36 protein-coding genes and 1 pseudogene (1 of these 37 cut by a window edge) are annotated in these 49095 nt (G+C 66.2%); 17 read left to right on the top strand and 20 right to left on the bottom strand.

Translation table 11 applies throughout. The features are described 5' to 3' along the window. Positions 1-128: 128 nt before the first annotated feature. The 3 genes from fusA to rpsL form a co-directional block, all read right to left on the bottom strand. Entirely contained in the window at positions 129-2234 is a 2106-nt protein-coding gene (gene fusA / locus RTQ83_RS13895; protein ID WP_312515572.1) for an elongation factor G, read from the bottom strand. 129 nt (positions 2235-2363) lie between these two features. Beyond that, positions 2364-2834 carry a 30S ribosomal protein S7 gene (gene rpsG / locus RTQ83_RS13890; RefSeq protein ID WP_137172371.1) on the bottom strand — a complete coding sequence of 157 codons (471 nt, stop codon included), beginning with the start codon at positions 2832-2834 and terminating at the stop codon, positions 2364-2366. Between the two features lie 144 nt (positions 2835-2978). Next, positions 2979-3362 carry a 30S ribosomal protein S12 gene (gene rpsL, locus RTQ83_RS13885; protein ID WP_005663517.1) on the bottom strand — a complete coding sequence of 128 codons (384 nt, stop codon included), beginning with the start codon at positions 3360-3362 and terminating at the stop codon, positions 2979-2981. 378 nt (positions 3363-3740) lie between these two features. Here rpsL and RTQ83_RS13880 point away from each other — a divergent pair, with 378 nt between their 5' ends. From RTQ83_RS13880 to RTQ83_RS13860, 3 genes are all read left to right on the top strand, one after another. Next, on the top strand, positions 3741-5588 hold the full coding sequence (locus tag RTQ83_RS13880) for a phosphoethanolamine transferase (RefSeq protein WP_312515560.1): 1848 nt from the start codon (positions 3741-3743) through the stop codon (positions 5586-5588). 181 nt (positions 5589-5769) lie between these two features. Further along, complete coding sequence (locus tag RTQ83_RS24300; protein ID WP_409456112.1) at positions 5770-10947, top strand: glycosyltransferase; 5178 nt, start codon at positions 5770-5772, stop codon at positions 10945-10947. Continuing rightward, complete coding sequence (locus RTQ83_RS13860; protein ID WP_312515557.1) at positions 10944-11570, top strand: hypothetical protein; 627 nt, start codon at positions 10944-10946, stop codon at positions 11568-11570. Before RTQ83_RS24300 ends, RTQ83_RS13860 begins: the two co-directional genes overlap by 4 nt. Positions 11571-11586: 16 nt before the next feature. On the opposite strand, the gene RTQ83_RS13855 is transcribed toward RTQ83_RS13860, so the two are convergent. Continuing rightward, the gene (locus tag RTQ83_RS13855) at positions 11587-12468 is read right to left on the bottom strand and encodes a LysR family transcriptional regulator (protein ID WP_312515554.1); all 882 of its coding nucleotides are present in this window, start codon (positions 12466-12468) and stop codon (positions 11587-11589) included. Between the two features lie 104 nt (positions 12469-12572). Between RTQ83_RS13855 and RTQ83_RS13850 the strand changes: the two are divergent. Then, positions 12573-13538 (top strand): annotated as a pseudogene (locus RTQ83_RS13850) (5-methyltetrahydropteroyltriglutamate--homocysteine S-methyltransferase); the annotation flags it as partial. Between the two features lie 16 nt (positions 13539-13554). Here the strand turns inward: RTQ83_RS13850 and RTQ83_RS13845 are convergent. Beyond that, positions 13555-14517: an alpha/beta fold hydrolase gene (locus RTQ83_RS13845; protein WP_312515551.1), complete on the bottom strand. Its 963-nt coding sequence runs from the start codon at positions 14515-14517 to the stop codon at positions 13555-13557. Next, on the bottom strand, positions 14510-14755 hold the full coding sequence (locus RTQ83_RS13840; protein WP_312515548.1) for a hypothetical protein: 246 nt from the start codon (positions 14753-14755) through the stop codon (positions 14510-14512). The genes RTQ83_RS13845 and RTQ83_RS13840 overlap by 8 nt, the downstream gene beginning before the upstream one ends. A 120-nt stretch (positions 14756-14875) precedes the next feature. On the opposite strand from RTQ83_RS13840, the gene RTQ83_RS13835 reads away from it, so the two are divergent. Continuing rightward, a complete protein-coding gene (locus tag RTQ83_RS13835) occupies positions 14876-15265 on the top strand; it encodes a lysozyme inhibitor LprI family protein (protein ID WP_312515545.1) in 390 nt (129 codons plus the stop codon). Positions 15266-15271: 6 nt separating this feature from the next. Here RTQ83_RS13835 and RTQ83_RS13830 read toward each other — a convergent pair whose 3' ends face one another. Together RTQ83_RS13830 and RTQ83_RS13825 are read right to left on the bottom strand one after the other, a co-directional pair. Further along, complete coding sequence (locus RTQ83_RS13830) at positions 15272-16324, bottom strand: AraC family transcriptional regulator ligand-binding domain-containing protein (RefSeq protein ID WP_312515542.1); 1053 nt, start codon at positions 16322-16324, stop codon at positions 15272-15274. Beyond that, positions 16321-17175, bottom strand: coding sequence for a GGDEF domain-containing protein (locus RTQ83_RS13825; RefSeq protein ID WP_312515539.1), 855 nt, complete (start codon positions 17173-17175; stop codon positions 16321-16323). The genes RTQ83_RS13830 and RTQ83_RS13825 overlap by 4 nt, the downstream gene beginning before the upstream one ends. A 282-nt stretch (positions 17176-17457) precedes the next feature. On the opposite strand from RTQ83_RS13825, the gene RTQ83_RS13820 reads away from it, so the two are divergent. The 11 genes from RTQ83_RS13820 (at position 17458) to RTQ83_RS13770 (ending at position 32800) form a co-directional block, all read left to right on the top strand. Then, positions 17458-19962 (top strand): TonB-dependent receptor, encoded by a 2505-nt coding sequence (locus RTQ83_RS13820; protein ID WP_312515536.1) that lies wholly within the window; start codon positions 17458-17460, stop codon positions 19960-19962. Then, entirely contained in the window at positions 19962-21800 is a 1839-nt protein-coding gene (locus RTQ83_RS13815) for a phytase (protein WP_312515533.1), read from the top strand. The genes RTQ83_RS13820 and RTQ83_RS13815 overlap by 1 nt, the downstream gene beginning before the upstream one ends. Positions 21801-22022: 222 nt before the next feature. Beyond that, positions 22023-23804 (top strand): YbhB/YbcL family Raf kinase inhibitor-like protein, encoded by a 1782-nt coding sequence (locus RTQ83_RS13810; protein ID WP_312515531.1) that lies wholly within the window; start codon positions 22023-22025, stop codon positions 23802-23804. A gap of 171 nt (positions 23805-23975) precedes the next feature. Further along, entirely contained in the window at positions 23976-25241 is a 1266-nt protein-coding gene (locus tag RTQ83_RS13805) for an efflux RND transporter periplasmic adaptor subunit (RefSeq protein WP_312515528.1), read from the top strand. A gap of 43 nt (positions 25242-25284) precedes the next feature. Next, entirely contained in the window at positions 25285-26004 is a 720-nt protein-coding gene (locus RTQ83_RS13800) for an ABC transporter ATP-binding protein (RefSeq protein ID WP_312515525.1), read from the top strand. A 9-nt stretch (positions 26005-26013) separates the two neighbouring features. Continuing rightward, entirely contained in the window at positions 26014-27324 is a 1311-nt protein-coding gene (locus RTQ83_RS13795; RefSeq protein WP_312515522.1) for an ABC transporter permease, read from the top strand. Positions 27325-27352: 28 nt separating this feature from the next. Next, positions 27353-28585, top strand: coding sequence for an FtsX-like permease family protein (locus RTQ83_RS13790; RefSeq protein WP_312515519.1), 1233 nt, complete (start codon positions 27353-27355; stop codon positions 28583-28585). A 27-nt stretch (positions 28586-28612) separates the two neighbouring features. Beyond that, positions 28613-29944, top strand: coding sequence for a sigma-54 dependent transcriptional regulator (locus RTQ83_RS13785; protein WP_312515516.1), 1332 nt, complete (start codon positions 28613-28615; stop codon positions 29942-29944). Further along, positions 29941-31317 carry a sensor histidine kinase gene (locus RTQ83_RS13780; protein ID WP_312515513.1) on the top strand — a complete coding sequence of 459 codons (1377 nt, stop codon included), beginning with the start codon at positions 29941-29943 and terminating at the stop codon, positions 31315-31317. The genes RTQ83_RS13785 and RTQ83_RS13780 overlap by 4 nt, the downstream gene beginning before the upstream one ends. Before the next feature lie 15 nt (positions 31318-31332). After that, positions 31333-31938: a glutathione S-transferase N-terminal domain-containing protein gene (locus RTQ83_RS13775; protein WP_312515510.1), complete on the top strand. Its 606-nt coding sequence runs from the start codon at positions 31333-31335 to the stop codon at positions 31936-31938. A gap of 67 nt (positions 31939-32005) precedes the next feature. Further along, positions 32006-32800 (top strand): spermidine synthase, encoded by a 795-nt coding sequence (locus RTQ83_RS13770; protein ID WP_312515507.1) that lies wholly within the window; start codon positions 32006-32008, stop codon positions 32798-32800. On the opposite strand, the gene RTQ83_RS13765 is transcribed toward RTQ83_RS13770, so the two are convergent. Together RTQ83_RS13765 and RTQ83_RS13760 are read right to left on the bottom strand one after the other, a co-directional pair. Continuing rightward, complete coding sequence (locus RTQ83_RS13765) at positions 32760-33275, bottom strand: hypothetical protein (protein ID WP_312515504.1); 516 nt, start codon at positions 33273-33275, stop codon at positions 32760-32762. The two genes, RTQ83_RS13770 and RTQ83_RS13765, sit on opposite strands and share 41 nt — an antisense overlap. A 1-nt stretch (position 33276) precedes the next feature. Further along, positions 33277-33474 carry a hypothetical protein gene (locus RTQ83_RS13760; protein ID WP_312515501.1) on the bottom strand — a complete coding sequence of 66 codons (198 nt, stop codon included), beginning with the start codon at positions 33472-33474 and terminating at the stop codon, positions 33277-33279. A 338-nt stretch (positions 33475-33812) separates the two neighbouring features. Between RTQ83_RS13760 and RTQ83_RS13755 the strand changes: the two genes are divergently transcribed. Further along, positions 33813-36236 carry a TonB-dependent receptor gene (locus tag RTQ83_RS13755; RefSeq protein ID WP_312515498.1) on the top strand — a complete coding sequence of 808 codons (2424 nt, stop codon included), beginning with the start codon at positions 33813-33815 and terminating at the stop codon, positions 36234-36236. A 51-nt stretch (positions 36237-36287) separates the two neighbouring features. Here the strand turns inward: RTQ83_RS13755 and RTQ83_RS13750 are convergent, their stop codons facing one another. The 10 genes from RTQ83_RS13750 to RTQ83_RS13705 form a co-directional block, all read right to left on the bottom strand. Then, positions 36288-37823: a hypothetical protein gene (locus RTQ83_RS13750; RefSeq protein WP_312515495.1), complete on the bottom strand. Its 1536-nt coding sequence runs from the start codon at positions 37821-37823 to the stop codon at positions 36288-36290. After that, positions 37820-39877, bottom strand: a complete 2058-nt coding sequence (locus RTQ83_RS13745) for a DUF4175 family protein (RefSeq protein WP_312515490.1) — start codon at positions 39875-39877, stop codon at positions 37820-37822. Before RTQ83_RS13745 ends, RTQ83_RS13750 begins: the two co-directional genes overlap by 4 nt. Continuing rightward, positions 39874-40875, bottom strand: a complete 1002-nt coding sequence (locus RTQ83_RS13740; protein WP_312515487.1) for a BatA domain-containing protein — start codon at positions 40873-40875, stop codon at positions 39874-39876. The genes RTQ83_RS13745 and RTQ83_RS13740 overlap by 4 nt, the downstream gene beginning before the upstream one ends. A gap of 4 nt (positions 40876-40879) precedes the next feature. Continuing rightward, positions 40880-41764, bottom strand: coding sequence for a DUF58 domain-containing protein (locus RTQ83_RS13735; protein ID WP_312515484.1), 885 nt, complete (start codon positions 41762-41764; stop codon positions 40880-40882). A gap of 6 nt (positions 41765-41770) precedes the next feature. Continuing rightward, positions 41771-42694 (bottom strand): AAA family ATPase, encoded by a 924-nt coding sequence (locus tag RTQ83_RS13730; protein WP_409456113.1) that lies wholly within the window; start codon positions 42692-42694, stop codon positions 41771-41773. Between the two features lie 81 nt (positions 42695-42775). Beyond that, the gene (locus RTQ83_RS13725; RefSeq protein ID WP_312515478.1) at positions 42776-43399 is read right to left on the bottom strand and encodes a DUF4159 domain-containing protein; all 624 of its coding nucleotides are present in this window, start codon (positions 43397-43399) and stop codon (positions 42776-42778) included. A 22-nt stretch (positions 43400-43421) separates the two neighbouring features. Further along, on the bottom strand, positions 43422-44759 hold the full coding sequence (locus tag RTQ83_RS13720) for a TldD/PmbA family protein (RefSeq protein WP_312515475.1): 1338 nt from the start codon (positions 44757-44759) through the stop codon (positions 43422-43424). Between the two features lie 11 nt (positions 44760-44770). Continuing rightward, entirely contained in the window at positions 44771-46408 is a 1638-nt protein-coding gene (locus RTQ83_RS13715) for a TldD/PmbA family protein (protein ID WP_312515472.1), read from the bottom strand. Positions 46409-46653: 245 nt separating this feature from the next. Next, the gene (locus RTQ83_RS13710) at positions 46654-47988 is read right to left on the bottom strand and encodes a TldD/PmbA family protein (protein ID WP_312515469.1); all 1335 of its coding nucleotides are present in this window, start codon (positions 47986-47988) and stop codon (positions 46654-46656) included. 14 nt (positions 47989-48002) lie between these two features. After that, positions 48003-49095, bottom strand: partial view of a TldD/PmbA family protein gene (locus RTQ83_RS13705; protein WP_312515466.1) — the 3' portion only. The gene runs 542 nt beyond the window's last position; 1093 of the gene's 1635 nt are visible here — the last part of the coding sequence; its start codon lies off the right edge, out of view; its stop codon occupies positions 48003-48005.

Raw genomic sequence — 49095 nt, 5'->3', positions numbered from 1 at the left:
TGGTGCCGACGTTGACGTGCGGCTTGGTCCGTTCGAATTTACCTTTTGCCATTTCCAAATTCCTTTAAGAGAAACGATATATTGTGTTTTACCTGGGGGGACAGGACGTCCCATCCCCCCATTATGTATTACTTGGACTTCGCGGTGACGATGGCGTCAATCACGTGCTTCGGAGCTTCCGAATAGTGCTTGAATTCCATCGTGTAGGTCGCGCGGCCCTGGGTCGCCGAACGCAGCGAGGTCGAGTAACCGAACATTTCCGACAGTGGCACTTCGGCTTTGATGATCTTGCCGCCGCCGCCTGGGATTTCGTCCATGCCTTGCACCATACCGCGACGCGACGACAGGTCACCCATCACCGAGCCGGCGTAGTCTTCCGGAGTTTCCACTTCCACGGCCATCATTGGTTCCAGGATGACCGGCGATGCTTTACGGCAGCCGTCCTTGAACGCCATCGAGCCCGCCATGCGGAACGCGTTTTCGTTCGAGTCGACGTCGTGGTACGAACCGAAGGTCAGGGTGACTTTGACGTCAACCACTGGGTAACCAGCCAGCACGCCGGTGGTCAGGGTTTCGCGCACACCTTTTTCGACTGCAGGGATGTATTCGCGTGGAACCACACCGCCCTTGATCGCGTCGATGAACTCGAAGCCTTTACCTGGTTCTTGCGGCTCGATCGACAGGACTGCGTGACCGTACTGACCACGACCGCCCGACTGCTTGACGAACTTGCCTTCGACGTCGGTGACTGCCTTGCGGATGGTTTCGCGGTATGCAACCTGTGGCTTGCCGACGGTTGCTTCCACGTTGAACTCACGCTTCATGCGGTCAACGATAATTTCCAGGTGCAGCTCGCCCATACCACCGATGATGGTCTGGCCCGATTCTTCGTCGGTACGCACGCGGAACGACGGATCTTCCTGTGCCAGGCGGTTCAGCGCCAGGCCCATTTTTTCCTGGTCGGCCTTGGTCTTCGGCTCGACAGCCTGCTGAATGACCGGCTCCGGGAACACCATCTTTTCCAGGGTGATGACAGCCGAAGGATCGCACAGGGTTTCGCCAGTGGTCGCTTCTTTCAGGCCGACTGCAGCGGCGATGTCGCCGGCGCGGACTTCCTTGATTTCTTCGCGCTGGTTCGCGTGCATCTGCAGAATACGACCCAGACGTTCCTTCTTGCCCTTGACCGGGTTGTAGACGGTGTCGCCCGAATTGATCATGCCCGAGTAGACGCGGAAGAAGATCAGCTGGCCGACGAACGGGTCGGTCATGATCTTGAATGCCAGCGCCGAGAACTTCTCGTTGTCGTCCGCTTTACGGGTGGTCGGCTGGTCATCTTCATCGGTACCCGCGACTGGCGGGATGTCGATTGGCGATGGCAGGTATTCGATCACGGCGTCGAGCATGGCTTGCACGCCCTTGTTCTTGAACGCGGTGCCGCACATCATCGGGACGATTTCCGATGCGATGGTACGCTGGCGCAGGGCGGTCTTGATGTCTTGTTCCGACAGGTCGCCTTCTTCCAGGTACTTGTTCATCAGCTCTTCGCTGGCTTCAGCAGCGGTCTCGACCAGCTTTTCGCGCCATTCGTTGGCTTGATCGACCAGTTCCGCAGGGATGTCGCGGTAGTCGAACTTCATGCCTTGCGAAGCGTCGTCCCAGATGATCGCTTTCATCTTGACCAGGTCGACCACGCCCAGGAAGTTCTCTTCCGCGCCGATCGGGATCTGCAGAGGGATCGGGTTCGCCTTCAGGCGAGCGCGCATCTGCTCGTAGACCTTGAAGAAGTTCGCGCCGGTACGGTCCATCTTGTTGACGAAGGCCAGACGTGGAACTTTGTACTTGTTAGCCTGACGCCACACGGTTTCCGACTGTGGCTGCACGCCGCCGACTGCGCAGTAAACCATGCAGGCGCCGTCGAGCACGCGCATCGAGCGTTCGACTTCAATGGTGAAGTCAACGTGGCCCGGGGTGTCGATGATGTTGATGTGGTGCGGGGCGAAGTTGTTGGCCATACCGCTCCAGAAGCAGGTCGTCGCTGCCGAGGTAATGGTAATGCCGCGCTCTTGCTCTTGCTCCATCCAGTCCATCGTCGCCGCGCCATCGTGCACTTCGCCGATCTTGTGGTTGACGCCCGTGTAGAACAGGACGCGTTCGGTGGTGGTGGTTTTACCAGCATCGATGTGAGCCGAAATACCGATATTGCGGTAGCGCTCGATGGGGGTCTTGCGTGCCATAATTTTTCCTAAATCTTTGAATGGACAAAACCGAGCATCATCTTGATGATCAAAATGAGCCCGGCCTGAACAACAGATACTGCGGGGACCATAGGTTGGGGCACTAAGCGCCAACCCAAGTCCTTATGCTTAGAAGCGGAAGTGCGAGAACGCCTTGTTCGCTTCTGCCATGCGGTGCACTTCGTCACGACGCTTCATCGCGCCGCCGCGGCCTTCAGCCGCTTCCAGCAGTTCACCACCCAGACGTTGCGGCATGGATTTTTCGCTGCGCTTGTTTGCGGCTTCGCGCAACCAACGCATGGACAGCGCCATACGACGAACCGGACGAACTTCCACTGGCACCTGGTAGTTGGCGCCACCGACACGGCGGGATTTAACCTCAACCAGCGGCTTGGCGTTGTTGATCGCGGTCGTGAACACTTCCAGCGGGTCTTTGCCCGACTTGGATTGAATGTGTTCGAATGCACCGTAGATGATGTTTTCTGCAACCGACTTCTTGCCGGACAGCATCAGAACGTTGACGAATTTGGCGACATCGGTGTTGCCGAATTTTGGATCCGGCAGGATCTCGCGCTTGGGTACTTCACGACGACGTGGCATTTCAATTCCTTCCTGTCTTCAGTTGAGTGCGGATTTCACACTCGCGAAAGGCCCTCATGACCCTTCACTTACTCGGCCTTACGGCCGGCTCAACTTATCTAATTAATGTGACGTGTCGGTGACACGCTGCATCGGCTTGAAGAATTACTTCTTCGCGGCCTTGGCACGCTTCGCACCGTACTTCGAGCGAGCTTGCTTACGGTCTTTCACGCCCTGGGTATCCAGTGCACCGCGGACCATGTGGTAACGCACACCCGGCAAGTCTTTCACACGGCCGCCGCGCAGCAGCACGACACTGTGTTCTTGCAGGTTGTGGCCTTCACCGCCGATGTACGAAATGACTTCGAAACCGTTGGTCAGACGCACTTTGGCGACTTTACGAAGTGCCGAGTTCGGCTTCTTCGGCGTGGTGGTGTACACACGGGTGCACACGCCGCGCTTTTGCGGGCAGTTTTCCAGTGCCGGCGACTTGCTCTTCACAACCGCAGCTTCACGCGGCTTGCGAATCAGTTGATTGATGGTTGGCATCGTTCCTAATCCAACAAAGTACTACTCATTGACGACCCGGACCGGCAAACCTGTGGCCCGGGGACTAAAACCTAGTCCCGTTGAGACTGACAACCGAGGCGACGAAAGCCGCTCTACATGGAGCAGCTGCGAATGCGTATACGATGTGCAGAATAAATCGAGAACTCGCGAGTATAGACGTAATGTGACGATGGGTCAAACGATTTGCCGCTCCGCCAATCCCCGATTGGCCGGCGGACTGGTAAACCGTGGCAAATGTGGCATGACCGCGACAAGCACTTCTGGCTGGCTTGCCAAGCTTGTGCTTGCCCGACAGTATTTCTACAGATAAAGGCGGCATAATAGCCGACTTTGCCTGCCGATCCAGCCCGTTTCCCCATGCGTCCCTCCCTGCGTCCCGCCACCTGGTATCTGCTGCTGACTTATGCGCTGCTGTCGGCGATGCCGTTCGCCGCGCCGCTGCTTGGCGAGCCGCTCGACCAGCCGTGGCGCGTGGCCGGCATCGGGGTGTTCGCCTGGATCGCGGTGTGGGCGCTGTTCAAGCGGCCCGCGTACTTCCACGTGCTGCTGCTGCCGGCCTTCCTGGCGCTGCCGCTCGAGCTGTACCTGCTGGCGTATTACGGCCAGGGGATCTCGACCCACCACCTGGGCATCATTGCCGAGACCAGTCCCAGCGAGGCCGGCGAATTCCTGGGCAGTTCGGTGTGGCTCTTGGGCGGTGCGCTGGCCGCGGTGCAGGGCTGGTGGGGCAGCAGCTGGGTGGCGGCGATCCGCAGCCGTGAGCTGGATTGGAACGACCGCTCACGCTGGGTGGTGCTGGCGGTGCTGGGGGCGTGCGCGGCGCTGCTCCTATATAGTCAGCGCTTCGGCCTGGAGCCGGAGCCGGGTGCCGCACCCACTGCGGCCAAAGGCGGCGCCAGGGTTCATCTGGTGAAAGCGCAGGCTTCCGCGTCCGCGCCAGCCGCGGTCGTGCCACCGGCGCCCGCTCCTTCTGCCCTGCCCCCGCTGCCATACTGGATGCAGCCGCCAGTCGACCTGCGTTTACTGGCCCAGTCCTGGCCCTTCGGCCTTGCCATGCGCGGCGTCGACTTCTATCGCGAGCGGATCTATCTGGCGGAACTGAACCGGCGCAGCGCCGCGTTCCGTTTCGGCGCCTATCAAGCCGGCGACAAGGACGCGCCGCAAGTCGTGGTGATGGTGCTGGGCGAATCGTCGCGCTACGACCGCTGGAGTCTGAACGGCTACGGCCGCGACACCAATCCGCTGCTGGCGCAGGAGAACAACCTGGTGATGCTGGATGACGTGATCACGCCGGTGTCGGCCACGCGGCTGTCGGTGCCGGTCATCATTTCGCGCAAACCCGCGACGCAGAGCCTGAAGGATGGCTTCTCCGAGAAATCGTTCCTGTCGGCGTTCAAGGAGGCCGGCTATAAAACCTTCTGGCTGTCGAACCAGGTCTCGTTCGGCAAGTTCGACACGCCGGTCTCGGTGTTCGCGCAAGAAGCCGACGAAGTCGAGTTCTTGAACCTGGGCGGCTTCAGCGACGGCGCCAGCTACGACGCCCAATTGCTCGAACCGCTGCGGCGCGCGGTGCACGACCCGTCGCAGAAGGTCCTGGTGGTGCTGCACACGCTCGGCAGCCACTGGAACTACGCGCACCGCTATCCGAAGGAGTTCGACCGTTGGCTGCCGTCGCTGCATGGCATGGACAAGCCGGACTACACCAATGGCGCTTTGAAGCCGCAGATCAGCAACAGCTTCGACAGCGCGATCCTGTACACCGACTGGTTCCTGTCGAACGTGATCGGGGTACTCAAGGAATCCGGTTTGAGCTCGTCGCTTCTGTATGTGGCCGACCATGGACAGACCCTGTACGACAAGTCGTGCAAGATCGCCTTCCACGGCCACAATACGCAGTTCGAATTCCACGTGCCGGCCTTCGTCTGGTATTCGGACAGCTACCGCGAACGCTTCCCGGCCAAGGTGGATCAGCTGCAGCGCCACCGCAAGGCCAAGCTCTCGACCGAGAACATGTTCCACACCCTGCTCGACATGGCCGACGTGCGCTATCCGGGCGAGACGCTGGAGCGCAGCTTCGTCAGCAGCCGGTTCAAGCGCCACAAGCGCTATGTGGACAGCTATGGCTGGACCGACTACGACGACTCGTATATCAAAGGCGACTGCCGCGAGGTGATCTCGCGCGGCAAACCGCTGCCGCGCGGTTAAATTTGCAACTCCTGGTTGCAAAAAGCCGCTACACTGCCAACAGCCATCGTGCCTCCCAGATGGCAAGGCTTGACCCCGGTGGATGCTCGGATGGAGCACTCCCCGGATCGTCTTATGCCTTGCATATCTCTACAGCGCGATGGCGATGTCGCCTTTTTTAACATCCACATCCTGGAGTTATATGTTCAATGCCCACCCCACGACGGCGTATCGTGTCGTTGCGCTCGTCGCTACCAAAGATCGCCCGGCGCTCCTCGCTACGCGCTCCCTCCCATCCATCGCGTCACAACTTCGCCGCTGTGACGAATTGATCCTGGTCGACGATTCCGCAGACGTGTCGTCTGCCGATCGAAGCCGCCAGGCGGCGCAAGATCTGGATCTGCCGGTATCGATATTGAGGAATCGACGCACGAAAAATGCCGCCGGCGCCTGGAATACCGGCCTGGATCACTTGGCACGCCACACCGCCGATCCCCGCCAGACCTTCGTTGCCTTCCTCGATGACGACGATGCCTGGCTGCCCGGCCATCTGGCCAGCTGCTGCGATGCTGCCGACGGCGGCGCCACGCTGATTGCCGCGGGTTTCATGCGGGTCGAAACCGGCCTCCCCGAGCGCGAGGTACGACCGCCGGCGCAGCTCGATGTGCGCCAATTCTACGTCGGCAATCCCGGCATTCAGCCCACCAATATGGTGGTTCGCCTCGATCGCCTGCTGGCAGCGGGACTGTTCGACGAAGCCCTGCCCAGTTGTACCGACCGCGATCTGCTGATCCGGCTGTTGCGCCTGTCCGTGCTCGATTACGCCGCCACCGGCGCCGTCACTGCCATGCACTTCGCGTGCGGCGACCGCGAGCGCTTGTCCAGCGCCGGTTCGGCGCCACGCCTGGCGGGCCTGGATGCGTTTTTCGCCAAGCATCGCCCGCACATGAGCGCCAGCGAGGTACTCGCCGCCGAAGAGCGCGCGACACGCCTGTTCAACTGGCAGCCGGGCCGCAGCGCGCAAGCGGCCGCTCCGGCAGCAGCGTCCGCGCTGCCACTGCCGGACGCAGCGAACGATATCCATCTGGTGGTCGGGCTGATCACCGATCGCCGGCGGCTCGGGGCGCTGGATGGCCTGATGCAGGATCTGCTGGCGCTGCAGGACACGCCGGACCTGGTGGGGCTGGATGTGGTCATCCTGGAAAACAGCGTGGCCGACGAGCCCGCCGCGGCTATTTTGGAAGACGCGGCGCAGCGCTGGCGCACGCGCGGACTGCGGGTGCACCTGATCACCGGGGAAGCCAGGCTGCAGGCGATGCAGGCCGGTGAAATAGCGCCATCGGCAAGTGCACGCTTGCCGATCGGCCCTGCCCGAACCGCGCTGCAAACCTATCTGTACCACTTCATGCGCTCGCGGCGTGGGGCGGTGGCGTGGATACTCGACGACGACATGCGCCTGGATCCTCTGGTCGAGATCGATGGCGTCCGGCAGCAGCGACGAATGCCCCTACTGCCGCACCTGGCGCGCCTGCGCGAACAGGGTGTGGATATCGCGATCGGCAACTACACCGGCGCCGCGCCGCTGCCGGCATGGTCGACTCTGCGTGTGCAGATGGTGGATTTGCTGGCGAGCCTGCGCTGGCTGGACGGTTTGCCGCCCGAGGCAGTGCTTCCCGACATGCGCGCGCACAACGCCGCGATTCGCGCTGGGCGGCGCGATTTTTATTACGATCTGTCGCATCGCGAGACCGATCGCCTGGAGACGCCGTTCCTGCTCGAGCCGGCCTCCCCCGGCGAACTTGCAGGTGCGGCCTATGACCGCCTGTGCGCGAGCCTCGACCGGATGCTGGATGGCCAACAGTTGTTTCGGCCCCTGGTGCTGGATGGCGCCTGCATGGCTGCGTTCACCGCCAGCGACAATTTGTACCGGGGCGGTAACGCATTCGTCTTCAATGCCGAGGCGCTGGGCGATGCGCCCAACGCCGTACCCGACATCGACGGCCGTGCCACACGCCGTTCCGACATGATCTGGGCGCTGGTGCAGCGCACCCGCTATCGACGCAGGATCGTGTCCGTCCCGCTGAGCGTGTACCACGCGCGCGAGTCGCAACGCGCCACAGCCGGGGAGCACGAACGTTGCCTGGTCGATGACATCCGCGGTTTCGCCGTGTTTTCGGCGCTCCAGGATCATGCCGGCAATCCCGGCGTGGGACTGGGCGATCGCGCGGAAAAGTTCAGGGACGAACGTCTGGCCGCCTTCCGACTGGCCGTGCATCGCACGCGCGGCTTGGCGGGCGAGCTGCTGTCGCTGGCGCGCACCTCGGACACCCTGGCACGCCACGCGCCGGCACTGGAGGCCTTCGCGCACGCAGTTCTGGAACGTATCGACGGCGCCATGCTGCAGCGCGTGACCGATGCGGTGTGCAAACTCGGATCCGCGCAAGTCGTTCAATTCGAACGCGACTTGCCCGAATTGATTGCAAGCCACCGGCGCCGTATCGCGTCCGCGACGCTGATCCAAGATCAGTTGCGCGCACAGCGCATTTGCAATGCGATCGCCACTGTCCGGCGCCTGAGCAGCGGCGGTGACAATAGTGGCGAAGCGCTGCGCTGGCTAGGCGACGGCACCGAAGGCGTAGTCCTGACCGACGAACGATCGGTGATCAAGGTGCTCGACTACTGGAAGCCGGCAGCATCGCAAGATGCGCGCCGCCGGCTCGCCGCGCTGGTGGACCGCTGGCCCACGGGCGCTGGCTTGTATGGCATCGGCAGTTTCGTGACGGCGGGCCTCGACAGCATGCTGATGTATCCGTTCGAGGAAAGCCAGCCCTACGCCGGCGGTCACGGCCCCGGCATGATCGATTTGATGGCCGACTGCTTTGCGCACGGTCTGGTGTGCCGGAACATTCACCCCAAGAACCTGAGGGTGGTCGGTACCCGGGTACGCCTGATCGACTACGGCGGCGATCTGCGGCTGGCGGCCGAGCTGGACGATTTCGAGCGCCAGTTCGAGCTGATGTGCCGCAGAGCCTATCTGTCCTGGCGCTTCTGGAACCGCATCGACCTGCCCGATCTGCTGCGCGCCAGCAGCCTGAATGAACGGCTGCCGGAACTGACCGGATTCGACTGTTTCATGGAAGCGCTCCGCCACGCCACGGGGCAGGTCGCCGTGCATGATCCGGTGCTGGACATGGTCCGGCCATCGCCGCCGCAGCGGATACTGGATTTCGGATGCGGCAAGGCCGAGCTGAGCCAACGCCTTGCCGCGCTGGGACACAGTGTGGTCGCCTACGATCCCGATCCGGCGCTGCACGCACGGCTCGCGGGCCTTGGGTCGGCGTCGCTGGAATTCGCCCCCTGTTTCGACAGCGCGCTGGCGCTCGGACCGTTCGACACGGTCGTCTGCCGCCGCGTCCTGTGCCTGCTCGACCCCACCGGGCTGGCCGAAGTCGCGGCGCAACTGCGCCTGAGCGTGAAGCGCGAAGGCCGGGTGCTGGTGGCGCTGTGCCATCCGGGCTACGCGCCACGCATCGCCACCTCGGAGGCGCGTCCGGATGCGCCGTCGGGCGCCGACCCGGACAGCTCGTTCCGATGGACCAAGCGCCATCGGCAGAGCGGCCGCGAACTGATCGAATTCCACCGTCCTGAGCGCGTGCTGCGCAAGGCGCTGCAGCGGGCCGGATTCCACATCGTCCGGCGCGAGGAGCGCAGCGCGATCGACCAGTTCCGGTTCGAGCGCGTCAGCGATTTGCTGGTTCTTGAATTGCGGCCTGTCGATCCGCCCGCCTGCACCCTGTTGATCAAGGCGTGCGCCATGGAGGCCGCCGTGCTCGCCGAACGGGTACGCCATCTGGTAGGTCAGCTGGCCGCGCCCACGCCGTTCCGTCAGGTCATCCTGACCCTGGACACCAGGGTCGACGGCTTCCTGCGCCAGTACACCAGCGGCGATCTCGCCGCGCTGCGTTCGCAGGCGGCAGCCTTACAGGCGCAAGGCTGGGTCGACACGGTGGTCGAGGCGCCCGCCGGCGGCCGGGAATGCGCGCGGCTCAATGCCACATGGCTGGGTCGCAGCGATCCTGCGACCCATGCCGCCAACGGCGCGCCGCTGGCGTCGGTCTTCACCGGATTCGAGGCTTGCCGCACGCCTTATCTGCTGCAGGCCGATCTCGATGTGATGGTCGGGCGCCGCTACGCCGGACACGACTACCTGCGAGACATGCTGCAGGCACTGGCCGGCGACGAGCGGGCGGTCACCGTCGCCTTCAACATCGCCCAAGACCACGATCGTCCTTATTCGGCGCGCGGCGACCATGGCCCATGGCGCGTCGAAAGCCGCTTTTGCCTGCTTCACATGGAGCGCCTGCGCGCCCTGCTTCCCCTGACGATGCCGCCAGCGTCACCGCTTGCGGCAATGCCGGCCTGGCACCGGGCGCTGGACGGGGCGATCAAGGACGAGCGGGCCACTTCCCTGCGCGGCGGCGACCGCCGTACCTTCTTCATCCATCCGGCCAACGACCGCAAGGCTGATCGCACCGCCCTGTCCCGCATCGCTGACCGAATCGGCAGCGGCGACGTCATTGCGGCCCAGGCCGGGTCCGTGGATTTGCTCGGCACGACCGGGGAGTGGATCGTTCCTGCGCGCCGCGAACGGTTCGTCTTCGTCATTTCCGGCCGCAACGTCGAACCCGGACGGTTCCGGCGCTGCTTGGACTCAGTGCTGCGGCAACGGCGCACGGATTGGGGCGCGGTCGTGTTCGACGACGCCTCGCACCCGGCCTGGGCAGAGATACAGCGCGAACTATGCGCCATCCACGCGCCGCGCATCACCTTCATCGGCAACGCCGAGCGGCGCGGCTTACTGGCCAATACGGTGGAGGCGATCCGGCACCACTGCGGCCGGCCGGATTCCACCATCATCACGCTGGACGCCGACGATTGCCTGATCGGCAGCGAAGTCCTCGACGTACTCGATGCTGAATATCGCAGCGGCGCCGACATGACCGTCGGATCGATGTGCCGCACCGACAAGCGGGCACACTACCCGGCCTGTTTCGAACGCCCGCGCGCGCACCGTGGCGGCAATGTGTGGCAGCACCTGCGCAGCTTCAGGAAATCGCTGTTCGATGCCATTCCCGACGACTACCTGCGCCTCGACGGCGAGTATGTCGACCTTGCCAGCGACTGGGCGTTCATGCTGCCGATGGCCGAACTGGCCGTATCGCCACGCTGGATCGGGCAAGCGCTATATCTGCACGAACCGGCCGGCGTGCGCGATTGCGCCACCATCGCGCGCAGGGAAGCGGTGATCGCGGCACTGATCGCACGGACACCGTTGCGGCGTATCGACGCCGACGTGGCACCATGCGGACAGACGCCATGAGCGCCGCCATGAATGCTGCCATGAGCGCTACCGGCAAGCGTCCCATGCGGCCCTGCATCGCGGTAGTCGGCGATGCGCGCCTCGGGCCCGACGATCCACGGCGCGCATTGGCGCAGTCGATCGGGCGCATGCTGGTCGATGCCGGCTGCCGGCTGGTCACCGGCGGCATGGGCGGGGTAATGGAGGCCGCGCACAAGGGCGCGCGTAGCTCACCCAATTGGTTCGACGGGGCCGGCATCGGCATCCTGCCCGGATCGGATATCGGCCAGGCCAATCCTTTCGTCGACATCGCGATACCCACCGGCCTCGATCACGCAAGGAATTCGATCGTGGCGCATTCGGCAGCTGTCATCGCTATCGGCGGCGGCGCCGGCACGTTGTCGGAAATGGCGCTGGCCTGGACTTATGGCCGGCTGGTCATTGGTTTACAGTGTGGCGGCTCGAGCGAATTGCTGGCTGGCCGGCGCATCGACCGGCGCATACGTTATCCGACGCTTCCGGACGATCAGGTATTCGCCGCCGGCAGCGCGCAGCAGGCAATGGCATTGCTCCAGCGCTGGCTACCTGAATATAACAAGGTCCATACGGGTATCCGGGCAGCGGATTCGCCAGCCGGCGCATAAGGCGTGAGGGCAGCGGCTACCCGGTGCGGCGTGCGATGTCGACGAACGCTTCCAGATAGCCGGTGCCGGCATCGGCTTCGCGCGTGCCGAGGAAGATCTGCTTGAACACGCCGTCGCCGAGGCGCAGCGGAAGCACCGGCATCCTGCCCGCATACTCGTCCACCAGCCAGCGCGGCAAGGCCGCCACGCCGCGCCCGCTGGCCACCATCTGCAGCATGATGTCGGTCGTCTCGATGGTCTTGCGCTCGCGCGGCGCGCACCCGGCCGGCAGCAGAAACTGGTTATAAATGTCGAGCCGCTCGATATCGACCGGATAGGTGATCAGGACCTCATCCGACAGATCGGCCGGCTCGGCCCTCTCCTTCCGCGCCAGCCGGTGACCGCTTCCCACCACCAGCACCTGCTCGAAGTCGAACACCGGCACGAAGCGCAGCCCCGGCTTGAACACGGGATCGGGCGTCACCAGGAGATCGATCTCGTACGCGAACAGCGCCTTCATGCCGCCGAACTGGAACTTCTGCTTGACGTCGACATCGACCTCGGGCCACGCCGCCAGGTACGGCGCCACCACCTTCAACAGCCACTGGTAGCAGGGATGGCATTCCATCCCGATGCGCAGCATGCCGCGTTCGCCGCCGGCGAATTCGCGCATCAGGCGCTCGGCGTGTTCCAGCTGCGGCAGCACGCGCTCGGCCAGGTCGAGCAGGTATTCGCCGGCCTGGGTCAGGCGCAGGCTGCGTCCCTCGCGCGTCCACACCGGCGTGCCCAGTTGCGCCTCCAGTTTCCGCACCGTGTGGCTCAGCGCCGACTGGGTCAGGTGCAGCACGTCGGCGGCGGCAGTGAGCGAGCCGCGCCGGTCGACCTCGCGGATGATGGACAGGTGAATGCGTTCGAGCATATATCAGCATGAATGGAATTAATGGATCGATGAAATCATACCAATTTTATTCATGAGTCAATCTGTCTATCATCGGTTCATCCGTTATGAACAGAATGACCAGCATGACCATCACCCACGAACTCGGCTTTCCGAACATCGGCGCGCGCCGGCAACCGCTCTCCGACCAGGTACTCGACATGAGCTTCACGCTCGGGAACCTGCCGCCATCGGCGGCCGACGCCGAATCGGCTGCCTGGTTCAAGACCAGCCAGCGCTACACCGTCCCGGTCTTCGATGCCGCCACCCGCTTCACGCTCGACACCCGCCTGCTGGGCGACCAGCTGGCACAGGCGCGCGCATCGGGAGCAGAACTCAAACCGGTGATCATCGGCCCGCTGACCTACCTGTGGCTGGGCACATCGAGAGATGGCAGCGAGCGCCTCGACCTGTTGCCACGCCTGCTGCCGGTGTACGCGCAGCTGCTGGCATGGCTCGCCGCCCAGGACCTCGACTGGGTCCAGATCGACGAGCCGGTGCTGGCGACCGGGCTCGATGCGCCTTGGCGCGCTGCCTGTGCCGCGGCCTACGACGCGCTGGCCGGGAGCGGCGTCAAGCTGCTGCTGGCGACCTACTTCGGGCGGCTGGGGGACAACCTGGCGCTGGCCTGCAGCCTGCCGGTGGATGGCCTGCACCTGGATGCGGTCAACGCGCGCGACGAGGTCGGCCCGGCGCTCGACGCGCTCGGACCGGACAAGGTACTGTCACTGGGCGTGATCGACGGCAGCGACATATGGAAGACCGACCTGCATGCCACCCTGGCCTGGCTGGAACCGGTGCAGCGCCGCATCGGCAGCCGCCTGTGGATCGCGCCATCGTGCTAGCTGCAGCACGTGCCGCTGGACCTGGATGCGGCCATGGACGCCGATGACGCACCCGATCCGGCGCTACGCCCGTGGCTCGCATATGCCCTGCAAAAGCTGGAAGAACTGCGCATCCTGGCGCATGCGCTGGACCACGGCCGCTCGCAGGTGCAGTTCGAGCTGGTGGCAAACGCCGCCGCGGTCGATCGGCGCCACGCCGCGCTGCGCGCGGCAGCCTGACGAATTATCCGGCGTTGCCGCGCTTGAGAAAGTCGGCCACCGCCTTCACCAGCAGCGGGTCGACCGGCAGGCTGGGGTCGGAATACGACGCCGCCTGCTGGCTCGGGATCGCCCGCACGTGCTTGAGCACGTGGTTCATGCCGGGGATGATGGCAAGCAGGGCGCCGTCCTTCGCCGCATGCAGCGCATTGGCTTGCCCGACCTCGACCTGCATGTCGGTATTGCCCTGCACCACCAGCACCGGCATGTTCAGCGCCGCGATCTGTTTGGTCGGCACGTGCTTGAACCACGAGATCAGGTAGGGCTGGACGCTGGGCCGGTACAGCGCGGCCAGCGCCGGCGGCACGTTGTCCACGGTGGCGCCGCTTTCCAGTGAAGACAGGATGCGCTCGCTCTCCTTCATCAGCTCCGGCGGCAGCTTGCCGTCGAGCTGCTTGCGCATCACGACGGGCGCGGCGTCGGCGATGCCGGCGATCGAGACGAAGGCCGAAGCGCCGGCCTGTTGCGCCGCCAGCATGCCGATCAGCGAACCTTCGCTGTGGCCGATCACGGCGGGCGCGGTGAAGCGCGGGTCGGCCTTCAGCTTGGCGATCCAGGCCGCGGCATCCTCGACATAGGTGTCGAAGCGCAGCGCCGATTCGTCCAGGCCGGCCGGCTTGCTGGCGGCGATGCCGCGCTTGTCGTAGCGCACCGAGGCGATGCCGGCGTCCGCCAGCGCCAGCGCCAGTTGCTTGAGGCTGTCGTTGCGGCCCGGGAGCATCGGGTTGTTGCCGTCGCGGTCGGTAGGGCCGGAGCCGGCGATGATCAGGGCGATGCGGTGCTGTCCGCCGCTGTTGGGCAACTCCAGCGTGCCGGCGATCTGGCCGGATGGCGTGTCGAGCGTGATCGGCTGCTCGGCCGCCTGCGCCGCGCAGGCCAGGCTGGCGGACAGTATCAAGCCAGCGGCGATCGGAAAGCGGTCAGCCATTGCGCGACTCCTTCATGCCGGTGATGGTCGCCGGCGAAATCCACAGCACCAGCAGCCAGCCGAGGAAGGAGTAGGCGCGCCACACCCCGAAGAAGCAGAAGAAGTACAGGACGAACTGCGCCAGGTTGAAGCTGGCCATCGGCGGCAGGCCGGCTGCGCTCATGATGGCCATGGTGGTCAGGACGGTGCACACGCTGACGGCGGCGATGAACGGCAACTTCTTCTCGAGTGGGGACATCAGGGCTCTCCTGCAAGGCGTATGGATGAAAGCGATTGCTGCAGGATGCAAGAATAACATCTGGCGGAACCATCGGCCCGCGCCCAGGTCTGTATGAAGGTCTGCTGCGGAGATACGCCGGTGTCCCCAACTCCCCTTCTGCTTGCGCTGCTGCTGTTCGCCTGGGCTCCCCGTGCCGGCGCCCAGCCCCCCGACTGTCCGCCGAACGGCGACGCCGACGTCATCCTGCGCTGCGAAGAAAACAGGCTCGCCGCCGCCGACCAGGCCCTGGACCAGCGCTACCGCGCCGTGGTGCGCGCCGTGCACGACGATCCCGCGCCCGACGCGCAGGCGGCATTGCGCACGCTGGCCGACGCCCAGCGCCAGTGGATCGCTTACCGCGACGACGACTGCGACGCGGTCTACCTGGCGCACCACGCGGCCAGCCTGCGCGAACGCCACCGGCTGCGCTGCAAGACCGCGCACGCCGAGATGCGCGCGCGCCAGTTCGGTGCCTACGACAACGATTAAAACGATTCAGGCACCGGCCGCCCCCTGCAGCCGCGCGAACCAGCCCAGCTCGCCGTCGAGCGCGGCCCGGATCGGCCCCGGCGTCAAACCGGTCCAGCGCTTGAACGAGCGGCGGAAGTTGGCGGCGTCATGAAAACCGAGATAGCGTGCCACTTCCTCGTTGTCGGCGCGCCGCACCTGGAACAGCCACAGCGCCACGTGGGTACGCACCTGATCCAGCTCGCCCTGGAAGTGGGTATGGTGGCGCAGCAGCTGGCGCTTGAAGGTGGCCGGGCTGACGCCGAAGTCGCTCGCCGTGCGCTCCAGTGTCGGTGCCTCGCGTACGCGTTCCAGCAGATAGTCGTACAGCGCCGCCGGCAGGCCGGGTGCACGCGCCGCTTCGCTCCCGGCCGCCTGCAGTGCCAGGCGCGAGGCCATCTCGCTGGCGCGCGGCCATGGCCGGTCGAGCCAGGCCGCATCGACCAGCATGGCGTCGAGCTGGCAGCCGAAGCGCAGGTCGGCGCCCAGGTGCACCTGGTGCTGCTCGACGTGGCGCGGCGCGCCGCGGTTGAAGCAGAAGCGCCACGGCAGGCGTTCGCCACCGAGCCAGCGGCACAGCGCCACCAGTGCCGTCATGTGCATCTCGACCAGCGCCGGGCGCAGGCTCGGGGCGCCGTAGGCATCGACCCAGTACAGCAGCGCGACGCCTTCCCAGGTCTCGAAGCGCGGCCGCAGCAAGGGCGTCAGGCGCGCGTGGAAGCGGCACAGCGTCTCGAGCAGCACGCGCAGGTTCGGCGCCTGCACCAGCGCATGGCTGGCGGCGCCGTCGTGCCCGGGCAGCATCAATTGGCCGAGCATGAAGCTGGTGTCGGGGCTGTCCAGGCCGCGCAGGGTGTTGGCCAGCAGCTGCAGATACTGGCTAGGTGACACCAGCCCGTCCGGCGCCAGGACGTCGGTCAATCCGGTCTCGCGCAGCATCTGCGCATCGCTCAATTCGTGCGAGCGGCCGTATTCCAGCGCCAGCGCCGGCTGCAGGCGCGCCGGGATCGACGGTTCGCCGGCCGGCTGCCAGGCGATCACACGGCGTCCATCCGGCGGCACAGGGCGGCCAGCAATGCATCCGGCGCGCCCTGCGCATCGGCGCAGCCGTGGCGCAGCGTGAGCGGCATGCGCCGGCTGCCGGCGTGGTGATGCATCGCGCCCACCATGCGGCACAGGTGCTGGGCCGCGGCTTCGCCTTGGTACTGGTCCAGGCCCGGCATCAGCACGGCGAAGCGGTCGCCCGCGTAGCGGCACAGCAGGTCGTCGTTGCGCAGATTCAGCAGCAGCATGTGCGCCACCGCCTGCAGCGCGCGGTCGCCCTCGCCCTGGCCGTGCTCGCGGTTGATGCGGTGGAAGTCGTCGATGTCGAACAGCACCAGCGCGCACGGCCCGTCGTTGCCGCTTTCGCGGCGCAGCTGCTCGCGCAGGTAGGCGGCATCGGCCAGCTGCGTGATGCGGTCGAACGGGCGATGGCTGCGGAACAGCCGCTCGCGCTTCCTCATGTGTTCGGACAGGTTGGCCTGCTCGTGGCGCCAGTAGTACATGCCGGCCGTCAGCACCAGCATCCCGAGCGGCAGCAGCGCTTCCAGCGCGTTGTCCCACAGCGCCGACTTGTCGATGTCGAAGGCTTCGTCCAGGCAGTCGGCCCACGAGCCGAGCATGATGCAGGCCAGGCCGCCGGCCAGCAGGCGCGTCACCCGGCCGTCCGGGCGGCTGCACAGCACGATCAGGCACCACAGCGCGGCCAGGAGCGCGGTCCCGCCCTCGCTGGCGATGTCGACCAGGTCCCATTCGGCGAACGGGATTGCCTGGCCGGCGCCGACGAACAGCAGGGCAAAGCTGGCGAGCAAGCCGACAAGCAGGACGAGATGGCGGGCGACGACGTTCATGGAAGAAAGGCCAGGTGGAAAACCGGCTGACCATAGCGCAGCCAGATGACCGCGTAATGACAGGACAACGAATCTGTGGCGCTTCGGCACAGGGTCAAAACAGCTCATCACTTCCTGCCTGTCACCGGCCGTCGGCGCGCACCGCGGGCGGCAGGTTGCCCAAGTGGGAGAGTCAATTCGGCTCATGCGGCCTGAAACCCGGCCAATGCACGGGAAGGCGTCACCGATACGTCATATCGGGACGCCAGAATCCGCCCCATTCCAAACAACCACCTCGCCCCCATGCGCCATTTCGCCCTCCCCGCCATCACCGCCAGCCTGCTGGCCGCTGCCGGCGCGCACGCCGCCGACGAACCGAGCGTCGTCATCACCGGCCAGCGCGCCAGCCTGGCGCGTGCCATCGCCGTGCAGGAACAGGCCGACAATATCGTCAGCGTCGTCAGCAGCGACGACATCGGCCACCTGCCCGACAAGAACGCCGCCGAAGCGCTGGCGCGCATGCCGGGCGTGTCGGTCCAGCGCGACCAGGGCGAAGGCCGCTACGTGGTGGTGCGCGGCCTGGACGCCGACTACAACGCGGTGACCATCAATGGCGCCCTGGTGCCGTCGCCCGAAGCCACGCGCCGCGCGGTGGCGCTCGACGTGCTGCCGGCCGGCCTGGTGCGCTCGCTCGAAGTGACCAAGTCGCTCACGCCCGACATGGACGCCAACTCGCTGGGCGGCACGGTGGAAGTCAAGACCCTGTCGGCATTCGACCTGCCCGGCACCCTGCTGAGCGTCGGCGCCGCCGCCGGCCACGACACCAACACGGGCCAGAACAGCCCTAGCGCCAACCTGCTGTGGGCGCAGCGCTTCCTGGACAACAAATTCGGCGTCGCGGTCGGCATCTCGGGCGAGAAGCGCAAGTTCGGCTCCGACAACGTCGAGAGCGGCGGCGACTGGAACGGCGAGCGCCTGGCCGGCTTCGAGCTGCGCGACTATTCTCCGACACGCGAACGCCGCGCCGGCGCGATCAACCTGGATTACCGTCCGGACGCGGCCACCAGCATGTCGCTGCGCGGCTTCATCAGCCGCTTCTCGGACGAAGAGTCGCGCGACCGCCTGACCGTGGGCGACTTCGAAGAGAACGAAGACGGCGTGCGCGAAGGCGAACTCGATACCGCCAGCCTGGAACGGCGCCTGCGCCAGCGCAAGTACACACAAGAGATCCGCTCGCTCACCGGCGCCTTCGACCGTCGCTTCGGCGACAACTGGAAGCTGCACCTGGAAGCGGCCACCAGCCGCGCCACCGATGAAACCCCGGACGCCATCGCCGATGCGCGCTTCAAGGGCATCGACAGCTTCAGTGGCGTCGGCTTCAACAACACCCGCGCCCCACACCTGATCGCACCAACTGCCGCTTTTGACGCGGCCAACTACGAACTCGATTCGTTCGCGCTGGAACGCGCCTACGCCAAGGACACCGCCCACCAGCTGCGCCTCGACCTGCAACGCGAGTTCGACGCCGGTGACTGGAGCGGCACCTTCAAGTTCGGCGCCAAGGCGATCCGCCGCGACAAGCAGACCGACACCGAAGCCTACGAATTCGGCAGCGACGATCCGGAAGATGGCGACTACTGGGGCGCCGGCGGCAACTCGCTGACCGACTTCATCGGCAACCGCCAGCTCGACTACAAATTCGGCCCGATCGGCTACGCGATCGACCCGGCCCTGGTGCGCGCCCGCCTGGCAGGCCTGAACCGCGCCAATGCGCGCGTGATCGTCGACTCGGCGCTGGACGACTTCAAGCTGCAGGAAGACATCGATGCCGCCTACCTGCAGGCCGGCCTGCGCCGCGGCGCCTGGTCGCTGCTGGCCGGCGTGCGCGCCGAGCACACCCGCTTCAGGGCCGACGGCTCGCAGGTCACCGACGAAGACGAAGTGACGCCGCGCGCCGCCTCGCGCTCATACACCAACTGGCTGCCGGGCATGCACCTGCGCTACGACGTCGACCAGAAGACCAGCCTGCGCGCGGCCTGGAGCAACTCGGTGGTGCGCGCCAACTTCGCCCAGCTGGCGCCGGGCGTGAGCCTGGACGGCGACGACGAAGCCACCATCGGCAACCCGGACCTGGCGCCGCTGCGCTCGCACAATCTGGACCTGGGCGTCGAGCGCGTGATCGGCAACGACGGCGTGATGTCGGCCTATGTCTTCAACAAGGAAATCCGCAACTTCACCTACGCCACCGACCTGGCCGGCAGCGGAGAATGGCTTGATTTCTCGAGCGCGATCTCGTACGCCAACGGCGACAAGGCCCGTGTGCGCGGCATCGAACTGGCCTGGCAGCAGCCGCTGCGCATGCTACCGGCGCCGTTCGACGGTCTGCTGGTGGGGATCAACGGCACCATCTCGACCTCGCGCGCCGATATCGACAGCGCCGACGGCGACGGTGGCCGCGCCACCCGCAGCATCCGCATGCCGGGCCAGTCGAACCGCATCGGCAACCTGATGCTGGGCTATGAGGCCGGTCCGTTCAGCGCGCGCCTGGCGATGAACTACAAGTCGCCTTACCTGCTGGAGCTGGGCGAGGACGTGCTCGATGGCACCCAGGACCGCTACGTCGACACCCAGAAGCAGCTCGACCTGTCGATGTCGTGGAAGATCGGCAAGCGCTGGCAGCTGACCTTCGACGCCAGCAACCTGAATAACGAAAAATACTACGTCTACCTGGGCGACAAGTCGCGCAACGCGCAATTCGAACAATACGGCCGCACCTACAAGATCGGTCTGAAAGCGAGCATCTTCTAATGAAAAAAGCAGTTCTACTCATCATCCTGGCGGCGCTGCACGGTGCAGCAGCAGCAGCGGCAGCGGCTGCAACGAAAGTCCCGGCCGCACTGGACAAGGCCGAGGAAATCGCCGCCCTGCCCGGCGGCGGCTGGCTGGCGCTCGACAAGCGCGCCCTGCGCCTGATTGGCGCTGACGGCAGCGAACGCGCCAGCCTGGCGCTGCGCGGCGAGCGGCTCGACCTGCGTCCGGTCGACGGCGGCGCGCTGGCCGTGGTGGTCGACTCCAACGCCGAGCGCGCGCAGCCGGTGCGGGTGGACCTCAAGGCCGGCACCCTGAGCGCGCTGGCGCCGCTGCCCGAAACCGGCTTCGGTCTGGAGGCGGCCTGCATGTACCGCGACGCCCAGCAGCTCGACTACGCCTTCCTGGTCGGCCCCGATGGCCAGGCGCAGCAATGGCTGATCGGCAGCCCGCACCGCCTGGTGCGCCGTCTGGCGCTGCCGAACGGCGTCGAGCAATGCCGCGTCGACGACGCCCACGACACCCTGTTCGTGGCCGAAGAAGGCATGGGCATCTGGGCCTACGGCGCCAGCGCCGAAGGCCCGGCCACGCGCGCCCCGGTGGCGCTGCGCGCACCGCACGGCAAGCTGAAACAAGAAATCACCGCGCTGGCCGTGCTGCCGGGCGGCCTGGCCGCACTCGACGGGAAAGGCACGCTGCACACCTGGCGCCGCGACGGCGCCGACTGGCGCGCCCTGCCGGCGCGGGCGCTGGGCGCCGACCAGATGGTGGCACTGGACGCCAATGCGCGCCTGCTGGTGCGCGCCAAGGCCGGCTGGCAAACCCCGGCGCTGGCGTGGAAAGCCGGCACGCCGGCGCCGCGCGCGCTGCCGATCGTGCTGCCGCGCATGCAGACCGAACCGGTCGCGCAGCTGGGCGACGCCGCCGACGATCCGGCGATCTGGGTCCATCCGACCGACCCAAGCAAGTCGCGCATCCTCGGCACCAACAAGAAGCAGGGCATGCTGGTGTACGACCTGCAGGGCAAGCAGACCCAGTTCCTGGCCTCGGGCCGTCTGAACAACGTCGACCTGCGCCAGGACCTGCGCTTCGGCGACGAACGCTTCGACATCGCGCTGGCCACCCAGCGCGACGAAAGCAGCATGGTGCTGTACACGATCGACAAGCAAGGCACCTTGACCGAGGCCGCGCGCCTGCCGACCACGCTGGACGACATCTACGGCACCTGCGTGTATCGCACGGCGGAAGGCGGCATGGACGCCTTCGTCAACGCCAAGGACGGCCGCTACGAGCACTACCAGATCACGCGCAGCAACGGCAAGTTCGGCGCGCGCCTGGCACGCACCTTCAAGGTGGCGACCCAGCCCGAAGGCTGCGTGGCGGACGACCGCAGCGGCCTGCTGTTCGTCGGCGAGGAAGACCACGCCCTGTGGGTGACCTCGGCCAAGGCCAATGAGCCGGCCACGCTGAAGATGGTGATGCCGGTGGGCGAATGGCTGCACGACGACATCGAAGGCATGGGCATCTACCAGGGCGCCAACAAGAGCTACCTGGTGGTGTCGAGCCAGGGCAACAGCAGCTACGTGGTGTTCGACGCCCTGCCGCCATTTAAGGTGCGCGGCGCTTTCCGCATCGGTCTTGATGCGGTCAACGGTATCGACGGCGCTTCCGAGACCGACGGCCTGGAAGTCTCGTCGGCCAACTTCGGCGGCCCGTACGCACGCGGCATGCTGGTGGTGCACGACGGCTTCAAGCGCATGCCGGACGCGTCGCAGAACTACAAGGCGGTGGCGTGGGACGATATCGCCAAGGCCTTGAAGCTGGACGACGACAAGTAACACTTCAGCTGGAACAGCAGCATCAGGCGCGCCGCAGTTCGGGCGCGCCTGTTTGCGTTTTGGGCCGCCGAATGCCGGCGCATATGCATCTAATGCACGCTGGAAATAGAACTGACAATGTACGTTTCCCCACATACCGTTGTGTAAGGCTCTGGCACGATCTTCTCCGTAAGGCTTCCAATACCAACGATCGCAACGACCACCAAGAAAGGTAGGCCCTTCATGAAACGCGCTTCGCTCGCAGCCGCGCTATGCCTGGCATTCGGCGCCGCTTCCGCCCAGCAGGGCGACGGCACCAAGTTCTCCACCAACATCAACGTCTGGAAGCCGAACAAGGTCGAGGCGACGCCGGAGCGCATCAAGGCATTGAAGGCGCCGCCCGGCTTCACGGTGAGCGCATTCGCGACCGGTCTCAAAAACACCCGCATCATCGCGGTGGCGCCGAACGGTGACGTGTACGTGAGCCGGCGCGACCAGGGCGACGTGCTGCTGCTGCGCGACGCCAACGGCGACGGCCGCGCCGACGGTCCGGCCATCACGGTGGCCAACCGCGCCGGTGCGCACGGCCTGGCGATCCGCGACAACAAGCTGTACCTGGTCACCGCCAAGGAACTGTTCGTGGCCGACATGAAGAGCGACGGCCGCCTGGGCGAACTGCAGATGCTGATCGGCGACCTGCCCGACGCCGGCCAGCACGCCAACCGCACCATGGCCTTCGGCCCGGACGGCATGCTGTACCTGAGCGTGGGCAGCACCTGCAACGCCTGCAACGAGAGCAACGTCGAAAACGCGACCATGCTGCGCATTTCCCCGGACGGCAAGAGCCGCACCATCTTCGCCAGCGGATTGCGCAACACGATCGGCTTCGCCTGGCATCCGACCACGGGCGAACTGTGGGGCTTCGACCATGGCATCGACTTCCTGGGCGACGACGTGCAGCCGGAAGAAGTCAACAAGATCGAACTGGGCAAGCAGTACGGCTGGCCGCACGTCTACGGCAAGGGCGACATCTACCCGCAAAGCACGCCGCAGGGCGAGATCAGCAAGGAAGAGTGGAAGGCGCGCAGCACCCCGATGGTGGTCGGCTACACCGCGCACGCGGCGCCGATGCAGTGGGTGTTCGCCGCCGGCAGCGCCTTCCCGGCCGAATACCAGGGCGACGCGTTCGTGACCATGCGCGGTTCGTGGAACCGGGTGCCGGCCTCGGGCTACGAGATCGTGCGCGTGCGCTTCGAGAACGGTCAGGCCAAGTCGGTGGAGCCGTTCGTCACCGGTTTCCTGACCGACGGTGGCAAGACCCACATCGCGCGCCCGGTGGGCCTGGCGATGGCCAAGGATGGCTCGCTGCTGATGGCGGACGATGCGAATGGTGTCATCTACCGTGTGGCCTATACTGGCAACAGCGGCGGCAAAGGCGGCACCCCGGCGAAAGCCCCGGCCGGCCCGATGGAGGAACAGGCCAACAAGGGCAACAACGTACCGCTGGCGAACAAGCGCGCCGAGACCGAAGCCAAGGGCTCCTTGTCCGTGACCTCGTCCAGCTTCGCCGCCAACGGCATGATGGACGACCGCTACACCGAGTATGCCGACGGCGTGTCGCCGGCACTGTCGTGGAAAGCGGTAGCGGGCGCCAAGTCATACGCGGTCATCATGGAAGACCCGGATGCGAAACCGGTAACGCCGTTCGTGCACTGGGTGATGTGGAACATCCCGGGCAACATCACCAGCGTGCCGGAAGGCGTGCAGGAGCAGGCGCGCCTGTCTGATCCGGACGGCGTGCTGCAGGGACGCACCACGCGCGGGGCGCCGGGCTACTACGGTCCCAAGCCGCCGGTGGGCGAAGCGGCGCACCGCTATCACTTCCAGGTCTACGCGCTGGACAAGATGCTGGACGTGCCGTTCGGTGCGGACCGCGACCAGGTGCTGCAGGCGATGCGCGGACACGTGCTGGCCAAGGGCGAGATCGTCGGCAAATACGGTCAGAAGCAGCAGCCGCAAAAGTAAGCGAAGCGCGGACGCGGTTGCGGACACGCTTGTGTCCGCGGGCGACCGCTTCCTGACCGGACGGACGGCGCGGACACCGCTGCCCGTCCGTTTTCCTTTATGAATCAATGACCTGATCGCTGGCACGGTTCGTGCAATAACGACCATCAACCGTCGTTACTGGACAAACCCATGATCCGCGATACCGCCCACCAGGACACCGTCCTGGCCCCGCCGCCTTCCCACAAGCTCAAGCGCCGCGCGCTGCTGCTCGGCGCCGCCGTCGCCCTGCTCGCCATCAGCGCCACCCTGTTCGCCGCCTGGAACGGCAGCGAACACTCGGTATCAGGCAGCCGCCTGCGCATCGCCGAAGTCGGGCGCGGCACGCTGGTGCGCGACGCCGCCGTCAATGGCCGCGTGGTGGCCGCCGTCAGCCCGACCCTGTACGCCACCGCCCCCGCCACCGTCAACCTGCAGGTCGCCGCCGGCGACACCGTCAAGAAGGGCGACGTGCTGGCGGTGCTGGAGTCGCCCGACCTCACCGACGCCCTCAAGCGCGAAGTCTCGAGCTACGAACAGCTGAAAGCCGAAGTGGCGCGCCAGCAGATCCTGTCGCGCAAGCAGAAGCTGCTGGCGCAGCGCGAAGCCGACACCGCCGAAATCGAGCGCCTGTCGGCCCAGCGCACGCTGGAGCGCTACGACAGCGTCGGCACGGTCGGCATCATCGCCAAGATCGACTACCAGAAGGCCAAGGACGCCGTGAACTCGGCCGGCATCCGCGCCCGCCACGCGGCGCAGGCCGCGACGCTGGAAGGCGACGACGTCGAGCTGGCGATTAGAACGAAGGCCAACGAACTGGAACGCGCGCGCCTGTCGATGGCCAACGCCCAGCGCCGCGTCGACGAACTCACGGTGCGCGCGCCGGTCGACGGCTTCATCGGCACCCTGAATGTCCAGAACCGCATGGTGGTGGCCGCCAACGCGCCCCTGATGACGCTGGTCGACCTGTCCAAGCTCGAAGTCGAACTCGAAGTGCCCGAAACCTACGCCGCCGACCTGGGCCTGGGCATGAACGCCGTGATCGCGCTGCCCGCCGGCCAGGCCGGCGGCAAGCTGTCGGCGCTGTCGCCCGAGGTGGTCAAGAACCAGGTGCTGGCGCGGGTGCGCTTCGACGGCGAGCAGCCCAAAGGCCTGCGCCAGAGCCAGCGCGTCACCGCACGCCTCCTGATCGAGGAAAAGCCGAACGTCCTGATGCTGCCGCGCGGCCCCTTCGTCGAGAGCGAAGGCGGACGCCATGCCTACGTGGTACGCGACGGCGTCGCGCTGCGCACCCCGATCCGGCTCGGCGCCACCAGCCTGTCGTCGGTCGAGATCGTGTCGGGCCTGAAACCGGGCGACCAGGTCGTCATCTCCGGCACCGACGCCTTCAAGAACGCCGAGCGCGTATCTATCAACTGAGCATCAACTACACATCCAACATCCAACACCAAGGAGCATGACCATGCTGCGCATGTCCAATCTGAGCAAGGTGTACCGCACCCACATGATCGAAACCCACGCCCTGCGCGGCTTCGAGATCCAGGTGAGCGCCGGCGAATTCGTCACCGTCACCGGGCCCTCGGGCTCGGGCAAGACCAGCTTCCTCAACATCGCCGGCCTGCTGGAAGAATTCAGCGGCGGCGAATACATCCTCGACGGCGTCAACGTCAAAGGCCTGGACGACAATGCCCGCTCACGCCTGCGCAACGAAAAACTCGGTTTCATCTTCCAGGGCTTCAACCTGATCCCCGACCTGAACCTGTTCGACAACGTCGACGTGCCGCTGCGCTACCGCGGCTTCAACGCGCGCGAACGCAAGGAACGCATCGAGGATGCGCTGGCCAAGGTCGGCCTGGCTTCGCGCATGAAGCACTACCCGGCCGAACTGTCGGGCGGCCAGCAGCAGCGGGTGGCGATCGCGCGCGCGCTGGCCGGCTCGCCAAAGCTGCTGCTGGCCGACGAACCGACCGGCAATCTCGACACCCAGATGGCGCGCGGCGTGATGGAGCTGCTGGAACAGATCAACGCCGCCGGCACCACCATCCTGATGGTGACCCACGACCCCGAGCTGGCGGTGCGCACCCACCGCAACGTGCACATCATCGACGGCCAGGTGTCGGACCTGGTGCGGCGCAGCCCGAGCCTGGTCGACGACGCCGCCACCGCCGCCGTACCGGCATAAGGACGCGCCATGTTCGCCTACTACTTCAAGCTCGGCGTGCGCAGCCTGCGCCGCAACCCGGTCCTGACCGCATTGATGGTGCTGACACTGGCGGTCGGCGTCGCCGCCAGCGTCTCTACCCTCGCCATCCTGCACATGATGTCGGGCGACCCGATCCCGCACAAGAGCGCGCGCCTGTTCGCGCCGGTGCTCGACGTGCGGCCGGCCGAGAACTACGATCCTGGCGACGAGCGCGGCGACGACCAGCTCACCTACATCGACGTCGTCAACCTGCTCAAAAGCGGCCAGGGCGTGCGCCGCACCGGCATGTACGGTATCGCCACCGTGATCGAACCGCCCGACAAGAAGATCGAGCCGTTCTGGACCGAGGGCATGGCACCCACGCGCGACTTCTTCGCCATGTTCGACGTCCCGTTCCTGCACGGCCAGGCGTGGAGCGAGACCGACGACGCGCGCGGCGCCGACGTGGTGGTGCTCAGCCGCGAGATGGCGGAAAAGCTGTTCGGCGACGCCAACCCGGTCGGGCGCCAGGTGCGCATGCTCGATGCGCCGTTCACCGTGGTCGGCGTGATCGACGCGTGGTCGCCGCAGCCGCGCTACTACCAGCTGCAGAACGGCCGCAAGTTCGGCGTCAACGAAGACCTGTTCATCCCGCTGGCCTCGTCGATCCGGCACAAGAGTTCGCACAACGGCGGCATGAGCTGCAGCGCGCGTTCCGATCCCGGCTTCGAGGGCATCCTGCGCTCGGAATGTACCTGGCTCCAGTTCTGGTTCGAGACCGCGTCCAGCGCAGACCGCGCCGGCCTGCAGTCCTGGCTCGACAACTACGCCGCCGACCAGCGCAAGCTGGGCCGCATGCAGCGCAATGCGCCCAACGAGCTGTACGACCTGCCCGAATGGCTGGTGCACATGAAGGTGGTCGGCAAGGACAACAAGCTGTCGGCCTGGCTGGCGTTCGGCTTCCTGGCCCTGTGCCTGGTCAACACCATCGGCCTGCTGCTGGCAAAGTTCTCGGTGCGCGCATCGGAAGTGGGCATCCGGCGCGCGCTGGGCGCCTCGCGCAAGGACATCTTCCGCCAGTTCCTGACCGAGAGCGCGGTGATCGGCCTGGCCGGCGGCGTGCTGGGCCTGTTGCTGGCCTTCGGCGCACTGGCGCTGCTGTCGATGCAGAGCAACGCGATGGCGGCAGTGGCACGCATGGACCTGGCGATGCTGGGCTTTACCTTCGCGCTGTCGGTGCTGGCGGCCTTGCTGGCCGGACTGCTGCCCACCTGGCGCGCCTGCCAGGTGACGCCGGCGCTGCAGCTCAAATCCCAGTAAACCACGACAACCGTCACGGAGAATCAATATGGAAATCCGTCCCATCCTCTCAAGCCTGATGCGCAACAAGACCGGCCCGATCCTGGTGGCGCTGCAGGTTGCCCTCAGCCTGGCGATCCTGGCCAACGCCCTGCACATCGTCAGCGAACGGCGCGCCGCGGCGGCGCGCCCGAGCGGCATCGCCGACGAACAGGCGGTGTTCGCGATCAACGCCAGCCACCTGCGCAGCGATGGCCCCGAACAGGAACTGGCCACCCTGGATCGCGAGATCGCACTGCTGCGCGCGGTGCCGGGCGTGGTGTCGGCGGCCAACGTCGGCCAGCTGCCGATGTCGAACTCGGGCTGGAACACCAGCGTGGCGATCGACCGCAAGCAGATCAAGGAATCGACCGGGGCCTCGACCTACATGACCGCCGACTCGCTGGTGCAGACCTGGGGCCTGAAACTGGTCGAAGGGCGCGACTTCGTGCCCGGCGAATTCCAGAACGTCACCCTGGGTTCGCGCGAGGTGCCGCATGCGGCCATCGTCACGCGCGCACTGGCCGCGAAGTTGTGGCCGGGCCAGCCGGGCAGCGGCAAGACGCTGTTCATCGGCATGGGCGAAGACGCGATGGCGATCCCGGTGGTCGGCGTGGTCGAACGCTTGCAGGACCACGGCGCGCGCATCGATGAACGCGGCGAGTTCTCGATCATCCTGCCGATGCGCGAATACGGCGCCAACGGCGGCGCCACCTACACCATGCGCGCCGCACCCGGCCAGCGCGACCGGGTGATCCGCGATGCCGAAGACGCGCTGCGCAAGGCTTCCAGCGATCCGGTCATCTTCAATACGCGCACCATCGATGATCTGCGCGAAGCGCGCTACCGCGCCGACGTCGCGCTGTCATGGACGCTGGTCGTGGTCAGCCTGCTGCTGCTCCTGATCACCGCCGGCGGCATCGTCGGCATGGCCAGCTTGTGGGTCAACCAGCGCCGCAAGCAGATCGGCGTGCGCCGTGCGCTGGGCGCGAAGAAGACCGATATCCTGCGCTACTTCATCCTTGAAAATCTCCTGATCACCAGCACCGGCGTATTCGGCGGCGTCCTGCTCGGGGTCGGATTGAACCAGCTGCTGGTGACGCGGCTCGAGATGGCGCGCCTGCCGCTGGGCTACCTGGTGGCCGGAGCGCTGGTACTGTGGGCGCTCGGCATCCTGGCCGCATACGGTCCGGCGTGGCGCGCGGCCAGCATCTCGCCGGCGCTGGCCACCCGCAGCGCATAGCGGCAAGCCGGTGCTATGCTAGCGGCCATGCCCACAGTTCTCATCATTGACGACAACGCCGCGGTCGCGGTCGCGCTCGAGGTCCTGTTCTCGCTGCACGACATCGCCGCGCTCAGCGCCGCTTCGCCCGAGGAGGGCCTGGCGCTGCTCGACAGCGCGCCGGTCGACCTGGTCATCCAGGACATGAACTTCACGGCCGACACCACCTCGGGCGAGGAAGGGGTGGCGCTGTTTCGCCAGATCCGCGCACGCCACCCCGATCTGCCGGTGATCCTGCTCACCGCCTGGACCCATCTCGACGCGGCGGTCGACCTGGTGAAAGCCGGCGCCGCCGACTACCTGCCAAAGCCGTGGAACGACGAGCGCCTGCTGGCCACCGTCACCAACCTGGTCGAACTGGGCCAGGCCAACCGGGCACTGGCACCGCGCCTGCAGCGCGAACGCAAGGACCGGCGCGAGCTGGAACAGCGTTTCGACCTGCACGGCCTGGTGTGGCAAGACCCGGCCACCGAACGCGTGCTGCACCTGGCCTGCCAGGTGGCGCGCGCCGACGTGCCGGTGCTGATCACGGGGCCGAACGGGTCGGGCAAGGAGCGCATCGCCGAGATCATCCAGGCCAATTCACAGGTGGCGGACGGTCCGTTCGTGGTGCTCAACTGCGGCGCACTGCCGTCGGAACTGATCGAGGCCGAGCTGTTCGGCGCCGAGGCCGGGGCGTATACCGGTGCGGCGCGCGCACGCGAAGGCAAGTTCGAAGCGGCCGACGGCGGCACCCTGTTCCTCGACGAGATCGGCAACCTGCCGCCGGCCGGGCAGATGAAACTGCTGCGGGTGCTCGAGACCGGCCGCTTCGAGCGCCTCGGCTCGAACCGCGAGCGCCAGGTCAAGGTACGCGTGATCAGCGCCACCAACGCCGACCTGCAGTCGATGATCCGCGCCGGCAGTTTTCGCGAAGACCTGTATTACCGCCTCAACGTGATCGAGCTGTGCCTGCCGCCCCTGGCCAGCCGCCCGGGCGACATCCTGCCGCTGGCGCGCTCCTTCCTGGCGCCAGGCAAGACGCTCGATGCGGCCAGCGAGGCGGCGCTGCTGGCGCACCCCTGGCCCGGCAATGTGCGCGAACTGAAGAACGTGATGGCGCGCGCCGGCCTGCTCAGCGCCGGCGGCACGGTGCGGGTGCAAGACCTTGGCCTGCCGGCAGCCAGCCTGCCGGCGCAGGATGCGGAACCGGACCGCGACGCCATCGTGGCGGCCCTGGGCCGCGCCGGCGGCGTGGTGGCGCAGGCGGCGGGCGAACTCGGACTGTCGCGCCAGGCGCTGTACCGCCGCATGGAGCGGCTCGGCATCGCGCGTCCATGAGCCGGGCCGACGGCGCACGGCCGAAGGGCGTCCGCTTTTCGCTGGTCACGCGCCTGTCGGCGCTGGTCGGCACCCTGCTGGCGCTGGGCATCCTCACCGCGCTCGGCCTCGATTACCTGTTCCCCGGCCACCCGCTGCTGGTGGCCGCCATCTGCCTGGCCGGCCTGCTGCCGGTGGCGATCATCACCCTGCGCACCCAGGTGCAGCCGATCCTGTCGCTGTTTCGCGCGCTCGAGGGCACGGTGGACAGCTACCGCGACGGCGACTTTTCCTTCGGCCTCTACTACCCGCACAACGACGAATTGAGCGATTTGATCGCCGCCCACAACCGGCTCGGCAATGTGCTGCGCGAGCAGCGCCTGGGACTGGCGCAGCGCGAGCTGCTGCTCGACACCATGGTGCAGAACACGCCGGTGGCGATGCTGCTGGTGGCTGACACGGTATCGAGTGCCGGTAGCGGCGCCATCGTCTACGCCAACCTGGCGGCGCGCCGGCTGCTGGCGCACGGCCGCAAGCTCGAAGGCCATGCGCTGGGTACGGTGCTGGAAGGCGCATCGCCGGCGCTGAAGGAAGCGCTGGCGCGTGGTGGCGATGGCCTGTTCACCGCCGGCGAAGGCGAGGATGAAGAGGTCTACCACCTGGCGCGCAACACCTTCACCCTCAACGGACGGCGCCACGAACTGCTGCTGCTGCGCCACCTGACGACCGAACTGCGGCGCCAGGAAGTGCAGACCTGGAAGAAGGTGATCCGCGTGATCAGCCATGAACTCAACAACTCGCTGGCGCCGCTGGCGTCGCTCGCCCACTCGGGCGCGGAACTGGTGCGGCGCGGCCAGGTCGAGCGCCTGCCGCAGATTTTGCAGACCATCGGCGAGCGCACCCGGCACCTGGAGAGCTTCATCCTCGGCTACGCGCGCTTCGCCAAGCTGCCGACGCCGCGCCTGGAAGCGCAGCGCTGGGACGCGCTGGTGGCGCGCCTGGCGTCGCAGGTGCAGTTCCGCATCGACGGAGGGCTGCCGTTGGACGCGGCCTGGATCGATGCCGCGCAGGTCGAACAAGCCTTGCTCAACCTGTTGAAGAACGCGCACGAATCGGGGTCACCGCCCGAGGACGTCGAGCTGCAGCTGCGGCGCGTGCAGGACCAGATCCGCATCGACGTGCTCGATCGCGGCAGCGGCATGAGCGAAGCGGTGCTGACCCAGGCCCTGGTGCCCTTCTATTCCACCAAGCGCAGCGGCACCGGCCTGGGGCTGGCGCTGGCACGCGAGATCGCCGAGGCGCACGGCGGCCGCATCACCCTGGCCAACCGCGACGGCGGCGGACTGGCGGTGACGCTGTTCCTGCCGGCCCCGCCCGGCGCGGTTTCGACCTGACCTGAAAGAGATGCCATGCTGACCATCATCGGTAAAGCCACCTCGATCAACGTGCGCAAGGTGCTGTGGACCTGCACCGAACTGGGTGTGCCCTTCACGCGCCGCGACTGGCAGGACGGCGATGCGCCGCTCAATCCGAACCGGATGGTGCCGGTGCTGGTCGATGGCGACTTCGTGCTGTGGGAGTCGCATGCGATCTGCCGCTACCTGTGCAACCGCTATGGCGGCGCGGTGCTGCTGCCGCCGACGCGCCAGGCCCAGCCTCGGGCGCGTGTGGAGCAATGGATGGACTGGCAAGCGACCGAATTGAATACGGCGTGGCGCTACGCCTTCATGGCGCTGGTGCGCGGCAGCAGCGCGCATCGCGATCCGGCCCAGATCGAGGCCGGGGTCAACAACTGGAACCGGCATGTCGGGCTGCTCGACGCGCAACTGGGCGCGACCGGCGCATACGTGGCGGGGGATGCGTTCTCGCTGGCCGACATCGTGCTCGGCTTGTCGGTGAATCGCTGGCGCATGACGCCGATGGCGCGCCCCGACTATCCGCATGTGGCGGCGTGGTACGCGCGCCTGGCCGAGCGGCCGGGCTTCAATGACTGGTGCGATAACGGTGTCGCCTAGGGCAGCTCCGGCCAGAGCGGCATCGATGGTCTGGTAAGATCGGCATTGGTTCCACGCCCATCCAGCCATGTCTTCCAAGTCCCCCCGCACCATCGACCCGCGCTTCGCCGCCCCCGGCCACCCACCCGCCACCATCGACGAATTCGAAGGCGTCCGCTTCCTGCACCTCGGCACCTCCTGGGTGCAGGGCGCGATGCGCATCGCCAAGCCCGACACCATCGAGCTCGAATACGTGCAGATGATGATGATGTGGACGCTGTTCCAGCCGCATCTCCAACATACACCGCGCCACATCGTGCAGCTCGGCCTGGGCAGCGCGGCGCTGACCAAGTTCAGCTACCAGCGCTTCCCCGACGCGCGCGTGACGGCGGTCGAACTCAATCCCAATGTGATCGCGATCTGCCGCGCCCTGTTCGGGCTGCCCGAGAACGACGCGCGCCTTACCGTACACGAAATGAATGCGCTCGACTTCGTGCTCGACCCACGCAACCACGGCAAGGTGGACGTGCTGCAGGTCGACCTGTATGACGAGGAAGCGCGCGGCCCGGTGCTCGACTCTCCCGAGTTCTACCAGGGCTGTTACGACTGCCTGGCCCCGGGCGGGATCATGACTACCAATGTGTTCGGCGACTTCAGCAACTACGACAAGAACCTGCTCACCATGGAACAGGTATTCGACGCGGTGGTGTGGCTGCCCGAGGTACACGACGCGAACATCGTGGTGCTGGCCTTTAAAGACGCGCCCGAGATCGACTTCTCGGTGCTGTACGAACGCGCCGGCGAGATCAAACGGCGCCTGAACCTGCCGGCCAAGAACTGGGTCAATGGCTTGAAGGAGTGGATGCGCGACCACCAGTCCTGATTGGATGGCGCACGGCGGACGGCGCGCGGCCACGCTGATTGTCGTGCTCTTGCCCCAGCTCGGACGCCGGCACCGGCGCTCCGAGCAGCGCGAACACCGAGCCGCACGGCTCGCGCTCCAGCGCCAGCACCGGGAACACCCGTTCCAGGTTGGTGTACTTGGCCCAGGCCCCGACACCGCGCGATTCGCCGGGCGGGATCGACATCGCGGCAAACCCGCGCGCGCCGCCCTCCACCGCCTCGATGCTGCGGGTGCGCACTTCCTGCATGTCCGCCTGGTTATCGGTAGCGCCGGCCGCTTCGAAGCAGCACACGCGCAGCTGCGCGCCGGCCACCGGATGGTCGTGCAGTTTCTGGTTCGGCGCGTGCCACAGCTGCATCAGCACGATGCCGTCGGCGCTGTGCGCATCCCATACGTGTTCCAGGCTGCCGTAATGTTCAAGGCCGTAGCGCTTGCAAAGCTGGGTGATGTTCATGCTAGTCGTTCCGTTTCCATTGACGCCGTTCCCGGCTGCGCCGGGCTGCGGGGTCCTGCATGGCACGCAGCAGGATCTCGCTGGAGACGTTGCAGCTCTCGAGGTACACCAGCCCGGCCTTGACGCCCCGCGTCTCGGCCAGGAACAACGCATATTCGGTGGCGAGCGCGGATTGCTCGTCGGTTCGTCGCTGGATCATGGTGTGTGGCTGCCTACAAAAAATGCGGGGCGCAAAAACATCCTATCTCGACTATGCCGTGCGCCCCCCAGAATCTTGTTAGAGAACGTAACAAAATCGGTAACATACAAAGGCAACATTTCTTTATAAAAATTTCTTTGTTCTCAAGGCACTACCCACTAAACATGAAGCGATTACAGAAGATGCGAGAACGTGGCTTTTGCACGACGCATCCTCAAAAAAGACACACTCGTCTTTACCAAATCACCGGTTGACGGTTTCTTCTCCACAACAGCTCGCTACTATCGAATGGCGTCCGTACTTGGACATATAACAACATCACCATTGAAGGAGCGAGGATGAGGAAGCAACTATTGCCACAACGCACCCTGCTGGCCGCCGCGATACTGGCCATCGCCGGCCCGGCCGCGGCCCAGCAGGCCGATCCCAACCTGTCGCAGGTCGTGGTACTCGGCTCGCGCACCCAGGCCAAGACCGCGCTCGATACTGCGGTGCCGGTGGGCCTGATCAATGCTAAGGATATCCAGTCGGCCGGCACGCTCGAACTGGGCAAGGTGCTGCAAGACCTCGACCCCTCGTTTAACTTCACCACCACCTTCGTCAGCGACGGCACCGACATCATCCGCCCGGCGACGCTGCGCGGCCTGGGGCCGGACCAGCTGCTGGTGCTCATCAACGGCAAGCGCCGCCACCAGCAGGCGCTGGTCAACGTGCAGCAGACCATCGGGCGCGGCTCGGCCGGCACCGACATCAATGCCATTCCACTGTCGGCGATCCAGTCGATCGAGGTGCTGCGCGACGGCGCCGCCGCCCAATACGGCTCGGACGCGATCGCCGGCGTGATCAACATCATCCTGAAAAAAGGCGCCGGCAACGGCATCGTCAGCGCCAGCGCCGGTACCACCAAGGAAGGCGACGGCGACACCTATTCGGCCAGCGCGCACCAGGGCTTCGCGCTGGGCGACGCCGGCGGCTACCTGAACCTGTCGGTCGAAGCACGCAAGCGAGACGAAACCAACCGCGCCGGTCTCGATACCCTGCGCGTGAATCCGCCGCGCGTCACCCAGCGCCTGGGCGACAGCAACGCCAAGGATTACTACCTGTGGGCCAACTCCGCCCTGCCGACCGCCGGCGGCGAGTTCTACGTGTTCGGCGGCGCGTCCAAGCGCAAGGGCGATTCGGGCGGCTTCTATCGCCCGGCCGAAGACTCGCGCAACGTGCCGGAGGTATACCCGAACGGCTTCCTGCCGAACATCGTCACCACCGTGCAGGATGCCTCGCTGGCGGTCGGCTACCGCCACGACCTGGCCAATGGCTGGAACGTCGACGCCAGCATCAACCACGGCCGCAGCCAGCTCAAGTTCCACGAACGGAACTCGATCAACGTCAGCTACTGGTACGAGACCGGCGACTCGCCGCGCGAAGCCGACACCGGCACGCTCAAGTTCGACCAGACCACCTTCAATCTCGACTTCAAGGGACCGGTGAACGTGTTCGGCGGCGAACTGTTCGTCGCCACCGGCTTCGAATGGCGGCGCGATAACTACGAGATCGAAGCGGGCGACCCGGTCTCGTACCAGTACGGCACCACCAACAACCCGGCGATCATCATCCGCGACCAGAACGGCGGCATCGCCGCCTCCGGCATCCAGGGCTTCCCCGGCTACACGCCCGGCACCGCGGTCGACGAAGGACGCCACAACACGGCCTACTACCTCGACCTGGAACGCAAGTTCGGCACCACCGTCACCGCCGGCGCGGCGGTGCGCCATGAACGCTACTCGGACTTCGGCAACACCACCATCGGCAAGCTGACCGTGCGCTACGACCCGAGCCAGACCCTTGGCCTGCGCGGCAGCGCCTCGACGGGATTCCGCGCACCGGGCGTGCAGCAGAAGTTCTACAGCTCGGTCTCGACCAACCTGAACGCAGCCGGCGTGCTGACCGAAACCCTGACCGCGCGCGAAGACAGCGCCGTCACGCGCGCCTTCGGCATCGCCCCGCTGCAGGAAGAAACCTCGAAGAGCGCCAGCATCGGCATGATCCTGCGCCCGAGCCAGGGCCTGTCGCTGACGGCCGACCTGTACCGCACCCGGATCGACGACCGCATCGTCTTCTCGAGTAACATCGCGCCCGAATCCGGCCCCTGCCCGACCCCGGCCTCGTGCCCGATCCGCGCCATCCTCGATCCGCTACGCGTGGGTCAGGCGCAGTTCTTCACCAACGCCATCGACACCACCACCACGGGTCTCGACATCGTGGCACAGCAAACCATCCGGGCCCAAGGCTCGACGCTGGTGCTGTCCGGCCAGCTGGGCTTCAACAAGACCGAGGTGCGCGACCGCCATTCGCAGTCGCCGGTGCTCACCGGCGAACAGCTGTTCGACGATGCGCAGGTGACGCTGATCGAGCGCGGCCAGCCGCGCAAGCACCACGTGGTGGCGGCCGACTACACCACCGGCCCGTGGAATGGCACCGTGCGCGCCAACTACTTCGGCGAAGTGCAGGGCCAAGGCTTCACGGCGCCGTTCGTGCAGACCTGGAAGGCCAAGTGGATCGTCGACCTGACCGGGCGCTACGCCTTCGACAAGCGTCTGAGCCTGTCGGCCGGGGTGAACAACCTGTTCGACACCTACCCGACGCGATGGGACGCCGAACGGGCGGCGCCGTTCCCGCAGATGGGGTTCACGTATTGCTGGGAGACCTGCCCGTTCGGGATGAATGGGCGGTCGATGTATGTGAAGGCGGACTACACGTTCTGAGCGTGTAAACCGGTCGCACGACGGACGGCACAACTGTCCATCGTGCGTGCCTCAACGCCGCTCGCGCCACCACAGCAGCAGGATCGCCACCACGAAAGCGAGTGCAAACGGCAGCACGGGAATCGGCCGCGTCGGGCCGTCGGCCGGACGCTCCAGCGTGCGCGCCGCATAGCGCGCGGTGGCATCGCGCCGCTGCGCATCCTGCCACGAGCGCCAGTCTTCCTGTGCATACACGTAGAAGCCGTGCGCGCCGGCCTTATTGTCGTCGACCCGCAGCCAGCCGGTCTTCTGCGGCCACACGGCCACGCACGACACGTCGGCGCGGTCGGCGCGGCGCTGCCAGGCTAACGTCTGCTTCAGGTCCGGCAGCGTCACCTCGCCGCGCACGCCGCGCGCGCACACTTCCATGCGCTGGCCCACCAGCGCCATCTCGTCCGGCGCCACCCACCCGGACTCCTGGCGCCGCTCGATGCCGACGCGGTCGATCACGCCCTGCCACCATAGCGCCAGCGCGCGCGGTTCGGCGATGGCGTGGCGGTGCCATTCGGCCACCGCCAGCCAGGCAATACGGCCCTGTTTCCAGTCGCGCGTCCAGACCATGTTGTCCGACCCTTGCCACGCACCGGCATCGCGCGCGGCCGGCGCCAGCGTCGTCAGGGGCATCTCAAACGGCGCGTCGATTTTGCTGCCGGCCGGCTGCGCGCGCAGCGGCAGTTGCACCGTGCGCGACCACAGGCCGGCGTCGTTGGCGTTGGCGCCCAGCACCAGCAGCGGCATGCCACCGGCAACGCGTTCGAGTAAGGCGCTGCGCTCGCCGGCACCCATGCGCTCGAACCAGGCGGCGTCGATCACCATCAGGTTCGGGGCCTTCATTTCTTCGCGTGGGGTCTGGGTGCGCGTCAATGCACGGCTCAGTTGCACCTGCCAGTCGAGCAGCGCGCCGCTGCCGGTCAGGAGGTCGTTCAGCACGCGCAGATCGAACGATGGCGCGCCGAAGCGTCCGACCACCTGCAGCGGCGCCGGCTCGTGCACGATGAACGGCACCGGGCCTTCGGCCAGCACCGCGCCCGAAGCGTTGCGCAGGCGCGCCTTGAGCACCACCGGCTCGGCCACCGGCGGCGTCCATTCCACGGTCAGGTCGCCGGCATTGCGCACCTGGGCCAGCAGCTCGCCGTTCTCGGCCAGCAGTTCCAGCTGCGCCGCGCCCTTCTCTTCGCGCGCGACCTTCAGCCGGAACACGCGGCCGAGCGCCACCTGGCTCGGGAAGTCGAGCCGGATCGCTAGACCACGCGGTGTTTTCCAGTCCAGCGGCAGCGCAGGCAGATCGTTCCATTGCGCAGCGCGCAGGCCTTCGCCCAGCACCGTCAAGCCGTGCACGCCGTCGAGCGAGACCGGCGCGGTGGAGGCGTCGATGGTGAACGTGCGCCCGCCCTCGCCCGGCATGCGCAGATCGGCCGCGAGCAGGCCCAGTGCGGTGGCGGCCACCGCCACCAGCAGTGCGTCGAGCCACTTGCGCCGATACAGATACAGGCCGGCGCTGGCCACGCCGGCAATGGCGACGACAGCAAGAATCAGAGTCGTGTTCATTGCTTACTTCCTTCGCGCCAGCTACGCACGAACGGCGTCTCGACCGTCGGCTTTGCCTGCAGCAGCACCTGCCCTTCGCCGGCGCCGCTACGCAGCCAGGCGCGCAGCGCCGGACGGCAGGCGATGCAGCCATCGAGCACGTCCTGGATCGAACGCTGCGCCGCCAGGCGGCCCTCGTCGTCCTTGATGCGGGTGCGCACCCAGTCGTTGGCGGTGCGGGTCCACAGCGCCGGCAGCGGGCCGTCGCCAGACAGCATCCGCACCAGCGTACGCAGGTCTTCCGGCAGCGGCGCGTCCTGGCCGGACTGTTCGCGGCGGTAGCTCGCGGTGCCGTCCATGCTGCCCGTCATGCGTTTTTCTTCGGTAATCGGCGGCGGCGTGAAGGCGGTCTTGTGCAGGTAGATGCGCTCGGCCTGCTGCAATTCCTTGATCGCGTCCAGCGCCTTGTGCTCAGGTGACAGCGCCATCTTCGGCTCGAGCGCGCGCAGCGCTTTCTCGGCATCCCACATCGCCACCAGTGCACGCCGCAGCACCTTCTTGGTGCCCTCGTCGTACATGGTCGCGTTCTCGGATTCGTCGTGGGCGTGGCCGTAGGTGTTCAGGATGTGTTCCGTCTCGTTGCGGATGCCGCCTGTGCGCTTGTTCGGTTCACCATGATCGTGGCCGCTGTGGTCCTGGCCATCGTGTTCGTCGTGTTCTTCGTGCTTTTCGCTGGTCTTTTCACTGCCCTGCGCTTCGTCGTTGAACAGGGTCGATTCCTCGCCCAGGAACTGGCCGTAGCGGCGGCGCAGCGCGCCCTGGTCGCCGGCGATGCGCTCGGCGCGGTCGCGCACTTCGTCCTTGCCGATCTTGCCGCGCATGTCGGCGATCAGCTGTTCGGTGTCGATGATGATCTGGCGCTGGCTGCGCAGGCTTTGCGGCTTGACCAGGGAAGGCATGGCCGCGCTGTCTTCCTCGGCTTCGGTTTCAGGCGCCGGCAGGCGGATGACGTAGGTCGGCGACTGCACGTTGTGCGGGCGGGTAGCGTTGTCGGCGGCGCGCACGAAGAAGTAGAGTTCATCGCCCGGCTCCATCCCCAGTTCGGCCAGCGACCAGTTCTTCGACCAGTCGCGCTGCTTCGGATTGGTCGACGCCGGCAGCGGCATCTCGCGGTCAGTGAACTTGACGTTCTCGCCGCTGCCGCGCGCCAGCGTCAGGTGCAGCGTGGCGCGCTGCACCGCATAGTCGTCGCTAATGCGGATCGCCATCGCGGTACCAGTCGCGCCTTCGCGCAGGTCCTGCACCATCTGGGTCGGTGCGGTGATCTCGATCTCGGGCGGCGCGTCGGGAATCACGCGCAGCGTGTGGCGCTCGCCGCGCCAGCGCCACAACACCGACTCAAGCGCGGTCCAGCGTGCGCATTCCTGGCCCGGCGAGAGCACCTGGCCATTGGCCAGCTCGATCTTTTCATTGCCGGTGACGTTGCCCTTCAGGCACCAGCTGACCACAGTCTGCTCGGGCACCTGCAGGTCGCCCGGCGCCGATTCGGATGCCGCCACGCCGGTGTAGGCCGGCGGCGCGATGCGCAGCGTGAGCTGGGGCGGTGCTGCCGCCGCGTTGGCGGTGGCGATCGGACCGGCGGGCGTGGCCACGTTGACGGTCTGTTCGCGGTTGGTGGCGAACCACACCATCGCAGCCAGCGCGGCGCTGATCAGGATGATCGGATAGCCGGCCGAAACGTACTGCTTGACGATGCGGCGCAGCTGCGCCGGCGAGATGGCGGCGTCGAGGCGCTCGAACAGGCGCTTTTGCTGCAGGCGTGCGATCGGCGTGTCGGCGCTTTCCAGCAGCGCAGCGCTGTCTTCCATCTCGGGCACGGCACCATCGAGCCATGCGGTCCATTCGAAGGTGACGCGGCGGCGCAGCTTGACCCAGTCGAGCGCGCACCAGCCGGCCCAGGCCAGCAGGCCCGGTCCCGACGGAATCGCCAGCCATGGCAGCGCGCCGCCGATCCACAGCGGCAGGCGGCGCAGCTGGGCCGCGCGCCAGACGCGCTTGGTGATTTCAACGCTCATGGGGCGGCCCTCCGGATTTTCGTCAGACTATGGGTCAGGATCCTCTCGAGGACGAACAATGCCGCCAGCACGGCCAGCAGCGTGTCGCGCAGGGCGCCGCCCGGCGGCGGTGCGCCGGCGTCCTTCGACGCGGCGAACACCTGCGACTGCATCGTGTACGGGCGCGGGCCGACGTGCAGCTGCTGCCAGTCGTCGAGCAGGCGGCGCGCGCTGTCGGCGTCGTGCGGCGGCCAGGCGGCGTGGTGCCACAGGCGGCCGCGCGGGCTGTCGGCATAGTGCAGGCCGTTGAGTTCGGGCGCTTTCGCCAGTTCGGGGAATGCGGCGCGGTCGGTCACCAGCCACAGCGACGCTTTCAGACTGGCGGGCGGCGCGCCGGCGCGGTCCCAGACGATCAGCTGCGTCGCGGCGCCGGGCGTCTCGTCGATGACGATCTTTTCCGGGCCGTCGAGCGCGGCGAACATGCGGCGCCACTCGGGCGCGCGTTCGCTGGCGATGTAGACGTGATGTTCGACCTTCGCGGCCTTGGCCGGCTGAGTGCGCAGTTCGACCTTGCGGCCGAACGATGGCTTGGTGGCCGGCATCGGCACATCGCCCAAGACCAGCAGGCGCGCACCAGACTCCCATTCGCGCTCGTGCTCATGGACCCAGGCCAGCGCTTGCGCAGCGGGCAGCGTGACGCGCTCGGCCTGCGCCAGTCCGGCGTCGGTTGCCTGGCGTTCGGCCCATGCGGCGTCGGTTCCTTGCGCGACGACGACGGTATCGCCGCGCCATGGATAGACCGGGTCGGCCAGCCACGCGGTCAAGCAGGCCAGCAGCAGGCAACGCACCAGCAGCAATAATGGATCGCTCCAGCGCCAGACGCGGGTCTGACGTGGTTCGGTACGCGGCAGGAAGCGCGCGGTCGCCATCAGGGCGGCCTTGTTCTCGATGCGCTTGCGGCGGTGCCACCAGATCGGCAGCACAATGATGGGCAGGGCGAACCACCAGAGATTGTTCATGGCGCTACCTCCCGCCCGGCCGGCGCAGCCAGCGCCGCAGCACGTCGCCCGGCGCCTGCTCTATCGCGGCGAAGGTAACCGGCAGGTCGTTCTGACGCGACTGCGCCGTTACCGTGTCGAAGTGCGCCTCGCGGTTGCGGCGGTAGCCGTCGCGCAGGTCGGAGCCGAAGCGGAACACGCCCTCGTCCTGTTCCGGGTCGCGGTAGGCTTGCGTGTCGGGGAAGCTGGCGTCGATCTCGGCCTGGGTCTGCAGGCCCAGCACGCGCACGTCGTGGCGCATCTGGCGCAGGCGCATCAGGGCTTGCGACAGCGGCGATGGCCAGTCCAGCAGATCGCTGGCGGCGTAGACCGCGCTCGGCGAGACGGCGAAATGCAGGCTGGCCTTGAGCGCCTCGGCACTCGGCAATGCGCCACGCGCCTCGGCCCGGCCCAGCTGCGCCAGCACGCGCTGCAGCTGGCGCGGCCCGCGCGACGCCGGCGTGAACGAGACCTTGCCGTCGTTCAGGATCACCAGGCCGAAGGCGTCGCCCTGGCGCTGCGCGATCGCGGCCACGCAACCGAGCTGGGTGCGTGCGTACGACAGCTTGTCGAGACCGTCGATGCTGCGGCTCGGTTCCGCCATCGAAGCGCTGGCGTCCAGGATCAGCCACACCGCGACGTGGCTGTCGCGCTCCGCTTCGCGCACGAAATAGCGGTCGGCGCGCGCGGCCAGCTTCCAGTCGACCCGGCGCCACTCGTCGCCCGGCGCGTAGGCGCGGTACTCGGAGAACTCGACGCCCGCACCGCGTTCGCGGCCAGCGTGGATGCCGTGGCCCAGCCCGGCCAGTACATGGCGGATCACCAGATCGAGCTTGGTCGTGTGCGCGATCAGCGCCGAACTTGCAGACATCGCCAATTAAGGAACCTTGATCTCGTTGCGCAGCGATTGCAGCACGTCGGCGATCGCGATGCCGTCCGCTTCGGCTTCGAAGTTGCGTAGCACGCGGTGGGCCAGCACCGGCATCAGCATGGCCTGGATGTCGTCGCGGGTCACCGCCAGGCGGCCCTGCATCAACGCGCGCGCCTTGGATGCCAGCACCAGCGCCTGGCCGGCACGCGGGCCGGCGCCCCAGCCGATATGTTTCTTCACCGCGTCCACCGTGGTCTCGGACGGGCGGGTAGCGCGCACCAGACGGGTTGCGTAGCGCACCAAGTGGTCGCCGATCTCGATGTCGCGCACCAGCTGCTGCAGGCGCAGCAGGGTCTCGACGTCCATCGCCGGCTCGGCATCCTGCAGGCCGGCGTGCGTGGTACGCGAGACCATCAGCACTTCTTCATCCTCGGTCGGATACACCACGTCGATGCGCAGCAGGAAGCGGTCGAGCTGCGCTTCCGGCAGCGGATAAGTGCCGGCCTGCTCGATCGGGTTCTGGGTGGCCAGCACGAAGAACGGGCGTGGCAGCTTATGCGTGTGGCCGGCGAAGGTGACCGAGCGTTCCTGCATCGCTTCCAGCAGCGCCGACTGAGTCTTTGGCGGGGCGCGGTTGATCTCGTCGGCCAGCAGCACTTGCGTGAACACGGGGCCTTGCTGGAAGCGGAACACGCGCTGGTGCGTGGACTGGTCTTCTTCCAGGATCTCGGTGCCGACAATATCCGACGGCATCAGGTCGGGCGTGAACTGCACGCGGCGGAACTGCATGTCGGTAGCCTGCGCCAGCGACTTCACCAGGAGTGTCTTGCCCAGGCCCGGCACGCCTTCGACCAGCGCGTGGCCGCCCGCCAGCAGGCAGGTCACCAGCAGTTCGACCACATCTTCCTGGCCGATGATGACGCGCGCCATGCTGGCGCGCAGCGCGCCTACCTTTGCCGTCAGGGCGGCGATTTCCTGTTCATCCCACGCGATTGCTGTTTCTGACACTGGTTATGCTCCCAACGCATATTGAATGATGTTCACCGCGAACCGGGTATTGTCGACCGCCAGGAAGCGCTTGTTGCGGAAGTCGTAATCCCATTCGCAGCCATAGTCCTTGTTCGAGTACAGCACGCGGATGCGGCCGCCGATCTCGATCGCCTTCAGGTATTCGTGCACCAGGTCGTCGCCCCAGCCGTTCAGTTCCATCGAGGTGGTCGGCGGACCGTCCTCGAACTTGAAGAAGCACGAATACAGCGGATGCTTGTTCGGTATTTTCTTGAGCGCGTGCAGGCCGAAGATCTTCATCATCTCGGCCTCGAACGACTTGGCGAACAGGCCGTCGACATCGTGGTTGCAATCGTCCACGAACACGAAGCCGCCGCCGCGCACGTACTTCTCGAAATTGCGCCGCTCCGCCGGGGTGAACTGCACCAGCTTGTGGCCGGCCAGGTAGCAGAACGGCGCCTGCAGCATCTTCGGGTCGGACAGGGCCACCATACGTTCCGTGGTATCGACCCGCAGCGTGGTGTACTCCACCAGGGAGTTCAATACGTTGCTGGGCATGCGGATATCCACGTCCCAGTCGCCCGACTCGTACATCAGGCGCGTGAAGTAGAAATCGTAGTTGGCCATGCAGTCCCTTTATTTACTTGCCTTACACCGCGTCCGACAGCGAGGTGAAGTTGAAGTCGCGCACCTTCATCGGCGGCAGCACCATCTGGTACGGCACTTCGTCGCCGCCGATCACCTGCGGTTTACCCAGTTCGTCGATGTTGTTCAGGATCGTGACCGGGCTCTCGTTGAAGCGGAAGTTCTTGAGCGGGTACTTGATCTTGCCGTTCTCGACGTAGAAGGTGCCGTCGCGGGTCAGGCCAGTAATCAAGAGCGACTGCGGATCGACCATGCGGATGTACCAGGTGCGGGTGACCACGATGCCCTTCTTGGTGCCTGCGATCAGCTCTTCGAGCGACTTGGTGCCGCCCGCCATGATCATGTTGCCGTGGCCTGCAGTGGCCTGCTTGCCGGTCTTCTGCGCCCAGTACGGCGAGTACTCGAGCGATGCGATGCGGCCATCCTTGATCAGATCCGTCTTGCGGCGCGCCAGCATGGTTTCGCTGTCCCATGGCGACACCGGCACGTCCGGATTCCACGGGTCGGCCCAGATATTCACCTGGCTGTCGAATAGCTTGTCGCCCAGGCGGTTGCCGCCGCCCGGCTTGGCCAGGAAGCTGCGGCCTTCATCGGCCGAGCGTGCGCTGAACGAGGCGAACATATTGCCGAGGATTTCCGAGGTTGCCGCCGGCTCCAGGATCACCGTGTAGCGGCCCGGCTCCAGCGCGCGCGCGTCGACCGAGCGCAGCGCCTTTTCGATCGCCACTTCGGTCGCTTCGCGCGCATCGAAGCGCGCGGTGTCGACCGCCGAGCGGGTGACCCAGCCCGAACCGCGGCCGTCTTCGGTGCGCGCGGTCAGGGTGTACGACAGGTCGGTGAATTCCTGGTGACCGAACACGCCCTTCGAGTTGGCGACCGTCGAGAAGCGGGTGCTATCGGTGAAGAAGCCGGCGGTGACCAGCTTGTTCTTGCGCGCCAGCTCGATGCTGGTCGCCGCCACCTGCGCGCGGAATTCCGGATCGATGTCGGCGGTGCTCTTCACGAAGGTGCTGGTAGCGCGGTATTCCTGTTTGCCGAAGGCCGGCACGAACTCGGGATTCTCCGGCGCCAGGCGCGCCAGTTCCTCGGCGCGGCGAACCGCGCGTTCGAGCGACTTGTCGTCGAATTCGTTGATGACGGCGGTGCCGGTGCGCTTGCCGAAAGCGACGCGCACCATCAGCTGCATGTTTTCGGTGAGACCGGCAGTCGAGACGCTGTTGCGCGCGAAGCGCACGTTGCCGGCGCGGCTGCCTTCGATCACCACGCTGCATTCGTCGGCTTTGGACAGGCCGATGACGCGGTCGGTGATCCGTTTTGCTTGTTCCTGGTTCAGGGCTTTCATCGCTTGTCTCCTCAGCCGATCTTGCGCGCGGTGTTGATCACGTTGATGCCATTGAAGCGCGTGGTGCTCGAACCGTGCGACACGGCGCTGACCTGGCTTGGCTGGCCTTTGCCGTCGAAGAACGAGCCGCCCATGCGCCAATCGCGCTCGTCGCAGATCGCCGAGCAGGCATTCCAGAATTCCTGGGTGTTCGACTGGTAGGCCACGTCTTCCAGCGGTCCCGTGATCTTGCCGTTCTTGATCTCGTAGAACAGCGTGCCGCCGAACTGGAAGTTGTAGCGCTGCTGGTCGATCGAGTACGAACCGCGGCCCAGGATGTAGATGCCCTTCTTGACGTCCTTGATCATCTCATCTGGTGTGAGCCTTCCTTTGCCCGGTTCGAGCGAGACGTTCGGCATGCGCTGAAACTGCACCGTGCTCCAGCTGTCGGCGTACGAGCAGCCGTGCGATTCCTTCTCGCCGATGATGTGGGCCTGGTCGCGCGTGGCCTGGTAGTTGACCAGCACGCCGTTACGGATGATGTCCCACTTCTTGGCAGCCACGCCTTCGTCGTCGTAGCCGATCAGGCCGAGCGAACCCGGGGTGGTGCGGTCGGCGACGAAGTTGACGCGGTCGGCGCCGTACTTGAATTTCTTGGTCTGCCACTTGTCCAGGCCTGCGAAGCTGGTGCCGGCGTAGTTGGCCTCGTAGCCCAGCACGCGATCGAGCTCCGTCGGGTGGCCGACGTTTTCGTGGATGGTCAGGAACAGGTGATCCGGCGAGAGCACCAGGTCGTACTTGCCCGGTTCGACCGACTTGGCGGTCAGCTTTTCGCGCGCCTGCTTGCCGGCCAGGCGTGCGTCTTCGACGATGTCGTAGGACCTGGTGTACAGCGTGGTGACGCCGCCGGCGGCGCGGATCTTGTCTTCTGCGCGCGCGTCGAAGTATTCATAGCCCATCGACACCGGCGCACCGAGGCCGCCACGCGAGCGGAACTTGCCGCTGGCCTTGTCGATGGCGGTGGCGTTGATCGGGGCCCACAGGCGGTGGATGTCCTGGTCGATGTACGAGCCGTCGGTGGAGGCGAAGTATTTTTGCTGGTTGATCTGGAACAGCGATGCAGTCATGAAATTCGCGCCCGCATCCATGCCGGCCTTGTTGGCGGCGATCAGCATCTCGGCCTTTTCCTTGATAGGGACCGTGCGCCAGTCTTTCTTGAACGGGGTGGCCCAGGCCACTTCACCGACGCCCTTCACCGGCGCCAGGCGCACCGGTTCGGTCTGCAGCTTGGCGTTGGCCTTGGCGATGGCGACTGCCTGGCGCGCGGCGGCGGCGACGCCGTCCGCGGTCATGCTGTTGGTCGAAGCGAAGCCGTAGGCGCCGCTGGCGATCACGCGCACACCGACGCCCGACGATTCGGTGTTGTTGATGCTCTCAACGTTCAGGTCGCGCGTGATGATGAACTGGTTCAGGTAGCGGCCGATGCGCACGTCGCAGTAGGAAGCGCCGGCTTGCGTGGCCGCGTTCATCGCGGTGTCGGCCAGGGCCTTCTTGGCGGCGACCGCCATCGGGTTGAGCAACTCGTCGGCGGCGATGGCGTTGCCGAAGACGGGGATCAGCATGGCGCCAGCAGTGCCGGCGCCGATTTGCAGGAATTTACGACGTTCCATGTGTGTTATCCGTTTGCGTGTGCCCCTGTGTGGACAGAGGCCCGTCATCCCCGCGCAGGCGGGGACCCAAGTTTGCATGCGCTGCCACTGCTCTACGAACTTGGGTCCCCGCCTGCGCGGGGATGACGGTCTTGAGGGCGCGGACCGGTTTTAAGAGCGCGAGCCGTTTAGAGGGTGCAGGTTAGCAGAGACAGCGCAAAAGCCGCGCTCATTTACACCGGTACTTACACCAATACTGACGGTACTTACACCGCGTCCGACAGCGACGTGAAGTTGAAGTCCCGCACCTTCATCGCCGGAATCAGCATCGAATAGCGCGCCTCATCCCCGCCGATCACGACCGGCTTGCCGATCTCCTCGATGTTGTTCAACATCGAAATCGGGCTCTCGTTGAAGCGGAAATTCTTGATCGGGTGTTTGATTTTGCCGTTCTCGACGTAGAAGGTGCCGTCGCGCGTCAGGCCGGTCAGCGCCACCGATTGCGGATCGACCATGCGGATGTACCAGGTGCGGGTCACCAGCACGCCCTTCTTGGTGTTGGCGATCAGCTCCTCGGTGGTCTTGTTGGTGCCCGCCATGATGATGTTGCCGGCGGTTCCGATGGCGCGCTGGCCCTTCTTCTTGGCCCAGAACTGCGAGTAGTCGAGCGCATTGATGCGGCCGTCCTTGACCAGCGCCACGCGCTCGCGCGGCAGCATCTTGTCGTCCCACGGCAGCACCGGCACTTCCTTGTCCCACGGGTCGGTCCAGATGTTCACTTGGCTGTCGAACAGCTTGTCGCCCAGGCGGTTCTTGCCGCCTTGCTTGGACAGGAAGCTGCGGCCCTCGTCGGTATTGCGCGCGTCGAAGCCGTTCATCATGAACACCAAAAGGTCGGAGGTCGCCGCCGGCTCCATGATCACGGTGTAGCGGCCCGGCTCCAGCGCCTTGGCCTCGACCGAGCGCATAGCCTTTTCGATCGCCACTTCGGCCGCTTCGCGCGGATCGAAACGGGCGACGTCGCGCGCCGAGCGCTTGGCCCAGCCCGAGCCGCGGCCGTCTTCGGTACGGATGGTCAGCGTGAAGTCGAGCGAAGTCGCGCTCTGGTGGCCGAACAGGCCGTTCGAGTTGGCGACCGTCTCGAACAGGGTGCGGTCGGTCAGGAAGCCGGCCGAGACCAGGCCCTTCTTGCGGCAGGCCTCGATCGCGTAGGCGGCGGCTTGCGCGCGGTATTCCGGGTCGATGTCGGCGGTGGCCTGCACATAGGTGTCGGACGGCTTGAACGCAGTCTTGCCCAGCGCCGGCATGAACTCGGGATTTTCCGGCGCCAGGCGCGCCAGGTCTTCGGCGCGGCGCACCGCGCGCTCGAGCGACTTGTCGTCGAATTCGTTGATGGTGGTGGTGCCCTGCTTGTTGCCGTAGGCGACCTGGATCTGGATGCGGGTGTCGTCGGCCAGGCCGGCGGTGGAGACCGCGTTGCGCGCGAAGCGGATGTTGCCGATGCGGTTGCCTTCGATGTTGACGATGCACTCGTCGGCCTTGGTCAGCGACAGCACGCGGTCGCAGATCTTCTTGGTTTGGTCCTGGGTCAGGATGGTCATTGTGCGGTCCCTGCTTAGCCGATCTTGCGAGCGGTGTTGATCACATTGATGCCGTTGAAGCGCGCGGTCGACGAACCGTGCGAGACGATGCTGATCTGCGGCGGCTGTCCTTTGCCGTCGAAGAACGAGCCGCCCATGCGCCAGTCGCGCTCATCGCAGATCGCCGAGCAGGCGTTCCAGAATTCCTGGGTGTTGGCCTGGTAGGCCACGTCTTCCAGCATCTCGCCGATCTTGCCGTCCTTGATCTCGTAGAACAGCTGGCCGCCGAACTGGAAGTTGTAGCGCTGCTGGTCGATCGAGAACGAGCCGTCGCCGACGATGTAGATGCCCTTCTTGATGCCCTTGACCATTTCGTCCGGGGTCAGCTTGGCCTTGCCCGCCGCCAGCGACACGTTCGGCATGCGCTGGAACTGCACCGTGCTCCAGCTGTCGGCGTACGAGCAGCCGTGCGACTCTTTCTCGCCGATGATGTGGGCCTGGTCGCGCGTGGCCTGGTAGTTGACCAGGATGCCGTCCTTGATGATGTCCCAGCGCTTGGCCGGCACGCCTTCGTCGTCGTAGGCCACGGCGCCGAGCGAACCCTTGGTGGTCTTGTCGGCGAACAGGTTGACGATCGGGGCGCCGTACTTGAAGTTCTTCGACTTCCACTTGTCGAGCGTGGCGAAGCTGGTGCCGGCGTAGTTGGCCTCGTAGCCCAGCACGCGATCGAGTTCGGTCGGGTGGCCGACGTTCTCGTGGATCGTCAGCCACAGGTGTTCGGGCGAGAGCATCAGGTCGTACTTGCCCGGCTGGACCGACTTGGCGGTCAGCTTGCGGCGCGCGTCGCGGCCGGCGGCGCGCGCATCCTCGACGATGTCGTAGCTCTCGGTGTACAGGGTGGCGACGCCGCCGGCGGCCTTGATCTTGTGCTCCGGCCTGGCGTCGAAGTATTCATAGCCCTTGCCGACCGGGTTGCCCAGGCCCGCGCGCGAGCGGAACTTGCCGCTGGCCTTGTCGACCGCGGTGGCCGAGAACGGGGCCCACAGGCGGTGAATGTCCTGGTCGATATAGGAGCCGTCGGTGGAAGCGAAGTACTTCTGCTGGTTCACCTGGAACAGGCGCGATTGC

It is taken from the genome of Massilia sp. (assembly GCF_031995545.1).
Classification (GTDB): Bacteria; Pseudomonadota; Gammaproteobacteria; order Burkholderiales; family Burkholderiaceae_D; genus Telluria.
Note: the sequence above shows the minus strand (reverse complement) of the source record. Positions and strands in the feature narration are given on the sequence as shown.

Coding starts and splice junctions, on each gene's coding strand:
- fusA (WP_312515572.1), bottom strand. CDS start 2,234: ATGGCACGCAAGACCCCCATCGAGCGCTACCGCAATATCGGTATTTCG.
- rpsG (WP_137172371.1), bottom strand. CDS start 2,834: ATGCCACGTCGTCGTGAAGTACCCAAGCGCGAGATCCTGCCGGATCCA.
- rpsL (WP_005663517.1), bottom strand. CDS start 3,362: ATGCCAACCATCAATCAACTGATTCGCAAGCCGCGTGAAGCTGCGGTT.
- RTQ83_RS13880 (WP_312515560.1), top strand. CDS start 3,741: ATGCGTCCCTCCCTGCGTCCCGCCACCTGGTATCTGCTGCTGACTTAT.
- RTQ83_RS24300 (WP_409456112.1), top strand. CDS start 5,770: ATGTTCAATGCCCACCCCACGACGGCGTATCGTGTCGTTGCGCTCGTC.
- RTQ83_RS13860 (WP_312515557.1), top strand. CDS start 10,944: ATGAGCGCCGCCATGAATGCTGCCATGAGCGCTACCGGCAAGCGTCCC.
- RTQ83_RS13855 (WP_312515554.1), bottom strand. CDS start 12,468: ATGCTCGAACGCATTCACCTGTCCATCATCCGCGAGGTCGACCGGCGC.
- RTQ83_RS13845 (WP_312515551.1), bottom strand. CDS start 14,517: ATGGCTGACCGCTTTCCGATCGCCGCTGGCTTGATACTGTCCGCCAGC.
- RTQ83_RS13840 (WP_312515548.1), bottom strand. CDS start 14,755: ATGTCCCCACTCGAGAAGAAGTTGCCGTTCATCGCCGCCGTCAGCGTG.
- RTQ83_RS13825 (WP_312515539.1), bottom strand. CDS start 17,175: ATGAACGTCGTCGCCCGCCATCTCGTCCTGCTTGTCGGCTTGCTCGCC.
- RTQ83_RS13820 (WP_312515536.1), top strand. CDS start 17,458: ATGCGCCATTTCGCCCTCCCCGCCATCACCGCCAGCCTGCTGGCCGCT.
- RTQ83_RS13815 (WP_312515533.1), top strand. CDS start 19,962: ATGAAAAAAGCAGTTCTACTCATCATCCTGGCGGCGCTGCACGGTGCA.
- RTQ83_RS13810 (WP_312515531.1), top strand. CDS start 22,023: ATGAAACGCGCTTCGCTCGCAGCCGCGCTATGCCTGGCATTCGGCGCC.
- RTQ83_RS13805 (WP_312515528.1), top strand. CDS start 23,976: ATGATCCGCGATACCGCCCACCAGGACACCGTCCTGGCCCCGCCGCCT.
- RTQ83_RS13800 (WP_312515525.1), top strand. CDS start 25,285: ATGCTGCGCATGTCCAATCTGAGCAAGGTGTACCGCACCCACATGATC.
- RTQ83_RS13795 (WP_312515522.1), top strand. CDS start 26,014: ATGTTCGCCTACTACTTCAAGCTCGGCGTGCGCAGCCTGCGCCGCAAC.
- RTQ83_RS13790 (WP_312515519.1), top strand. CDS start 27,353: ATGGAAATCCGTCCCATCCTCTCAAGCCTGATGCGCAACAAGACCGGC.
- RTQ83_RS13785 (WP_312515516.1), top strand. CDS start 28,613: ATGCCCACAGTTCTCATCATTGACGACAACGCCGCGGTCGCGGTCGCG.
- RTQ83_RS13780 (WP_312515513.1), top strand. CDS start 29,941: ATGAGCCGGGCCGACGGCGCACGGCCGAAGGGCGTCCGCTTTTCGCTG.
- RTQ83_RS13775 (WP_312515510.1), top strand. CDS start 31,333: ATGCTGACCATCATCGGTAAAGCCACCTCGATCAACGTGCGCAAGGTG.
- RTQ83_RS13770 (WP_312515507.1), top strand. CDS start 32,006: ATGTCTTCCAAGTCCCCCCGCACCATCGACCCGCGCTTCGCCGCCCCC.
- RTQ83_RS13765 (WP_312515504.1), bottom strand. CDS start 33,275: ATGAACATCACCCAGCTTTGCAAGCGCTACGGCCTTGAACATTACGGC.
- RTQ83_RS13760 (WP_312515501.1), bottom strand. CDS start 33,474: ATGATCCAGCGACGAACCGACGAGCAATCCGCGCTCGCCACCGAATAT.
- RTQ83_RS13755 (WP_312515498.1), top strand. CDS start 33,813: ATGAGGAAGCAACTATTGCCACAACGCACCCTGCTGGCCGCCGCGATA.
- RTQ83_RS13750 (WP_312515495.1), bottom strand. CDS start 37,823: ATGAACACGACTCTGATTCTTGCTGTCGTCGCCATTGCCGGCGTGGCC.
- RTQ83_RS13745 (WP_312515490.1), bottom strand. CDS start 39,877: ATGAGCGTTGAAATCACCAAGCGCGTCTGGCGCGCGGCCCAGCTGCGC.
- RTQ83_RS13740 (WP_312515487.1), bottom strand. CDS start 40,875: ATGAACAATCTCTGGTGGTTCGCCCTGCCCATCATTGTGCTGCCGATC.
- RTQ83_RS13735 (WP_312515484.1), bottom strand. CDS start 41,764: ATGTCTGCAAGTTCGGCGCTGATCGCGCACACGACCAAGCTCGATCTG.
- RTQ83_RS13730 (WP_409456113.1), bottom strand. CDS start 42,694: ATGGCGCGCGTCATCATCGGCCAGGAAGATGTGGTCGAACTGCTGGTG.
- RTQ83_RS13725 (WP_312515478.1), bottom strand. CDS start 43,399: ATGGCCAACTACGATTTCTACTTCACGCGCCTGATGTACGAGTCGGGC.
- RTQ83_RS13720 (WP_312515475.1), bottom strand. CDS start 44,759: ATGAAAGCCCTGAACCAGGAACAAGCAAAACGGATCACCGACCGCGTC.
- RTQ83_RS13715 (WP_312515472.1), bottom strand. CDS start 46,408: ATGGAACGTCGTAAATTCCTGCAAATCGGCGCCGGCACTGCTGGCGCC.
- RTQ83_RS13710 (WP_312515469.1), bottom strand. CDS start 47,988: ATGACCATCCTGACCCAGGACCAAACCAAGAAGATCTGCGACCGCGTG.